Annotated in this window: 60 protein-coding genes and 1 riboswitch (2 of these 61 running past the window's edge); of the genes, 36 read left to right on the top strand and 24 right to left on the bottom strand. The window is 68.1% G+C overall.

The genetic code is table 11. The annotated features are described in order from the left end of the window. The 9 genes from TY25_RS26165 to TY25_RS26125 all read left to right on the top strand — a co-directional run. Positions 1–38: the final stretch of a hypothetical protein gene (locus TY25_RS26165; protein WP_042260229.1), read on the top strand. 1,255 nt of this gene lie to the left of the window's left edge; the window shows 38 of its 1,293 coding nt (coding positions 1,256–1,293); its start codon lies beyond the left edge, outside the window; the stop codon is at positions 36–38. A 111-nt stretch (positions 39–149) separates the two neighbouring features. Next, positions 150–3,059: a Na+/H+ antiporter subunit A gene (locus TY25_RS26160; protein WP_042260226.1), complete on the top strand. Its 2,910-nt coding sequence runs from the start codon at positions 150–152 to the stop codon at positions 3,057–3,059. Continuing rightward, positions 3,056–3,439 (top strand): Na(+)/H(+) antiporter subunit C, encoded by a 384-nt coding sequence (locus TY25_RS26155; protein ID WP_014988725.1) that lies wholly within the window; start codon positions 3,056–3,058, stop codon positions 3,437–3,439. The genes TY25_RS26160 and TY25_RS26155 overlap by 4 nt, the downstream gene beginning before the upstream one ends. Continuing rightward, positions 3,436–5,052, top strand: a complete 1,617-nt coding sequence (locus tag TY25_RS26150) for a Na+/H+ antiporter subunit D (RefSeq protein WP_042260225.1) — start codon at positions 3,436–3,438, stop codon at positions 5,050–5,052. Before TY25_RS26155 ends, TY25_RS26150 begins: the two co-directional genes overlap by 4 nt. After that, entirely contained in the window at positions 5,049–5,618 is a 570-nt protein-coding gene (locus TY25_RS26145; protein WP_014988727.1) for a Na+/H+ antiporter subunit E, read from the top strand. Before TY25_RS26150 ends, TY25_RS26145 begins: the two co-directional genes overlap by 4 nt. Beyond that, positions 5,615–5,875, top strand: a complete 261-nt coding sequence (locus TY25_RS26140) for a monovalent cation/H+ antiporter complex subunit F (protein ID WP_042260255.1) — start codon at positions 5,615–5,617, stop codon at positions 5,873–5,875. The genes TY25_RS26145 and TY25_RS26140 overlap by 4 nt, the downstream gene beginning before the upstream one ends. Before the next feature lie 31 nt (positions 5,876–5,906). Then, positions 5,907–6,242, top strand: a complete 336-nt coding sequence (mnhG, locus tag TY25_RS26135; RefSeq protein WP_042260222.1) for a monovalent cation/H(+) antiporter subunit G — start codon at positions 5,907–5,909, stop codon at positions 6,240–6,242. 58 nt (positions 6,243–6,300) lie between these two features. Further along, on the top strand, positions 6,301–6,573 hold the full coding sequence (locus TY25_RS26130) for a type II toxin-antitoxin system Phd/YefM family antitoxin (protein ID WP_042260254.1): 273 nt from the start codon (positions 6,301–6,303) through the stop codon (positions 6,571–6,573). Next, on the top strand, positions 6,570–6,827 hold the full coding sequence (locus TY25_RS26125; protein WP_042260220.1) for a Txe/YoeB family addiction module toxin: 258 nt from the start codon (positions 6,570–6,572) through the stop codon (positions 6,825–6,827). Before TY25_RS26130 ends, TY25_RS26125 begins: the two co-directional genes overlap by 4 nt. A 19-nt stretch (positions 6,828–6,846) precedes the next feature. On the opposite strand, the gene TY25_RS26120 is transcribed toward TY25_RS26125, so the two are convergent. The 5 genes from TY25_RS26120 to napA form a co-directional block, all read right to left on the bottom strand. Further along, positions 6,847–8,208 carry a phosphatase PAP2 family protein gene (locus tag TY25_RS26120; RefSeq protein WP_081869110.1) on the bottom strand — a complete coding sequence of 454 codons (1,362 nt, stop codon included), beginning with the start codon at positions 8,206–8,208 and terminating at the stop codon, positions 6,847–6,849. 67 nt (positions 8,209–8,275) lie between these two features. Further along, complete coding sequence (locus tag TY25_RS26115; RefSeq protein ID WP_042260217.1) at positions 8,276–9,421, bottom strand: glutamate--cysteine ligase; 1,146 nt, start codon at positions 9,419–9,421, stop codon at positions 8,276–8,278. A 13-nt stretch (positions 9,422–9,434) separates the two neighbouring features. Beyond that, positions 9,435–10,121 (bottom strand): superoxide dismutase[Cu-Zn], encoded by a 687-nt coding sequence (sodC, locus tag TY25_RS26110; protein WP_029893174.1) that lies wholly within the window; start codon positions 10,119–10,121, stop codon positions 9,435–9,437. A gap of 130 nt (positions 10,122–10,251) precedes the next feature. Beyond that, positions 10,252–10,839 carry a LytR C-terminal domain-containing protein gene (locus tag TY25_RS26105; RefSeq protein WP_081869109.1) on the bottom strand — a complete coding sequence of 196 codons (588 nt, stop codon included), beginning with the start codon at positions 10,837–10,839 and terminating at the stop codon, positions 10,252–10,254. 19 nt (positions 10,840–10,858) lie between these two features. Then, entirely contained in the window at positions 10,859–11,203 is a 345-nt protein-coding gene (napA, locus tag TY25_RS26100) for a nucleoid-associated protein NapA (protein WP_014988735.1), read from the bottom strand. Between the two features lie 188 nt (positions 11,204–11,391). On the opposite strand from napA, the gene TY25_RS26095 reads away from it, so the two are divergent. The 3 genes from TY25_RS26095 (at position 11,392) to TY25_RS26085 (ending at position 13,854) form a co-directional block, all read left to right on the top strand. Beyond that, the gene (locus TY25_RS26095; protein WP_029893181.1) at positions 11,392–11,982 is read left to right on the top strand and encodes a peptide deformylase; all 591 of its coding nucleotides are present in this window, start codon (positions 11,392–11,394) and stop codon (positions 11,980–11,982) included. Next, complete coding sequence (locus TY25_RS26090; protein ID WP_042260212.1) at positions 11,972–12,976, top strand: N-acetylglutamate synthase, CG3035 family; 1,005 nt, start codon at positions 11,972–11,974, stop codon at positions 12,974–12,976. Before TY25_RS26095 ends, TY25_RS26090 begins: the two co-directional genes overlap by 11 nt. Positions 12,977–13,038: 62 nt before the next feature. Then, positions 13,039–13,854 (top strand): exodeoxyribonuclease III, encoded by an 816-nt coding sequence (locus TY25_RS26085; protein WP_042260210.1) that lies wholly within the window; start codon positions 13,039–13,041, stop codon positions 13,852–13,854. Between the two features lie 214 nt (positions 13,855–14,068). Here the strand turns inward: TY25_RS26085 and TY25_RS26080 are convergent, their stop codons facing one another. The 3 genes from TY25_RS26080 to TY25_RS26070 form a co-directional block, all read right to left on the bottom strand. Further along, a complete protein-coding gene (locus TY25_RS26080; RefSeq protein ID WP_052383192.1) occupies positions 14,069–14,677 on the bottom strand; it encodes a Uma2 family endonuclease in 609 nt (202 codons plus the stop codon). 97 nt (positions 14,678–14,774) lie between these two features. After that, positions 14,775–15,731, bottom strand: a complete 957-nt coding sequence (locus TY25_RS26075) for an oxygenase MpaB family protein (RefSeq protein ID WP_042260208.1) — start codon at positions 15,729–15,731, stop codon at positions 14,775–14,777. A 58-nt stretch (positions 15,732–15,789) separates the two neighbouring features. Beyond that, positions 15,790–17,712, bottom strand: coding sequence for an acyl-CoA dehydrogenase family protein (locus TY25_RS26070; protein WP_042260206.1), 1,923 nt, complete (start codon positions 17,710–17,712; stop codon positions 15,790–15,792). A 151-nt stretch (positions 17,713–17,863) separates the two neighbouring features. Here TY25_RS26070 and TY25_RS26065 point away from each other — a divergent pair, with 151 nt between their 5' ends. From TY25_RS26065 to fahA, 3 genes are all read left to right on the top strand, one after another. Beyond that, positions 17,864–18,493, top strand: coding sequence for a TetR/AcrR family transcriptional regulator (locus tag TY25_RS26065; RefSeq protein ID WP_042260204.1), 630 nt, complete (start codon positions 17,864–17,866; stop codon positions 18,491–18,493). A gap of 181 nt (positions 18,494–18,674) precedes the next feature. Then, entirely contained in the window at positions 18,675–19,871 is a 1,197-nt protein-coding gene (locus tag TY25_RS26060; protein ID WP_014988743.1) for a homogentisate 1,2-dioxygenase, read from the top strand. Then, positions 19,868–21,046: a fumarylacetoacetase gene (fahA, locus tag TY25_RS26055; RefSeq protein ID WP_226887142.1), complete on the top strand. Its 1,179-nt coding sequence runs from the start codon at positions 19,868–19,870 to the stop codon at positions 21,044–21,046. Before TY25_RS26060 ends, fahA begins: the two co-directional genes overlap by 4 nt. Positions 21,047–21,227: 181 nt before the next feature. On the opposite strand, the gene TY25_RS26050 is transcribed toward fahA, so the two are convergent. Further along, on the bottom strand, positions 21,228–21,917 hold the full coding sequence (locus TY25_RS26050) for a TetR/AcrR family transcriptional regulator (RefSeq protein ID WP_042260198.1): 690 nt from the start codon (positions 21,915–21,917) through the stop codon (positions 21,228–21,230). Between the two features lie 97 nt (positions 21,918–22,014). Here TY25_RS26050 and TY25_RS26045 point away from each other — a divergent pair, with 97 nt between their 5' ends. Then, entirely contained in the window at positions 22,015–23,418 is a 1,404-nt protein-coding gene (locus TY25_RS26045) for a lipase family protein (RefSeq protein WP_162184228.1), read from the top strand. Between the two features lie 182 nt (positions 23,419–23,600). Then, a riboswitch (TPP riboswitch) is annotated at positions 23,601–23,710 on the top strand. After that, positions 23,703–25,352 (top strand): phosphomethylpyrimidine synthase ThiC, encoded by a 1,650-nt coding sequence (gene thiC, locus TY25_RS26040; RefSeq protein ID WP_042260196.1) that lies wholly within the window; start codon positions 23,703–23,705, stop codon positions 25,350–25,352. (Overlaps the previous riboswitch by 8 nt.) A gap of 48 nt (positions 25,353–25,400) precedes the next feature. Here thiC and TY25_RS26035 read toward each other — a convergent pair whose 3' ends face one another. Further along, positions 25,401–26,267, bottom strand: coding sequence for a hypothetical protein (locus tag TY25_RS26035; RefSeq protein WP_042260194.1), 867 nt, complete (start codon positions 26,265–26,267; stop codon positions 25,401–25,403). 337 nt (positions 26,268–26,604) lie between these two features. Beyond that, positions 26,605–27,306: an MOSC domain-containing protein gene (locus TY25_RS26030; protein ID WP_162184227.1), complete on the bottom strand. Its 702-nt coding sequence runs from the start codon at positions 27,304–27,306 to the stop codon at positions 26,605–26,607. Positions 27,307–27,589: 283 nt separating this feature from the next. Here TY25_RS26030 and TY25_RS26025 point away from each other — a divergent pair, with 283 nt between their 5' ends. Next, complete coding sequence (locus TY25_RS26025; RefSeq protein WP_042260190.1) at positions 27,590–28,243, top strand: alpha/beta hydrolase; 654 nt, start codon at positions 27,590–27,592, stop codon at positions 28,241–28,243. A 29-nt stretch (positions 28,244–28,272) separates the two neighbouring features. On the opposite strand, the gene TY25_RS26020 is transcribed toward TY25_RS26025, so the two are convergent. Then, positions 28,273–28,956, bottom strand: a complete 684-nt coding sequence (locus TY25_RS26020) for a GntR family transcriptional regulator (protein ID WP_042260186.1) — start codon at positions 28,954–28,956, stop codon at positions 28,273–28,275. Between the two features lie 128 nt (positions 28,957–29,084). Here TY25_RS26020 and TY25_RS26015 point away from each other — a divergent pair, with 128 nt between their 5' ends. The 8 genes from TY25_RS26015 (at position 29,085) to TY25_RS25985 (ending at position 36,960) form a co-directional block, all read left to right on the top strand. Next, positions 29,085–30,536, top strand: coding sequence for an amidohydrolase family protein (locus TY25_RS26015; protein WP_042260183.1), 1,452 nt, complete (start codon positions 29,085–29,087; stop codon positions 30,534–30,536). A 41-nt stretch (positions 30,537–30,577) separates the two neighbouring features. Further along, positions 30,578–31,429: a fumarylacetoacetate hydrolase family protein gene (locus TY25_RS26010; RefSeq protein ID WP_042260180.1), complete on the top strand. Its 852-nt coding sequence runs from the start codon at positions 30,578–30,580 to the stop codon at positions 31,427–31,429. A gap of 25 nt (positions 31,430–31,454) precedes the next feature. Further along, positions 31,455–32,378: a VOC family protein gene (locus TY25_RS26005; RefSeq protein WP_042260178.1), complete on the top strand. Its 924-nt coding sequence runs from the start codon at positions 31,455–31,457 to the stop codon at positions 32,376–32,378. A gap of 24 nt (positions 32,379–32,402) precedes the next feature. Continuing rightward, positions 32,403–32,915: an SRPBCC family protein gene (locus TY25_RS26000; protein WP_014988759.1), complete on the top strand. Its 513-nt coding sequence runs from the start codon at positions 32,403–32,405 to the stop codon at positions 32,913–32,915. Between the two features lie 86 nt (positions 32,916–33,001). Next, positions 33,002–34,354 (top strand): carotenoid oxygenase family protein, encoded by a 1,353-nt coding sequence (locus TY25_RS25995; protein WP_042260175.1) that lies wholly within the window; start codon positions 33,002–33,004, stop codon positions 34,352–34,354. A gap of 2 nt (positions 34,355–34,356) precedes the next feature. Further along, positions 34,357–35,775, top strand: coding sequence for an MFS transporter (locus tag TY25_RS25990; RefSeq protein ID WP_042260173.1), 1,419 nt, complete (start codon positions 34,357–34,359; stop codon positions 35,773–35,775). A 101-nt stretch (positions 35,776–35,876) separates the two neighbouring features. Then, positions 35,877–36,284 (top strand): hypothetical protein, encoded by a 408-nt coding sequence (locus TY25_RS40755; protein WP_052383190.1) that lies wholly within the window; start codon positions 35,877–35,879, stop codon positions 36,282–36,284. Between the two features lie 85 nt (positions 36,285–36,369). Next, the gene (locus TY25_RS25985) at positions 36,370–36,960 is read left to right on the top strand and encodes a hypothetical protein (RefSeq protein WP_042260170.1); all 591 of its coding nucleotides are present in this window, start codon (positions 36,370–36,372) and stop codon (positions 36,958–36,960) included. A gap of 70 nt (positions 36,961–37,030) precedes the next feature. Here TY25_RS25985 and TY25_RS41900 read toward each other — a convergent pair whose 3' ends face one another. Then, the gene (locus tag TY25_RS41900) at positions 37,031–37,387 is read right to left on the bottom strand and encodes a DoxX family protein (protein ID WP_052383189.1); all 357 of its coding nucleotides are present in this window, start codon (positions 37,385–37,387) and stop codon (positions 37,031–37,033) included. A gap of 49 nt (positions 37,388–37,436) precedes the next feature. Between TY25_RS41900 and TY25_RS25975 the strand changes: the two genes are divergently transcribed. Together TY25_RS25975 and TY25_RS25970 are read left to right on the top strand one after the other, a co-directional pair. Continuing rightward, positions 37,437–37,799 carry a winged helix-turn-helix transcriptional regulator gene (locus TY25_RS25975; RefSeq protein ID WP_226887141.1) on the top strand — a complete coding sequence of 121 codons (363 nt, stop codon included), beginning with the start codon at positions 37,437–37,439 and terminating at the stop codon, positions 37,797–37,799. 113 nt (positions 37,800–37,912) lie between these two features. Further along, the gene (locus tag TY25_RS25970; protein WP_042260167.1) at positions 37,913–38,347 is read left to right on the top strand and encodes a DoxX family protein; all 435 of its coding nucleotides are present in this window, start codon (positions 37,913–37,915) and stop codon (positions 38,345–38,347) included. 105 nt (positions 38,348–38,452) lie between these two features. Here TY25_RS25970 and TY25_RS25965 read toward each other — a convergent pair whose 3' ends face one another. Continuing rightward, positions 38,453–39,181 (bottom strand): dienelactone hydrolase family protein, encoded by a 729-nt coding sequence (locus TY25_RS25965; protein ID WP_042260165.1) that lies wholly within the window; start codon positions 39,179–39,181, stop codon positions 38,453–38,455. A gap of 253 nt (positions 39,182–39,434) precedes the next feature. On the opposite strand from TY25_RS25965, the gene TY25_RS25960 reads away from it, so the two are divergent. After that, positions 39,435–40,946: an FAD-dependent monooxygenase gene (locus tag TY25_RS25960; protein WP_042260164.1), complete on the top strand. Its 1,512-nt coding sequence runs from the start codon at positions 39,435–39,437 to the stop codon at positions 40,944–40,946. Positions 40,947–41,000: 54 nt separating this feature from the next. Here TY25_RS25960 and TY25_RS25955 read toward each other — a convergent pair whose 3' ends face one another. From TY25_RS25955 to TY25_RS25945, 3 genes are all read right to left on the bottom strand, one after another. Further along, positions 41,001–41,348 carry a hypothetical protein gene (locus TY25_RS25955; protein ID WP_042260162.1) on the bottom strand — a complete coding sequence of 116 codons (348 nt, stop codon included), beginning with the start codon at positions 41,346–41,348 and terminating at the stop codon, positions 41,001–41,003. A 287-nt stretch (positions 41,349–41,635) separates the two neighbouring features. Then, a complete protein-coding gene (locus TY25_RS25950) occupies positions 41,636–43,084 on the bottom strand; it encodes an ankyrin repeat domain-containing protein (RefSeq protein WP_042260160.1) in 1,449 nt (482 codons plus the stop codon). 156 nt (positions 43,085–43,240) lie between these two features. Then, positions 43,241–43,642: a VOC family protein gene (locus TY25_RS25945; protein ID WP_042260158.1), complete on the bottom strand. Its 402-nt coding sequence runs from the start codon at positions 43,640–43,642 to the stop codon at positions 43,241–43,243. 55 nt (positions 43,643–43,697) lie between these two features. Here TY25_RS25945 and TY25_RS25940 point away from each other — a divergent pair, with 55 nt between their 5' ends. Continuing rightward, a complete protein-coding gene (locus TY25_RS25940; RefSeq protein WP_042260157.1) occupies positions 43,698–44,144 on the top strand; it encodes a MarR family winged helix-turn-helix transcriptional regulator in 447 nt (148 codons plus the stop codon). A gap of 98 nt (positions 44,145–44,242) precedes the next feature. Here TY25_RS25940 and TY25_RS25935 read toward each other — a convergent pair whose 3' ends face one another. Next, entirely contained in the window at positions 44,243–44,806 is a 564-nt protein-coding gene (locus tag TY25_RS25935) for a TetR family transcriptional regulator (RefSeq protein WP_042260154.1), read from the bottom strand. Between the two features lie 39 nt (positions 44,807–44,845). Between TY25_RS25935 and TY25_RS25930 the strand changes: the two genes are divergently transcribed. Next, the gene (locus TY25_RS25930; RefSeq protein ID WP_042260151.1) at positions 44,846–46,090 is read left to right on the top strand and encodes a KasA/KasB family beta-ketoacyl-ACP synthase; all 1,245 of its coding nucleotides are present in this window, start codon (positions 44,846–44,848) and stop codon (positions 46,088–46,090) included. Between the two features lie 105 nt (positions 46,091–46,195). Further along, entirely contained in the window at positions 46,196–46,990 is a 795-nt protein-coding gene (locus TY25_RS25925) for a thioesterase family protein (protein ID WP_042260149.1), read from the top strand. A gap of 3 nt (positions 46,991–46,993) precedes the next feature. On the opposite strand, the gene TY25_RS25920 is transcribed toward TY25_RS25925, so the two are convergent. Next, on the bottom strand, positions 46,994–47,401 hold the full coding sequence (locus TY25_RS25920; RefSeq protein WP_042260147.1) for a VOC family protein: 408 nt from the start codon (positions 47,399–47,401) through the stop codon (positions 46,994–46,996). Positions 47,402–47,486: 85 nt separating this feature from the next. Then, entirely contained in the window at positions 47,487–48,131 is a 645-nt protein-coding gene (locus TY25_RS25915; protein ID WP_042260145.1) for a TetR/AcrR family transcriptional regulator, read from the bottom strand. Between the two features lie 85 nt (positions 48,132–48,216). Here TY25_RS25915 and TY25_RS25910 point away from each other — a divergent pair, with 85 nt between their 5' ends. Both TY25_RS25910 and TY25_RS25905 read left to right on the top strand, forming a co-directional pair. Further along, positions 48,217–49,302 carry an epoxide hydrolase family protein gene (locus tag TY25_RS25910; protein WP_042260142.1) on the top strand — a complete coding sequence of 362 codons (1,086 nt, stop codon included), beginning with the start codon at positions 48,217–48,219 and terminating at the stop codon, positions 49,300–49,302. 125 nt (positions 49,303–49,427) lie between these two features. Next, positions 49,428–50,051, top strand: a complete 624-nt coding sequence (locus TY25_RS25905) for an NAD(P)-dependent oxidoreductase (RefSeq protein ID WP_042260140.1) — start codon at positions 49,428–49,430, stop codon at positions 50,049–50,051. Between the two features lie 81 nt (positions 50,052–50,132). Here TY25_RS25905 and TY25_RS25900 read toward each other — a convergent pair whose 3' ends face one another. Next, the gene (locus tag TY25_RS25900) at positions 50,133–51,332 is read right to left on the bottom strand and encodes a GTP-binding protein (protein ID WP_042260138.1); all 1,200 of its coding nucleotides are present in this window, start codon (positions 51,330–51,332) and stop codon (positions 50,133–50,135) included. Positions 51,333–51,423: 91 nt separating this feature from the next. On the opposite strand from TY25_RS25900, the gene thiD reads away from it, so the two are divergent. After that, complete coding sequence (gene thiD / locus TY25_RS25895) at positions 51,424–52,269, top strand: bifunctional hydroxymethylpyrimidine kinase/phosphomethylpyrimidine kinase (RefSeq protein WP_042260135.1); 846 nt, start codon at positions 51,424–51,426, stop codon at positions 52,267–52,269. Positions 52,270–52,378: 109 nt separating this feature from the next. On the opposite strand, the gene TY25_RS25890 is transcribed toward thiD, so the two are convergent. Then, positions 52,379–53,101: a TetR/AcrR family transcriptional regulator gene (locus TY25_RS25890; RefSeq protein WP_042260134.1), complete on the bottom strand. Its 723-nt coding sequence runs from the start codon at positions 53,099–53,101 to the stop codon at positions 52,379–52,381. 220 nt (positions 53,102–53,321) lie between these two features. Then, complete coding sequence (locus TY25_RS25885; RefSeq protein ID WP_052383195.1) at positions 53,322–54,323, bottom strand: Lrp/AsnC family transcriptional regulator; 1,002 nt, start codon at positions 54,321–54,323, stop codon at positions 53,322–53,324. A 140-nt stretch (positions 54,324–54,463) separates the two neighbouring features. On the opposite strand from TY25_RS25885, the gene TY25_RS25880 reads away from it, so the two are divergent. After that, positions 54,464–55,978, top strand: coding sequence for an MFS transporter (locus tag TY25_RS25880; RefSeq protein ID WP_042260129.1), 1,515 nt, complete (start codon positions 54,464–54,466; stop codon positions 55,976–55,978). Between the two features lie 86 nt (positions 55,979–56,064). Here TY25_RS25880 and TY25_RS44495 read toward each other — a convergent pair whose 3' ends face one another. Then, a protein-coding gene (locus TY25_RS44495; RefSeq protein WP_256656702.1) for a hypothetical protein crosses the window boundary here: on the bottom strand, positions 56,065–56,132 show its 3' portion. It continues 58 nt past the right edge of the window; 68 of the gene's 126 nt are visible here — the last part of the coding sequence; its start codon lies beyond the right edge, outside the window — the gene reads right to left on this strand; its stop codon occupies positions 56,065–56,067.

Below are 56,132 nucleotides of genomic sequence, written 5' to 3'. Positions count from 1 at the left end.
GCGGATCGACGACCGACGCGGCGTTAGCGGATATATAGCCTGACCAGCGCCGGATGGCCGACGCCATACTCGGCGGGGAGCAGAAAGTCCCAGGCTCCAAGTAGGATTGTCCCGCACGACCCCGCCGCCCCTACCGGACGGAGTGCAGTTTGCTCGCAATCCTGCTCGCCCTCGCCGCCGCCGCGCTCGTCGCACCGCTGTGGGTGAAGGCACTGGGGCGCAACGCTTTCTACGTGCTGGCACTGGTGCCACTCGGCTGTCTGGGCTGGGTGATCGCGAATTGGGGTAGCACACAGCAGGTTCGGCTCGCCTGGGCGCCGAGCATCGCGATGAACATCGACCTGCGCTTCGATTCGCTCGCCGCGATCATGACCGTGCTGGTGCTGGGCATCGGCGCCCTGATCCTGGTCTACTGCGCCCGATATTTCGAGGACGACGAGCCGCGGCTCGGGGTGTTCGCCGCCGAACTGGTCGGCTTCGCCGGCGCCATGTTCGGGCTCGTGACGAGCGACAACATGCTGCTGCTGTTCGTCTTCTGGGAAGTGACGACCGTGCTGTCGTTCCTGCTCGTCGGCCACAACGCCGAACAGGCGAACAGCAGGCGGGCCGCGATCCAGGCCCTGCTGGTGACCGCCGCGGGCGGGCTGGCCATGCTCGTCGGCCTGATCGTGCTCGGCGAGGTGAGCGGCAGCTATCTGCTCTCCGAGCTGCTGGCCCGGACCGACCCGCCCAGCGGTCTCGCGGTGAACGTGGCGCTGGTGCTGATCCTGGTCGGCGCGCTCAGCAAGTCCGCCGTGGTGCCGCTGCACTTCTGGTTGCCCGGCGCGATGGCGGCGCCGACGCCGGTCAGTGCGTACCTGCACGCCGCGGCCATGGTGAAAGCCGGTGTGTACCTGGTGGCGCGGCTGGCCCCGGTGTTCGCGGACAACCCGGTCTGGCATCCGCTCGTGCTCACCCTCGGCGTGGCCTCGATGCTGCTCGCCGGGTTGCGCGCGATGGAGGTGGCCGACCTGAAACTGGTGCTCGCGTTCGGCACGGTGAGCCAGCTCGGCTTCCTGATCGTGCTGGTCGGCGTCGGCACCCCGGCGGCGGCGCTGGCCGGGGTCGCGCTGATCGTGGCGCACGCGCTGTTCAAAGCCTGCCTGTTCATGGTGGTCGGCATCATCGATCACGGCGCGGGTACCAGGGACCTGCGCCGGCTTTCCGGGCTCGGCCGCAAGGCCCCGGTGCTGTGCGGCATCGCCGTGCTCGCCGCGTTGAGCATGGCGGGCCTGCCGCCGCTGGTCGGCTTCGTCGGGAAGGAGAGCGCGCTCGGCGCGATCCTGGACGCGGACAACCTCGCCGAACCGGCCAGGGTGGCGCTCGCCGTCGGCGTGGTGCTCGGCTCGATGCTGACCGTCGGCTACAGCATCCGCTTCGTCTGGGGCGCGTTCGCGGACAAGCCGGGACAGTCGACCCCGCACGGCGCGCACCGGGCCCGCCGCGTCACCGAATACCTCGACGCGTCCGGCGCCGCGGCCGACGACAAGCCGGATCAGCAAGGCCATTGGCACGCGCCCGGCGCGCTGTTCCTGGCCGCGCCCGCGATCCTCGCGGTGGCGAGCCTGATCGCGGGCCTGGCCGCGCCCGGGTTGGACCGGCTGTTGCGCCCCTACGCGGAAACGCTGCCGGAGGAACTGCTTTCGCATCTGGCGCTCTGGCACGGCGTGAATCTCGCACTGCTGCTGACCGTGCTGGTGATCGCGGGCGGTATCGCGCTGTTCCAGCTGCGCGACCGGCTCCGCGACCCGGCGCACCCACGCCTGGGTAACGCCGACCGCGCCTACGACGCCACGCTGCGCGCGATGGATCGGCTGTCGCTGCGGATGACCGGCGCGGTGCAGCGCGGCTCGTTGCCGTTGAGCCAGGCGACGATCCTGAGCACCCTGATCATCCTGCCCGCGGTCCTGCTCGCGGTCGGCACCCGCACCGGAGTCGAACTGCGCCTGTGGGATTCGCCGCTGCAGGCGGTGATCGGCGGCATCATGATCGCGATGGCGCTGGGCGCGACCGTGCTGCGCAACAGGTTGGCGGGTGTGCTGGTGGTCGGCGTCACCGGCTACGGCTGCGGCGTGATTTTCGCACTGCACGGCGCGCCCGACCTGGCGCTCACCCAATTCCTGGTCGAGACACTGACCCTGGTGATCTTCGTGCTGGTGCTGCGCGCCTTCCCCGCCGAAATCGAGGAGGGTAAGGCGACCGCGTTCAAGGCCCGCCGCGCGATCCTGGCGGCGCTGGTCGGCACGGCGGTGACGGTCTTCGGCGCGTTCGCCACCGCGGCCCGCACCGCCGAACCGATCTGGCACCGGATCCCCGACGCCGCATACCAATTCGGCGGCGGCAAGAACGCCGTCAACGTGCTGCTCGTCGATATCCGCGCGTGGGACACCCTCGGCGAGATCTCGGTGCTCGTGGTGGCGGCCACCGGCGTGGCCTCGCTGGTGTTTCGCAGCCGTCGCTTCGGCAGCGCGCCGCGCGCCGCCGATTCGCCGCACTACGACCCGGATCTGGTGAGCTGGCTGCCCGCCGGACGGCTGGTCGATCGCGCGGACCGGTCGATGGTCATGCAGATCACCACCCGCCTGGTGTTCCCGACCATCATGGTGCTGTCGGTGTATTTCTTCTTCTCCGGGCACAACGCGCCCGGCGGCGGATTCGCGGGCGGTCTCACCGCCGGGCTCGCGCTGACGCTGCGCTATCTGGCGGGTGGCCGCTACGAGCTCGGCGAGGCGCTACCGGTCGACGCGGGCCACCTGCTCGGCGCCGGGCTCACCCTGGCGGCCGGAACCGCGGGCGCCGCACTGTTTTTCGGCGCGCCGCCGCTGTCGTCGGCGATCTTCGAGGTGACGCTGCCGGTGCTCGGCCACCTCAAACTGGTGACCGCGCTGTTCTTCGATCTCGGCGTCTACCTGATCGTCGTCGGCCTGGTGCTCGACGTGCTGCGCAGCCTCGGCGCCCGCCTCGACAGCGAGCTGGCCACGAGCGAAACCGCCACGGCGAAGGGAGGTCCCACGGCATGACGGCGAATCTCACCCTGCTGATCGTGATCGGCGTGCTGGTCGCGTGCGGGGTCTATCTCATCCTCGAGCGCGCGGTGTCGAAGATGCTGCTCGGCATGATCCTGTTCGGCAATGCGGTGAACCTGCTGATCATCACGCTGGCCGGGCGGGACGGGCGCGCGCCGATCCAGGGCCAGACCGACACCACCCACCGCGACACCGCCGACCCGCTGGCCCAGGCGATGGTGCTCACCGCCATCGTCATCACCATGGGGATCGCGGCGTTCGTGCTCGCGCTCGCCTACCGCTCCTTCACGCTGACCACCACCGACGATGTCGAGAACGACCCGGACGACGTGGACGTGGCCCGCCGGCGCGAGCGAGAGGACCCGGAGGATTGAGCCTCTCCCCCGACCTGCTGCGCACCCTGATGCCGCTGCCCGTGCTGGTGCCGCTGCTCGCGGCCGCGGGCACGCTGGTCTTCGGCCGCAGGCCGCGCACGCAACGCGTGATCATGTTGAGCGCGCTCACCGCCGTGGTTGTCATCTGCGCTTTCCTGCTGTATCTGACCGACCGCCACGGCACCACCGCGGTACAGGTCGGCAATTGGGAGACGCCGATCGGCATCACCCTGGTGGCGGATCGGCTGTCCGCGGCGATGCTGCTCGTCTCGTCCATCGTGCTGCTCGCCGTCGCGGTTTACGGTGCGGGCCAGAACATCCGCGACGGCGACCAGCGCCAGCCGACCTCCATCTACCGCCCCACCTATCTGGTGCTCACCGGCGGCGTCTCGGCCGCCTTCCTGGCCGGTGACCTGTTCAACCTGTTCGTCGGCTTCGAGATCCTGCTCGCCGCCTCGTTCGTGCTGCTGACCGTCGGCGGCACCGCGGCCCGCATCCGCGCCGGCGTGTCGTACGTGATGGTCTCGATGCTCGCCTCGCTGATCTTCCTGACCGGCATCGGCATGACCTACGCGGCCACCGGAACGTTGAACCTGGCCCAGCTGGCGGAGCGGATCGGGGCGGTGCCGGAGGGCATCCGCACGGCCATCTACGCGGTGTTGCTGGTGTCGTTCGGGATCAAGGCGGCGGTGTTCCCGCTGTCGAGCTGGCTGCCCGACTCCTACCCCACCGCACCCGCACCGGTGACCGCGGTGTTCGCCGGGTTGCTCACCAAAGTCGGTGTGTACGCGATCATCCGGACGCATTCGCTGCTGTTCCCCGGCGGCGAATTCGAGTCCATCCTGCTGGTGTGCGGACTGCTCACCATGCTGGTCGGCATCCTCGGCGCGATCGCGCAGAGCGATATCCGCAGGCTGCTGTCGTTCACGCTGGTCAGCCACATCGGCTACATGGTGTTCGGCGTGGGGCTGGCCAGTGTGTCCGGCCTGGCCGGCGCGGTTTTCTATGTGGCACACCACATTCTGGTGCAGACGGCGCTGTTCCTGGTGGTCGGCCTGATCGAGCGGCAGGCGGGCTCGACATCGTTGCGCCGGCTCGGCGGGCTGGCCGCGGCCAGCCCGGTACTCGCCGTGCTGTTTTTGATACCGGCACTGAATCTCGGTGGTATTCCACCGTTCTCGGGATTCATCGGCAAGGTGGCGCTGCTCCAGGCGGGCGCGCAGGACGGCAGCGCGCTGGCCTGGGTGCTGGTGGGCGGTTCGGTGCTGACCAGCCTGCTCACGCTGTACGCCGTCGCGCGGGTGTGGAGCAAGGCGTTCTGGCGCCCGCGCGCGGAGGCGCCGGAAGGACACCTGTCCGCGGCGCATACGCCGACGCTGATCGAGGAATCGACCGACGTGCTCTACGACGAACGCACCGACCCCGGCCGGATGCCGCTGTCGATGGTCGCCTCCACCGCGGCCCTGGTCGCGGTGAGCCTCAGCCTCACGGTGCTCGCGGGCCCGATGCTGCGCATCGCCGACCGCGCCGCCGCGGATCTCGCCGATCCCGGCGTGTATATCACTGCGGTGCTGGGTGATTCGCCGCCCGCCGAGCCGGGAGGACGCCGATGACCACGCAGCGATGGCAGCGCGGTGTCAGCCGCGAGGGCGCGGTGCGCGTCGGCGTACTGAGCTGGCTCACGGTGGTGTGGATCGCGCTGTGGGGCGATCTCAGTGTGGCCAATCTGCTGGCGGGGATCGCGGTGGGCGCGCTGATCATGGTGGCGCTGCCGCTGCCCCGGGTGCCGGTGGGCGGACGGTTGCATCCGCTGTCATTGCTCCAATTGGTTTTCGTCGCTTCGTATTACGCGATCGAGTCGAGTGTGCAGGTGGCCTGGTTCGCGATCCGGCCGGCCGCGCCGCCGGTCTCCGGCGTGCTGCGCGTCTATCTGAGCACCAAATCCGATCTGGTGCTGGTGCTGTGCGTGGACCTGCTGAACCTGATCCCGGGCACCATGGTGCTCGAGATCGACCGGCGGCGCTGCGTGGTCTACGTCCACGTGCTCGACGTCAGCAGCGACGAAGCGGTGGACAAGTTCTACCGGACCACCCGGCGCCTGGAGAAACTGCTCATCTCGTCGTTCGAGCGCCATGCCGAATGGCGTTCCAGCGCAACGCCCCCGGAGGTGCTTCCGTGACCGTCGTCGCCATCGTGGCAGGGGTGATGTTGACCGTTGCCGCCGCGCTCACCAGCTATCGCATCCTCGCCGGACCGAACACGCTGGACCGGGTGGTCGGCATCGACTCGCTGATGGCGATCGCCGCGTCCGGTCTCGCCGTCTGGGCGGCCTACAGCCAGGACACCACCCTGCTGCCCGCGATCATCGCGCTGGCCCTGGTCGGTTTCCTCGGCTCCGCCGCCGTATCCCGCTTCCGCGTCCGGGACGACCAGTGACCCGCACGCACCCGACCCCCGGAGCCGGCCGATGACCCTGTGGCAGTGGCTGTCCGCCGCGCTGATCCTGTTCGGCGCGACGCTCGCGCTCACCGCGGCGATCGCGATCGTGCGCTTCCCCGACACCCTCACCCGCATGCACGCCGCCACCAAACCCCAGGTGGTCGGCCTCATCCTGGTCCTCGCGGGCGCGGCCATCGAACTCTACGGCCACGGCAACGTCTGGGCCCTCGTCCTCGTCGGCCTCTTCACCCTGCTCACCGCCCCCGTAGTAGCCCACCTCATCGGCCGCACCGCCTACCGCGAACAACGCCACCGCGACGGCCTCCTCACCGTCAACGAACTGGGCAACGAAATCGACAACTGACCGGTCTTTGTACAGGATCATGTACAGTAATAGGACGACCGCCGCGAGAGGAATTCCGATGCGTCCGATATCCATCACCGAAGCACGCGCCAACCTAGCGGCAGTCCTGGATTCCGCCACTGAGGATCTAGAGGAAGTCGTCATCACCCGGGCTGGGCACGAGCCCGCGGTCGTTATTTCGCTTCGCGAGTACGAGTCGTTGAAGGAGACCGCCTATCTCTTGGGCAACCCGGCGAACGCTCGCCACCTGGAGAGGTCGATCGCTCAACTCCGAGCTGGAGAGGCAGCGCCGCACGATCTCATCGAGGTCGACGATGAGGACAGCGCGTGAAGATTCTCTTCACGCCCGACGCGTGGGCCGACTATCTGTGGTGGCAGGCCCACGACCGCGCGACCCTCAAACGCGTCAACAAACTGATCGACGACATCACACGCAACGGCTACGAAGGAATCGGTAAGCCAGAAGCATTGCGCCAGAACCTCGCCGGATTCTGGTCTCGACGCATCACCAGCGAACATCGCATCGTGTACGTCATCGAGGACGACACGGCGAAGATCGTCGCCTGCCGTCACCACTACGAGTAACCGAGCGGCGCAGCCGGTTTCAGCGGGTGGCGGTTTCGAGTTCTTTGGGGGTGGTTCGGCGGCGGTTGGCGAACCAGGTGGCGTGGAAGGCGGCGGCTAGGCCGGCGAGCAGGGCGAGGACGACGGTGCCTGCTAGGACGGGGTATTCGGCCATCGAGACCGGCAGGAAACGGTAGGACAGCAGGAGGGTGGCCAGGACGGCGAGGCCGCCGGCGACGAGGCGGATGCGGAACCAGCCCCAGCCGCGTTCGGGATCGCGCAGCGCCGATTCCACGGTCAGGCAGAGCACCGCGCCGGCCACCAGGTCGACGCCGTAGTGGTAGCCGAAGCCGAGGGTCGCGGTGAGCGTGGCCAGCAGCCAGAAGGTGCCACCCCAGCGCAGCCAGGCCGGCGCGGGACCGCCGTCGGTGTCGCGGCGGGTGTGCAGGAAGACCGACAGCGCCCAGGCCGTGTGCATGGACGGCATGCAGTTGCGCGGGGTCGCCGCGTCGAAGGGCATCGGCATCGGACTGCGGTCCAGCGGCGGCACCACGCCCGGCCAGAAGTTGCCGAGTTGCAGCCCGTGCCCGTCCGGCCCGAACGCGAACATCGGTCCCACCACGGGGAAGATCACGTAGATGACCGGCCCGACCAGCCCGAGCACCAGAAACGTGCGCACCAGATAATGACTCGGCCACCGCCCGCTGGTGGCAACCCGGCGCAGCTGCCACACCGCGACCACGATCGCCGCGACCGGCAACTCGATGTACACCCAGTGCAGCACCGCGTACACGGCGGGCCCCAGCACGTCCAGCACCCGGCCCATCACCCAGGACGGGTCGCCGAGCGCGTGATCGGCCAGCAGCACGTACTCGTCGAGCACCATCGGCCTGCTCAGCACGGTGACGTGCAGCCACACGTCGCCGACCTTGGTGGCCAGGATCAGCAGCGCGCCGAGCGCCGCCGCGTGCAGCGCGTTGCGCCGGTCGGCGCCGTCCCAGCGCAGCCACGCGAACACCGCCAGCGCGGTGAGCGCGAGCACCGGACCGTTACCGATCGCGAACGGTTCGCCCGCCAACAGCCGGATGCTCGCCCACACCACATCGATACCGACGGCGGCGCCGAGCACGATCAGCCGCCGCCGGCCGGAGAGCCCGACCAACGCGAGGATCAATCCGGCCCACGGCACGGACATGGATTTCGGCGTGCCGACGTAGTCGTGCCACAGGCTGCCCAGCGGACCTTCGAAGCCCTGCCACATCGCCACGCCCTGCAGCGCGATGAGCAGCACCGGCACCGCGGCGACGGCCGCGGCGACCCAGACCCGAGGCGACGGCACACGCGATCGCGTAGCCGTACTTCCTGTTCTGGGTCCCGGGTCTTCGACAAGCACGTCGACCATAGTAAACGCGGGATGAACGCCATCCCACTTGCCGTTTGAACACTGGGCAACCGGTACCGACCGGGAATTACTGGTCCAGCTCCTTGACCAGCGCGTCCACCACCGCGATCAGGTCCCCCTGCGCGGCCGCGGCGACCTTGCGCTGGCGCTGATAGGACGCACCGCGCTCGGGGATCTCGGCGACCAGCGCGAGTTCGTCGGCGCAGCCGAGCCGTTTGGCCGTCGGCTCCAACCGGTTCAGTAGCGCGGTCACATCGTCGGTGACCAATCGCTCATTGCTCTTGTCGTCCACGATGACGATCGCGTCCAGCCCGTAGCGGGCGGCACGCCATTTGTTCTCCTGCACGTGCCACGGCGGCAGCGTGGGCAGGGTCTCGCCCTCTTCGAGCCGGCGATCCAGATCGACGATCAGGCAGTGGATCAGCGCCGCCATCGCGGCCAGTTCGGCGCGGGTCGAGACGCCGTCGCACACCCGGACCTCGATGGTGCCCCATTTCGGCGCGGGCCTGATGTCCCAGTGCATGCCGCCGAGCTGTTCGAACACACCGGTTTTGAACTGGTCGTGCACGAAATGCTCGAACTGGCGCCAATTCTCGAACTGGAACGGCAGACCCGCGGTGGGTAGCTGCTGGAACATCAACGTCCGGTTGCTGGCGTAGCCGGTGTCCGAGCCCGCCCACATCGGCGAGGAGGCGGACAGCGCCAGCAGGTGCGGGTAGTGCAGCAGCAGCGAGTTCAGGATCGGAAAGACCTTGTCCCGATGCGAGACTCCGACGTGCACGTGCACGCCCCAGATCATCATCTGGCGGCCCCACCACTGGGTGCGCTCGATCAGCTCGTCGTAATGCTCCGAGCGGGTCAGCTGCTGGGCCGACCACTGCGCGAACGGATGCGTTCCGGCACAGAACAAGTCGACGCCCTGCGCATCGGCCGCGCGCCGCACCGTGTCCATCGTGCCGCGCAGATCGTCGACCGCCGCACCGACGGTGTCGTGCACCCCGGTGACGAGTTCGACGGTATTGCGCAACAACTCCTTGGTGATCTGTGGCGTGCCGTCGTGCGCACGTAGGTCACCCACCGAATCGAACACCGCCGCAGCGGTATTCGACAGATCCCGACTCACCTTGTCGACGAGCGCGATCTCCCATTCGATGCCTATCGTGGGCCGGGGCGAACCATGGAAGGGAACGTGTTCTCTGCCTGCCCCGGCCATATCGGCTCCTGCGCTACTGGATTACACCGCAGGCGACGCGGCCGCCCGCGTCACCTGTCGCTAGCGTCGTGTCATCCGGCCCGGCAACGCCGTCGGGTCGGACATAACGGTTCGGGATGTTGCCGAAGTTGTCGGCATCGGCGTGGATCATCAACGCCTTGTTCTTCAGATCGTCGAGGGTCACCGCATCGGTGGTGGTGACCAGCTTGGCCGTGCCGTCGGAACGGACCTCGAGCGAGGTCAGGTCGCCGCTGGCCGGGTGCGTGTTCGCGCTGCCGACCTGCAGATGCCCACCGGCGGAGAGGAAGTCGCCGGCCGGACCACCGGTCGGAGCCACCGAGTTGGGCTCACACTTGCCGATCTGGTGCACGTGCAGGCCGTGGAAGCCGGGACGCAGGCCGTGCGCCTCGACGGTGACCTGCAGGTGGTTGCCGTCCTTGACGAAGTTCGCCGTGCCGACCGAGGCGCCCGCGGCGTCCTTCAGGTCGACCTTCACGCCCGTGTTCGCCTCGGCGGTACCGGTTTCCTTGCCGAACTCGCTCGCGGGCGGGGCCGCCGCGCCACTCCAGACCGGCGGGGTGGTTCCCTTGACGTCACTCGACTCCTGGCTGTTCGTGCAGCCTGCGAGGCCCAGGACCGCGACCGCGAGCACCGGGGTCACAGTCCGCCAAGACGGGCGACGAGTTGTGGACGGGGCCATCGGGGAACTCCTTTACGAGTACCGAAAGTTTACGAGTAAAGCTGGGTGGACACGTTCGTTACCGGACAAGATGATGCCACGCCCGTCGTGTCGTCCAGCGACAGGCCCGGATAGCGGCAGGTCGCAGGTATCAGTTACCCGTCACGATGACGGTGACACCCGGGGACGACTCGCCCAAACCGCTCGACTTCGGCTCCGCGGTGACGCCGAGTTCGTCGGCGATGGCCAATGCGGCGTCCTTGTCGGCCGGTGAATTGCCGTAGTACACGGTCGTTTTCGGAACATTCGCGCCGGGATAGTTGCCCGTCTCGACCACCGACCAGCCCTCGGCGGTGAGCTGACCCGCGGTCTTGGCGGCCAGACCGGCGATCATGCTGTTGTTCAGCACCCGCACCGGTACCGCCTTGGCCGCCGCGGAACCGGTCGTAGTCGGCACCGTGGTCGTCGGCGGGGTGGTGGTGGCGGTGGTCGTCGCCGGGGTGCTGCTCGCGGCCGCGGACGACGGGGCGGGCGTGGTCTTGTCGACCGTGGTGCTCGCCGGCATCTGCGGGGCCGCGGTCGCGGTAGTGGATTCCGACGGAACGCTGCTCGAGCTGTCGGCATCCGATTTCGACAGCGACATCGCGCCGAGTCCACCGAACACGATGGCCAGTGCGATCAACACCATCGCCAACGCTCGCAATGGCGGCCCACCGGAGGTGGGATTCGGGTAGCTCACCTACTCGAGCCTAGTCCGGTCATACCTGGAAACCGAGCCGTCGCGCGGCCCTGGCTTTCTGCCTGCTCGCCCGCAGCCTGCGCAGCCGCTTGACCAGCATCGGATCCACGGCGAGCGCCTCGGGCCGGTCGACCACCGCGTTGAGCACCTGGTAGTACCTGGTCGGCGACATGCCGAACAGCTCTTTGATCGCTTCTTCCTTCGCCCCCGCGTACTTCCACCACTGGCGCTCGAAAGCCAGGATGTCGTGTTCGCGGCGGCTCAAACCGTCGCTGTCGCCGGTCGATTCCGCTGCCGTGACATCGTCGCTCGCGGAAGGGTCGCCCTGGATCGCGGAAAGATTCCGTGCCGCTGCGCCGTCCATCTTGCTCCCTCGCCGAGTTACCACCAGACGAAAAATGGTGCTTGTACGTCGCGGATCATTCAACCACGAGACACCAGGATCACCGGGTCTACGGCGCGGCGTGTTCGCTACCTGCGAGTAGGCGCGCCGCGGCGCCGATCACCGCCCCCGACCATCGCCGACCAGCGGGCGCGGCAATAATTGGTCCCATGGCTATCCTCCCGATCGTGATCGTCGGCGACCCGGTTCTGCACAACCCGACCGAGAAGGTCACCCAGTCACCGGAGGAACTGGCCGAGCTGATCGCGGACATGTACGAGACCCTCGACGCCGCGCACGGCGTCGGGCTCGCGGCCAACCAGGTGGGCGTGCCGCTGCGGCTGTTCGTCTACGACTGCCCCGACGTGCGCGCCGACGGCACCGCCACCCGTCGCCGCGGCGCGGTGATCAACCCGGTGCTGGAGACCTCGGCCATCCCCGAGACGATGCCCGACCCGGACGACGACGAGGAAGGCTGCCTGTCCGTACCCGGCGAGCAGTATCCGACCGGCCGCGCCACCTGGGCCAAGGTCACCGGCACCGACGAGCACGGCAACCCGGTCGAGATCGAGGGCGAGAACTTCTTCGCGCGCATGCTGCAGCACGAGGTGGGCCACCTCGACGGCTTCCTGTACGTCGACGTGCTGATCGGGCGCAACGCGCGCGCGGCGAAGAAGGCGATCAAGCGCAACGGTTGGGGCACACCGGGACTCAGCTGGATCCCCGGCACGGTGCCGGACCCGTTCGGCCATGACGACTGACGGCGGCGGACTCCCCGACATCCCGCTCGGCCGTCGCGTCGTCCTGCGCTACCGGCTGCCCGCCGGTTATCCCCAGCCGCTCACCGATGTGATCGGCGAGCTGGTCTCGCTGGATCCGCCGACCGTGCGCGGCGTCGACGGACAGCTCGTCGCGGTGACGCCGGACCGGGTGATCGCGCTGAAGGCGTTGGGTCCGAGACCGATTCGCACCAAGGAGATCCGGGCGCTGGAGGCCGCGGCCGCCGACGGCTGGCCCGGGATCGAACACGCGTGGATCGACGGGTGGCTGGCACGGGCGGGCAACGGGTTCACCAGTCGTGCCAATTCCGCTGTGCCGCTCGGCAGTTCCGGCGAACCCGCGGGGCTGACCGCGGACACGCTGCACCGGATCGCCGCGTGGTACGCCGAACGCGGCCTGCCGCTGCTGCTGGCGCTGCCGGACCGGCTCGCACCCATTCCGCCGGGCTGGAACAGCTGGCGCGAAACCGTCATGATGGCCATCGATATCGAGAATTTCGTGCTGCCCCAGGGGCCTTCGATGGTGCGGGTCGCGGCGACCCCGGATGCGGCCTGGCAGGAGCTGAACCGGCGCGACGGGGAAGCGCCCACGCCGCAACGGCTTTCGGCACCACTGCCGGACCTCGGCGTATTGACCGCGGTGCGCGACGGCGAACTCGGGTTCGCTTCGCTCGGCGTGCCGACCCCCATCGCGATCGGGCGCGGGGCACTCACCACCGCACCGGACGGGCGCGGCTGGATCGGGCTCACCTGTGTGGCGGTAGCCGCCGAGCATCGCCGGAAGGGCCTCGGTTCCCTGGTGTGCGCCGAGCTGATCCGCTGGGGCCACAGCCGCGGCGCGACGCACGCGTACCTTCAGGTCGAGGCGGGCAACAGCGCCGCGATCGCGCTGTACCGCGAACTCGGCTTCCTCGAACACCACACGTACCGCTACGCCGCGCCGACCGCTCTCGCCGGTTCGGCGGCGCTGCGGTAGAACGGAATCAGACCCCCAGCACACCGAGCCCCGCACCCGGGCTCGCCAGCGGAAAGGCACTCGTGCGCCTCGCCACGTGGAACGTCAACTCGATCCGCTCCCGGCTCGACCGGGTAGCGGAGTTTCTGGACCGCCAGGACATCGACGTCCTGGCCATTCAGGAGACGAAGTGCCGCGACGATCAGTTCCCGTTCGAGCGGTTCGACGAACTCGGCTACGAGGTCGCTCATTTGGGCATCAACCAGTGGAACGGTGTGGCCATCGTGTCGCGGGTCGGGCTCACCGATGTCGAGCCCTCGTTCCCGGATCAGCCGGGCTTCGACAAGGAGGCCGGTGAGTCGCTGCTCAGCGCCCCGGTCATCGAGTCGAGGGCGCTCGGCGCGACCTGCGGCGGCGTGCGGGTGTGGAGCCTGTACGTGCCGAACGGACGCGCCCTGCAGGACCCGCACTACGCCTACAAGCTGGAATGGCTTGCGGCGCTACGGGCCAACGGCGAACGCTGGCTCGCGGAAAACCCGCAGGCCAAGATCGCGCTGGTCGGTGACTGGAACATCGCCCCCACCGACGACGACGTCTGGTCCCCCGAGTTCTTCGCGCACAAGACGCACACCTCCCAGCCCGAGCGCGACGCCTTCCAATCCTTCCTCGACACCGGCTTCGCCGACGTCATGCGCCCCTTCGCCCCCGGCCCCGGCGTCTACACCTACTGGGACTACACCCAACTCCGCTTCCCCCGCAAAGAGGGCATGCGCATCGACTTCATCCTCGCCTCCCCGGCCCTCGCCGCCACCGCAACCGACGCGATGGTCGACCGCGAAGAACGAAAAGGCAAGGGCGCCAGCGACCACGCCCCCGTAATAGCCGACTTCACCGACTGAACAACGGATATCGCTACCCGGCGATGAGGTTGCGGGCCAACTGCGGCCAGGCTCAGTCCTCGAATGGATCTTGGTCGATGACGACATCCAGATCGGCACAAACGTGACCGTAGTCGACCGGCGGCAGAAGATCGCCTGACCGGAGCAGGTCGGCGACAGGGACGAAGGAGCGACGACCCCCGGTCCGGAGTTCGGCGGCAGGCTTGCCGCACCCTCAGTAATCCGTGATCGAAGACCGAGCGTCAGCGTGGTCACTTGACCATCGCTGCAGCGGCTCGGTGTCGAGGGTGATGCCGACTGGCGCGGGCAGCGGCAGTTCGGCCCCGAAGACGACCTTCCGGACTCGGGTGTATTTGCCTGCGGCGGGCTCGCTGTGCGCGGCTACTTCACAGGCATGTCGATCGATCAGCAAGTAGACGGGTATGCCGGCCTCCGCGTAGGCGCGAGACTTGCCTCGACGGTCGGCTTCGGCGTCATGTGAGGTCACATCGGCAACCATGAGAACGGGCGCTGGGTCAGCCCACTCCCCTTGCGCCACAAAGGCATCGGCGTCGGCCAGCACGCCGTCAGGCCGCACTCGTCCCTCTCCGTCGCTGCCGACCGCGAGCCCTGCCGTTGCCGAAAGCCATAACTCGGGCCGACCTTCCACGCAACTCCGGATCAACCACGCAACGATGCAGCCGCGAGTCCCATCCGGCACAGGTTTGGCGCTCAACTTCCCGCCGACGAATTCCAGTCGCAAACCGTCGGCAACGCGGTACGCAACTCGAGCCAGCTCTTCGAAAGCCTCCGTGCTCATCATCGGCTCGCTGACGATCACCATGGAGCAAAGGTACAGGCGAGCCCAGCCGGAACCGAGTCGATTTCCGACCTCGAATACGGCAATGATCAGTCGACGACAACTCGAGCGGAAGCGCCCTTCACCCGGCGGAGGCGCGGTTGGTGTGGGCGTAGCGGGTGCGGGCCGCTGCGGGGGTGACGGTGGTGGGGGTGGTGGGAATGCCTGCGGCGAGGTGTTCGGCGTAGAGGCGGGCGGTCATGGGGCCCAGGAAGTTTCCGAGGACGGCCTGTTTGGCCTTCTCGTTGCCGAGGGCTTTGATGGCGGCGCGCATGGGGAGGCGGTAGCCGCGGTCGACGACGGCGGGGTGGTCGAAACCGCCTGTGGTGCGCATCCATTTCGGGAGGGTGGCGATGGCGGCCGGGGCGACGAGGCGGCTGCCCGCCCAGAGTTTGACGCCGCGATCACGCGGGGTGTGCAGCAGATAGTGCATGCCCTCGTGGGCGCGTTCGGAGGTGCAGAGTTTGGGCCGCATCGCCGCGAAGTATTCGCGCACCTGCGCCCGCGAGCGCGGCACATCGGACAGCTTGCAGGTCTGCAATTCGGCCGCGATCACGCATTCGGCCCAATAGCGCTGCTCCTCAGCAGGACTCAGCGGACCGGGACCGTACACCTCGTAGCATTTGAGCACCGAATGCCAGCCCGTGACGTGGATCCACAGCTGGGAGTCGGGATTGTTCGCGCTGTAGCGCTTTCCGGTGATCGGCTCGATGCCGGTGGCCTGCGCATGCACCTTCATCAAATGTTCGGAGGCTTCGATCGCCATGCGACTGTCGGCGACGGCAGCGATGAGGAAGTACGCGAAAGTATGGTCGAGCCGGCCGCGCGGGTCGGTGTAGATGCCCTTGACGTCGGCGACCGCGGCGGTGAGCGCGGGATCGAAATGTTCGAGCACGACCGAGCGCTGGAAGCCGATCACGGCGGTGGCGTTGGTCCACACTTTCCAGGTCGGCGAGTCCGGCCCGAAGAAGCCGTAGTCGACCTCACGGATGGTCCGCGCCGGTGCGTCGAATTGCGGGCGGGTGGCGTGCGTGGTCATCGTCTTGCTCCTTTGCAGGACGGCTCGGTCGTAACCGAAGCATTCGGGTACGGCATAGTTATGGGTTCATCTCATAGGTCCCGGACAGCGCCCTGGCCTGCGCGAACACCCGCTCGAAGCGGGCCCGATCGGCGACCGGCCGCCGGATCAGATCCAGCGCGCGCGTCTGTTGCGCCTTGGTAGCCGCGGGCTTGGTGTGCAGCGTCAGCGCGTGCTTGGCGAACTCGCGCACAAAGTTGTCGAAGATCTGGTCGAGCACGTCGGCATCGGTGCCTTCGATCTCGGCCTGCTCGAGAATCAGCTGCGCATAGGGCAGCGCGGTGAACAGCTCGCCGATCGCGAACAGAAAGTCCACGTCGCGCTGCTGCGCCGCCGTCGGCTCCGCGGCCGCGAGCAGGGTCTGGAAGGCACGCGCCTGCTCCAGGAACACCGCGACATTCGGGATGTGGCTGAACTTCTCGAAGACCCGCCGCCAGTCCGCGAACCGGATCCGGCCCAGGCCACTGCTGGGCCCCTGCCGGAACAGGAACTCGTCGTCGGCCGCGTCCCGCCGGGTCGGCACGGGAGCGTAAGCGGCACCGGCGAATTCGGCGCGCAGCTGCGGCACCGCGGCACCCGCGCGCGGGGCCAGCTTGCGACTCGACCAGCTCAGCGCGCCGGAGACCGCGCGCACCGCGCCCTGCGGCGCGGCACCCGCGCCGGGCAGCAGGCGCAGCGCGGCCAATCCGGCGTCGGCCGGATGGAACATGTAGTTGGCCATGAACTTCAGCGACAGCGCCATGTTCACGTGCACGGTGCCTTCCAGGCGCGGCAGGCCGAACAGGCCGAGCATCGCCATCGGGAAGTACATGTCCTTCTCGAAGCCGCGCGCCGCGATCACGTCCGCGAGGTCTTCGATGATCCGCTGCCCCTGCCGCGTCACGGTCATCTTCTCGATCGCGTTGAACAGCAGGTAGCGCCGGTCCTGCGGCGAAGCCGAGCGCATGTAGTCGATGGCCCGCTCGCTGTAGAGCTTCATCGCGATCAGGCGCGCGTACGAATCGGTCATCAACGCCTGCACCTGCGGGAACTCGGTCACCCTGTGCCCGAACAGGATTCGGTTCTCGGCGTGCGTAATGGCCTCGTAGTAGGCGTGTTCGCACGCGCCGACGGCGCCGAAACCGAGGTTGAATTTGCCGACGTTCACGGTGTTCATCGCCGCGTGGAAGGCCGCCTCGCCGCGGTGCAGAATGTCTTCCTCGGCCACCGGGTAGTTCTCGAGATCGAAAGCGGCCACGTACATCTGGCCGTCCACCACGTTGCCGCGCAGGTGATAGTTCTCGTGCGCGCTGTCGGCGAGGAAGAACAGATACCCCTCGTAATCGGCGTCGGTCGGCTTGCTCTCCAGCGCTTTCGAACTGTCGATGATCGGCTTGTCCGAGCGCCGCCCGAACACCGAGACGAGCGCGGCCTGATTGCCGTTGCCGATGTAGTGCTTGCCGCCGGTGGCCAGGAAGCCGCCGCCGTCCTGCGGCGTCACGACCATGTCGGTGGAGTAGACGTCGGCGCCGTGCTCCTTCTCGGAGAGACCGAACGCGAAGATCTCGCCGGAGTCCAGCAGGGTCGCGGCCCGCCGCTTGGCCGCCGCGTTGCCGCTCTGCCAGATCGGGCCGAGGCCGAGGATGCTGACCTGCCAGACGTACCAGTACTGCATGGAATAGAAGCCGAGGATCTTGCTCATCATCGCGATGCGCCCGGTGTCCCAGCGCTTGTCCGGGTCACCGTCGGCCTCGGCCGCCGGTGTGAGGAAGGTCGCGAAGACGCCCTCGCGCTTCACGAAATCGAGGAACTCGGCGTACCAGACCCGGTCCCGGTCCTCCTGCTTGAGCACCGCTTTGCCCCGGCCTTCGAACCAGTCGACGGTCGCGCGCAGCAGTCGCCGGGTGGTCGCGTCGAATTCGGCGAACTCGCAGGTCTTCGGGTTGAACAGGGTCGCGGTCATCAAAGACTCCTCGGGCGTGGCGGTAGCGGCTGGGTGCGATCCCACCGATTTCATTCGCGACTGTAGCATTTTTGTTCGCCGATGTAGGAAATTGATCTTCGGGCGCGGTACCAGCGGGAATTCGGGTTCGGCCGCTGCTATCTTGGTCCGCATGGGTAGCGATTCGGCGGTGCGGCAGCCACGCCAGCGGGCGCCGCACCTCGGTCCGGAACGCCGCAGGCCCCAGGTCTTGGACACCGCGTTGGCGATCGCGGTAGAGGACGGAATCGCGGCCGTCACGATGGCCGCCGTCGCCGACCGGATGGGGGTGACCCGTCCGGTGGTCTACGCCTGTTTCGCCGATCGCGTCGAGTTGATCGAGGCGCTCATCCAGCGCGAAGAGAGCTGCCTGATCGACGGCGTCCTCGAAGTCCTGCCGCCGCGCGCCGTGGACGCGGGCGAGACGGTGTTCATCGAGGGCTTCCGCGCGCTACTGGAGAAAGCCGCCGTCCGGCCCGACGCCTGGCGGCTGCTCTACGGCAATCCCGATCCCGCCGTTGCGGATTCGTTCGGGCGCGGTCGAGCGCTCGCGGTCGAGCGCTGCACCACATTGCTGCGCCCGACGCTGCGGGCCTGGGGCACCGAGGACGCCGAGCGCAAGCTGCCGGTCCTGGTCGAGCAGTGGGTCTCGGCGGGCGAGGGCGCGGTCCGCACGCTACTCGCCGACCAGGACGGATGGACGCCACGGGATCTCGGCGCCTTCGTCGGCGCGGCGGTGTACCGCGCCCTGCGGCACGCCTAGGGCGCTGCCTGACAAATAGCCAGCTACACACGCAACAGCTAGACGAAATGCCCGCCGATCCTCGAATGTTCCGACAGAATTCGCGCTGTCGGGGCTGAATTCCGCCACGGCGGCCGAGCCGCCGTCACTACGATGGTGACCAAACTAAAACCAGGCCACAAGCCAGGCAGGAGGTGCGGTCATGGCGTTCTATCGACAGGTAGGAGCAGTGCCGCCGAAGCGGCATACCCAACATCGAGACGAGCAGGGACAGCTCTACTACGAGGAGCTGATGGGCGAGGAGGGCTTCTCCGGCGACTCGTCCCTGCTGTACCACCGCGGGCTGCCGCCCGCGATCGTCGACTCGACGGTGTGGGAACTGCCCGATCAGTCGACGACGCCGAATCATCCACTGCGCCATCGGCATCTGAAGCTGCACGACTTGTTCCCGGACGACAGCCACGCGCGCACCGATGTGGTCACCGGCCGCAGGCTGATCCTCGGCAACGCCGACGTGCGCATTTCCTATGTCGTCGCCAAGGGCGGTTCTCCGCTGTACCGCAACGCGATCGGTGACGAACTGGTCTACGTGGAATCCGGCTCCGCGGTGGTGGAGACGGTGTTCGGGGCCGTGTTCGCCCGTCAGGGCGATCAGGTACTCATTCCGCGCGCGACCACCCATCGCTGGCTGCCCTCCGGCCCGGAGCCGTTGCGCGCCTACGTGATCGAGGCAGCCAGCCACATCACCCCGCCGAAGCGCTATCTGTCGAAGTTCGGCCAGCTGCTCGAGCACGCGCCCTACTGCGAGCGCGACCTGCACGGCCCGGCCGAAACCCTCACCGCCACCGGCAAGGACGTGGAGGTGCTGGTCAAGCACCGGGCCGGCGGGCAGGTCGTCGGCACCCGCATGGTGTATGCCGATCACCCGTTCGACGTGGTCGGCTGGGACGGCTGCCTGTATCCGATCACCTTCAACATCAGCGATTTCGAGCCGATCACCGGCCGCGTGCACCAGCCGCCGCCCGCGCATCAGGCCTTCGAGGGGATCAATTTCGTGGTGTGCAACTTCGTGCCGCGCAAGGTCGACTATCACCCGCTGTCGATCCCGGTGCCGTACTACCACTCCAACGTGGACTCCGACGAGATCATGTTCTACTGCGGCGGAAACTACGAGGCGCGCAAGGGATCCGGGATCGGGCAGGGCTCGGTGTCGGTGCACCCCGGCGGGTACGCGCACGGCCCGCAGCCCGGCGCCTACGAGCGCAGCATCGGACTCGAATATTTCGACGAACTCGCCGTCATGGTCGACACCTTCCGCCCGCTCGAACTGGGTGAGGGCGCCCTCGCCTGCGAAGACCCGGCGTACGCGTGGACCTGGTCGGGACGGGGGCCGCAGTGAGGACTCGACTCGAAGTACCCGCCGATTCGCTGTTCGGCGTGGACAACCTGCCCTACGGCGTGTTCGCCCCGGCGGGCCAGAACTATCGGGTGGGCACCCGCATCGGCGATGTCGTCGTCGATCTCGCTGCGACACTGGGTGATCCGGAGTTCGCCGGGCCGAGCCTGGCCGCGCTCATGGCGCAGGGACAGCAGCGCTGGCGCGAGGTGCGCGAGCGGGTGCGCGAACTCGTCGACACCGAGATCGACAGTGCCGCGGTGCATGCGCTGGCCGATGTGCGCCTCGGCCTGCCGGTCCCGATCGGTGACTATGTCGACTTCTACGCCAGCATCGACCACGCGACCAACCTCGGCAGGCTGTTCCGCCCCGACAGTGAACCTCTGCTGCCGAACTGGCGGCACCTGCCGGTCGGCTACCACGGCCGGGCGGGCACCGTCGTGGTGTCCGGCACCGAGGTGATCCGGCCCAGCGGACAGCGCCGGACCGATTCCGGCACACCGGATTTCGGTCCCTCCCGGCGGCTGGACATCGAGGCCGAGCTCGGCTTCCTGATCGGCGTCGGCTCCGAACTCGGCGCGCCGGTGGAGACCGGCGAGTTCGCCGAGCGGGTGTTCGGTGTGGCGCTGGTCAACGACTGGTCCGCGCGCGATATCCAGGCCTGGGAGTACCAGCCCCTCGGCCCCTTCCTCGGCAAGTCGTTCGCGACCTCGATCTCGCCGTGGGTCACGCCGCTCGCGGCGCTGGAGGCCGCCCGGGTGCCGACGCCGGAGCAGTCTCCGGAACCGCTGCCCTATCTCCAGGACAAGGAGCCGTGGGGTCTCGATATCGACCTGACGGTGTCGTGGAACGGGCAGGCCGTCACGCATCCGCCGTTCTCGCGGATGTATTGGTCGCCCGCGCAGATGCTGGCGCACCTCACCGCGAACGGCGCGGCCACCCGAACCGGCGACCTGTACGCCTCCGGCACCATCTCGGGGCCGGAGCCGGATCAGCGCGGATCGTTCATCGAACTGTCCTGGGGCGGTAAGGAACCAGTGTTGGTGAACGGTCAGCAACGCACCTTCCTGGAGGACGGCGACGAGGTGCGCATCACCGCGACCGCCCCGGGACCGGCCGACCGCCGCATCGGCCTCGGCGAGGTCACCGGCCGCATCTCGCCCGCCCGCCCACGGTGATGGTGCCCCGCGAATCACGGGCTGCTCGGCTCCCGCGCTGACCGGTAGCGTCCGGCAACGGAGAATTCTGCCGCTGCTCGACCTGCTGGCCACCGGCTCGTCCGGCGGTAAGTAGGTCCGCAGCCGGAAACGACACGAGCCGGGTCGATACCCATCGGCCCGGCTCGCGGTCTGTCCGAACCTATTCGGCCGCAACGGCTCCGCGGCCGGCGTGCAGCACGGTGAGGAACGCGGTGAGATCCGCGGTGAGGGTCTCGGCGCCGTCCGGGGCCTCGCCGTCGTCGTGATGGTGCAGCCAGTCCGCGACGAGTTCGAACATGCCGCCGATCGCAGCCAGCGCCAACGCGAGCCGGGCGCGCTGGACCGCCGGGTCGGCCGCGGGCTCGCCCGCCCACTCCCGATCCAGGAAGGCGGCCGCCCAGCGCCGGTTGCTGCGCCGCATCTTCTCCACCGTCGGTGAGATACCGCCCGCCTCACCGAAAGTCACCTTCGCCAGCCGCGGGTCGTCCGCGATCGCGTGCACGAACGCGTCGACCACCGCGGCCGCGCGCTCCGGCCAGCCCAGTCCCGCGGCCGCGGCCGCGCCCGCGGCCGCGCGTTGCTGGATCTGCGCGGTGAGCTGTTCGAGCAACGCGAGGTAGCACGCTTCCTTGCTCTCGAAGTGGTCGTAGAACCCCTTGGTTCCGACATAGGCGCGCTGGCAGATCTGCTCGATCGATGTTCCCGAATAGCTGTGCTCGGCAAACAGTTCGGTGGCCGCGTCGAGCAGTTGACTGCGCCGCTGGGCGCTGCGCTGTTCGGCGTCGAGTCCACGGATCCGGCGGCGCGCCGGACTCGGGGCAGGCCGCGCGGCGGATTTGCTGCGGGTCATCCCTCGACCATAGCTCGGCGCTGTTTAGAAAGAGCTCTTGTTGATAACACGCTCTCATGCTGTAATCGCTGTCACGCTGATGAGGAAGGACACGCACGTGTCAGTGATCAAAGGGGATCCGACCGGCCGAGTACGCACCGGAAGACGGGCGGTGGCGGTGCTGGTGACCATGGCGATCGCCGTGACCACCGTGCTGCTGGCCGGCGGCGTCAGACCCGCGCCGGCCGCGGCGATGCCACTCCCGCACGAAGATTCGTTCTACCAACCACCCGAAGGTTTCCAAGCCGAGGAGCCGGGCACCATCCTGCGGTCCCGCGAGGTGCGCTTGGCCGCCCTGACCGTACTGCCGCTGAACGTGCGTTCCTGGCAGTTGCTCTATCGCACCACGGATCTGGACGAACAACCCACCGTCGCGGTCACCACCGTGATCCTGCCCGCGGGCGCGGACCCGAATCGGCACCGGCCGCTGGTCTCGCTCCAGTTCTACTACGACAGCGCGAGCCTCGACTGCTCGCCTTCCTTTGTGCTGCAACAGGGTTCGGGCTTGGCCGGTATCGAAGGCGTGCACTCGCAGAGCGAGTTGATCGCCATCGCCGCACTGATCAGCCAGGGCTGGGCGATCTCGATCCCCGATTACGAGGGCCTCGACGGGCATCTCGCCGTCGCCAAGGAACCCGGCTACATGACCCTGGACGGTGTCCGGGCCGCTCAGCGTTTCGAGCCGCTCGGCCTGGACGGCGCGAATACGCCTGTCGCACTGTGGGGTTACTCCGGCGGCGGCATGGGCTCGGGGTGGGCGGCGGAAATGCAGCCGACCTATGCGCCCGAACTGAACGTCAAGGGCATCGCACTGGGCGCACCCACCTCGGACGTCGTGTCGCTGTTGCACGTCAACGGGTCGATGTTCTCCAGCCTGATCGGCATCGGTATCTCGTCGCTGCGCAAGGCTTACCCCAAGTTCAAGGAGGCCGCGGACCGGTACTTGACGCCGGAGGGCCGGGCGCTGATGGATCGCACTGAGCGGCAATGCCTTCCGCGCAACGCGCTCACCCAGATGTTCGTCGACTACGGCCGCATGCTGACCGTCTCGATCCCGGAGTTCCTCGCGGTCCCCGAGATCAAGGAGGTGTTCGAGGCGACCGTGCTCGGCCGCAACATCCCGACCGCGCCGATCTTCCTTTACCAGGGCGTGTTCGACGAGGCGGTGCCGGTGTGGACCAACGACCGGTTGAGCGGGCAGTGGTGCGCCGGCGGCGCTTCGGTGATCTACAAGCGAGACCATCTCAGCGAGCATCTGACCCTGCCGTCGCTCGGCATGGCCGACACGCTCAACTGGCTGAAGGGCCGGCTCGCGCCGAACGCACCCGATCAGTTCGGCTGCCGCACCGAGAACGTCGTGTCCATGCTCGCCGACTTCAACGCCCTGCTGACCCAGATCGAGATCAACCTGAACGCCACCTTCGGCGCGCTGGGATTCCCGATCGGCCCGCGCGAACGCTGACCCGGCGCTCGCGCACCACCTGCCCTCGACCGGAGCCACGGTCGAGGGCAGGTCTGTGCCACGGGCCGGCCGCTCGGCGGAACACACCGGCGCGGGATCGTCGCCACCGCCGCCGACTCGGACAATCCTCCGATCACCGGGCGCGGGTCCCAGGACGCCGGGTACTGTCGTGCTGGAAAATTTCACACGCCAACGGGGGCTCGCACCAGCGGGCTGAGAGGACGGCTAGGGGCCGTCGACCGTATGAACCTGACCGGGTAATGCCGGCGTAGGGAGGAAAAATCATGGCAACTGTTGCGTCCAAAGATGGGTCCGAGACCGTGGAATCGGTCACCACCGGACCGATCGAAGGCAGTGTCAAGCACTACACCGAGGCCGACGGGCTGCGGATTCCGGTGCGCCGGGTGAACCTGACCAACGGCGAGCACTTCGACCTCTACGACACCTCGGGGCCGTACACCGACGACGCCGCGGTGATCGATCTGGAAGCGGGTCTGCCCAAGCTGCGCGACACCTGGGACAAGCCCGAGGTCGACGGGCCGCCGACCCAGCTGGCCTGGGCCAGGCAGGGAATCGTCACGCCGGAGATGCGCTTCATCGCGGCCCGCGAGGGGGTGTCCCCCGAGCTGGTGCGCGACGAGGTCGCCGCCGGGCGCGCCGTCATTCCGGCCAACCACCGGCATCCGGAACTCGAACCGACGATCATCGGCAAGAAGTTCCTGGTGAAGATCAACGCGAACATCGGCAACTCGGCCGTCTCGTCGTCCATCGCCGAGGAGGTCGAGAAGATGGTGTGGGCCACCCGCTGGGGCGCCGACACCATCATGGACCTGTCCACCGGCAAGAACATCCACGAGACCCGCGAGTGGATCCTGCGCAATTCCCCGGTGCCGGTCGGCACCGTGCCGATCTACCAGGCGCTGGAGAAGGTGAACGGCGATCCGACCAAGCTCACCTGGGAGATCTACCGCGACACCGTGATCGAGCAGTGCGAGCAGGGCGTGGACTACATGACCGTGCACGCGGGTGTGCTGCTGCGCTACGTGCCGCTGACCGCCAAGCGGGTCACCGGCATCGTCTCCCGCGGCGGATCCATCATGGCCGCCTGGTGTCTGGCGCATCATCAGGAATCGTTCCTGTACACCAACTTCGCGGAACTGTGCGAGATCCTCGCGAAATACGACGTGACCTTCTCCCTCGGCGACGGCCTGCGGCCCGGGTCCATCGCCGACGCCAACGACGAGGCGCAGTTCGCCGAGCTGCGCACCCTCGGTGAGCTGACGAAGATCGCGAAATCCCATGGCGTGCAGGTGATGATCGAGGGCCCGGGCCACGTGCCGATGCACAAGATCGTGGAGAACGTGCGGCTCGAGGAGGAACTCTGCGAGGAGGCGCCGTTCTACACCCTCGGCCCGCTCGCCACCGATATCGCGCCCGCCTACGACCACATCACCTCGGCCATCGGCGCAGCGATCATCGCGCAGGCGGGCACCGCGATGCTCTGCTACGTCACCCCGAAGGAGCATCTCGGGCTGCCGAACCGCGACGACGTCAAGGTCGGCGTGATCACCTACAAGATCGCCGCGCACGCCGCCGACCTGGCCAAGGGGCATCCGCACGCACAGCAGCGCGATGACGAATTGTCCAAGGCGCGTTTCGAATTCCGCTGGCGCGACCAGTTCGCGCTGTCGCTGGATCCGGACACCGCCCGGGAGTACCACGACGAGACCCTGCCCGCCGAGCCGGCCAAGACCGCGCACTTCTGCTCGATGTGCGGGCCGAAGTTCTGCTCGATGCGCATCTCCGCCGATGTGCGCGAGTACGCCGCGCGCAACCAGCTGACCGACGTGGAGGCGATCGAGGCGGGCATGGCGGAGAAGTCCGCCGAGTTCATCGATCACGGCAACGCGGTGTACCTGCCGGTCGTCTCGTAATCCGCTGCGTCCGTACACCTCTCGCGCCGTCGAGGGGTGTACGGACGGTCAGTCCCGGCGCATGACCTCGAGCAGGGATTCGAGGTGGTCGGCGGGGACCACCTCCATCCACTCGCCGCTGCCGCGGATGGTGGCGGCGATATCGACGGTGATCCGATTGCGCCACCAGTAGATCGCGCGGCTGATCGGCCGCGCGTCGGCCTCGCCCGCGACGAGCAACTGGGCGAGCAGGCTGGTGCCCGCGAACACCGTCGGGCCGGTGATCGGATGGACCAGCACATGGGTGTGGCCGGGTAGCACCAGCAGCGCGCCCCACGGCCCGACCACCGGATAGTCGTCCAGCCATCGCACGTGCGCGGTGACGAAATCCGAAGCGCCGTAGATCATCTGGAGATCCACGTCGTCCATGCCGTCGATCTCGGCGGCCATCAGATCCAGTCCGCCTTCCGCGCGGGTATTGCGCTCGGCGATCGCGAACAGGTCGGATTCCTTTGCGCCCCAACGCTGCGCGGCCGCATAGGTCACCGGCACCATCAGTTCGCCGTAGTCGATGAGTACCCGCTGCAACAGGCCGGGTGCGACCAGCCTGCGCACGTCGTTGATCAATCCGCTCGTGCGCGCCGAACACAGCCGGGTGCGCAATTGCGGGCGCACCGCCGCCAACCGCGACAGATCCAGATGCCCCGCCGCCAGATCCGCCAGTTGCACGTCCAGCCGATCCCCGATCAGCGTCGCCCACAGTTGCCGCGGCACCCGGGCGACCAGCCGGTCCAGCCGCGTGTGCGGCAGCACCACCCGATACCCCGCACCCCCCGACAGCACGAACTCCCCCGCGGACGCCTCGAGCACCAACCCATGCCGCACCCCCACCTCGTTGACCAGCAGCTTCATCAACCCGGACGACACATCGCGCATAGCCCCTCGCTCTCGACCGCAACCACCCAAGTATATCGAACATATGTTCGAGGCAGTATCGGTCTCGGGTTCCCCTTCAGGTTGCCCCTGTCAACCAGTTGATTTCGTGCGCTGTGGCGCGCCCCTTCAACGGACTGGTCCATCATCATGGGCATCTCCGACGAAGAGACGCTCACGATTCTCCGGGGATTACAACGAAAGATCCCCTGGTGGGGCGTGCCATTGCCGCAGCACTCGAGTCCCCGCCCACGGTGACAACGGCCCGGGTCGGCAACGTCAGTGGTGACAACCAAGACTTGCGATCACAGGTTTCCGGGTTCGAACCGATTTCAGCGATTCAGCCCAGACGGACGGTATCTCCCACTGAGATCGTGCCGCGGCAAACCACTTCGGCCTTCAAGCCGAGAGTGTTGCTGTGTTCTCTGCCAAGGGATTTCAGTACCGAAGCGCTGAGTGAAACGCCGGTTCGGGGTTGGTCGATCATGACGCAGCGGGGCATCGCTACACCGAGGCGCAGAACAACAGTTGGGCCGATCGAGAGAATGGCGCCGCTCCAGCCGTCCTCGATGAACCCGATACCGTCGGTCTCGACGAGGAGGTTCGCGCGGGTTCGGTGCGGGTCGAAGGTCGTGTCGACAAGCTGTTCGACCCGCCGCACCGAGGAAGTGGTCACAATGTGCACGCCGCTTTCGTCATGGTGCTTGATCGTGGATTCCGCGCGAAGGACAAGTGGCTGCTCGAACGCCTCGGTCAGCGCCTTGTCCGCCAGCGGGTCACCCACTCGGTATCGCCTGTCGTCGCCATCCCACAGGTAGGCAAGGCCTGAGGGCACGTCCACTGCCGACCGCCACCGCATGAGGCCGGTGACCTTTCTGAACCGGCGCGTGGTCTTGCCACTGGCAATCCCCCCATCGGCCGTGTACACCGCCCACCGACGGTCGAAATGAAGTCCTCGTTCGTCGACAGCGGCTCCGGGCAGCGATTCACCCGCGGTGGATTTCACCGGAAAACGCCTGATCTCGGCAATCTGCCCGACCACCCGCGGGGCACACTCTCGCTGCGACAACTATTTCATCCCCCGCTCGAACCTCCGGCACCCTGGAAGGCACGCGCCCTTCCTGCAAACGATCAGGATGCCATATACGACCCACCCCGGCCGGGGCCAAGGCTGCCGCGCTGAGACACCGCAGCAGCACGCACTTCTTCCCCCGCGGCCGCCCACGCGTCGGCATTTATTGCGCGTTCCCAGGCCCACCGAACGCTCTTTCTGCAGCACACTTGTCGACACGGCCGACGGCACCGCAACCCGAAAGGAGTCGGCGATGGCAAGGGCGGGGGAACTGGTCACCGAGGTCTTCGATTACGACGGTGGGCGCCGGGTGTCGGTCTATGTTCCGGCGGATCGGCCGGAGGCGGTGGTGTTCGCCGGTGACGGCGAGTTGATTACGCAGTGGGGCGTTGATCTGGCGGCCGCGGACGTGCCGGCCACGGTGATCGTCGGGGTACACCGCGCGGCCGATGAGACGCAGCGGCTCCACGAGTACTCGCCGGGCTTCGATCCTGCGCGATTCTCGGCACATGAGCGGTTCTTCGGCGTAGACGTGAGCCGGTGGTTGCGATCACGGTTCGGGGTGGCCCTGCCCGCTGAGCGCACCGCGGTGTGCGGCGTGTCGGCCGGTGGAGAGCTGGCGCTGGCCATGGGACTGCGGCATCCAGACGTCTACGGCACCATCTGGTGCGCCTCCCCCGGCGGAGGATATCGACCACCTGCCGTCATGCCGAGTCCGCTGCCGCGCACGTACCTCGTCGCCGGCACCCTGGAGCCGTTCTTCCGCCAGAACGCGGCCCGGTGGGCGGACGCGCTGCGCGATGCGGGGGCAGATGTCGTGCTCAACGAGCGGGCCGGATCGCACGGCGGCGCATTCTGGCGTGCAGAGTTTCCGCTGATGGCGGCGTGGGCGTTCGGTCGTCGATGAACCGTTGGGACACAAGCCATTTCGGTTGATTACCGATTCGGTTGATCGACTGCGCAGCTGATCAGTAGTCGAGTGGTGTGCGTGATGTGGTCGCGCAGCAGGTGCTGTGCGTGGTCGGCGTCGCGGGCGAGGGCGGCGTCGAGCAGTGCCCGATGTTCGACGGCGACGTCGCGGTCGGGTTCGTCACCCAGGGATACAGACCACTGCCGGTACAGCTCGGCTTCCTGCCGTAGCGACCGCGCCGTGTCGAGCAGCCGCCGGTTGGGGCAGCCCGTCAGCAGCGCGTGATGGAAGGCTGCGTGGGCCTGCGACCATTCGTCGGTCAGACGGTCCGGATCGGCCGGGTCCCGGTATGGCGCGCGTTCCAGCAGGTGGTGTGCCGCAACGGCATCGGCCTCCCAGCGCATATCGCCCTCGGCCACGGACAGGCGCAGGACCAGGGATTCGATCTCCGCCCGCGCCTGCGTCAGCTCGGCCAGATCCTGATGGGACAGCGGCCGGACCTGGTAGCCCTGATGCGGTTTCGCCACCACCAGCCCCTCGGCGACCAGCCGGGTCAGCACCTCCCGGGTGGCACCGACGCTCACCTGGTAGCGGTCGGCCAGGTCCGGGAACTTGAGGCGTGCGCCTGGTACCAGCCGACCGCCGAGGATGTCGGCCCGCAACGCCTGATGGATGCCGTCGGTGCGGGTCGTCCCGCCACTCTTCGCCATGACCCCACTCTAGCAGTTTACGAATAACTCTTGAACTTTCGAAAGTTTGCGGCTAGTTTCGAAACCATCGGCAGCCCGGCCGTACCCGCCGGAAACCGTTGCCGAGCAGCGCTATTCGAGGAGTTGCCATGCACTCGCACACCGATGGCCGTCCGTCCGTGCTCCGCGGCGGGACCGTCCTCACCATGGATTCCGCCCGCACCGTGGTCGAGGGCCACGACGTGCTCGTGGTCGACGGCCGGATCGCCGCCATCGGCGTCGACCTCGTCGTTCCCGACGGCACCGACGAGATCGATGCCCGCGGCGGCATCGTGATGCCCGGGATGGTCGACACGCACCGGCACATGTGGCAGACCACGACCCGTGGCTACGGTGCGGACTGGACACTCACGCAGTACTTCGTCTGGTACTACCTGAACTGGGGCACGAAGTTCCGGCCCGAGGACATCTACGCCGGGAACCTCCTCGGCGCGCTGGAGGCGCTCGATGCCGGGGTCACCACCTGTGTGGACTGGTCGCACGGCCTGCAGACGATCGACCACGCCGACGCGGCGGTCGACGCGCTCGCCGCGGTACCGGGCAGGTTCGTGCTGGCCTACGGCAACATCCAGGACGCGCCCGCGAACTGGACGGGCACACCGGAGTTCCGCAGGTTCTTCGACCGCCGGGCCGGCGAGCTCGAGGGCTTCCAGATCGCCTTCGACGTCACCGGCGATCCGAGCTTTCCCGAGCAGCCGGCGTTCGAGGTCGCCCGCGAGCTGGACCTGGCCGTGACCACGCACGCCGGCGTGTGGGGCGCGACCGGCGACGACGCCGTGCGACTGATCCACGAGCACGGCTATGCCGAGTCCAGGACGGTGTACGTGCACGCCTCGACGCTGTCGGCGGACTCCTACGATCGCATCGCGGCGAGCGGCGGATCGGTGTCGGTGTCCACGGAGAGCGAGCAGAGTGCCGGGCAGGGTTATCCAGCCACGGCCGCCCTGCGCGCACACGGAATTCCCGTGTCGCTGTCGCTGGACAGCTGTGTGCTCTGCAGCGGAGACCTGTTCTCCGCGATGCGCACGACGTTGGGCGCCGACCGCGCCGCCGAGCATCAGGCGGCGCACGCGCGGGGTGAGACCGTCACCCACGCCTCGCTGCATGCCGAGCAGGTCGTCGAGTGGGCGACCCGGGGCGGCGCGCGAGCGATCGGGCGCGACAACGAGATCGGCAGTGTGCAGGTCGGCAAGAAGGCGGACCTCGTGCTCGTCCGCAACGACGCTTCGCCGGCGATGTCGCCGCTGCTCAACCCGCACGGACACGTCGTCCTGCATGCGCAGCGGGCAGATGTCGACACGGTCCTGGTCGACGGCCGGATCGTGAAACGCGACCACCGGCTGGTCGGTGTCGACCTGGCTGGGGCACGTCGGGCGGCGCAGGCGACGGTCGACTACCTGCGCGCCGAACTCGGGGAGCAGGCTTGGCGCGCGGGCATGAATCCGGAGATCCCCGAGACCAAGGTCCTCGACAACCCCTACACCTACACCGACTACCGGTCCGCGACCACGCACGGCGACCCCGTGCCGACACCTCGTTGACCCATCCGAACCGTTCACCTCTTTGGTCAGGAGTCCACACCATGCGTTTCGCCACCATCTCGGATCGGCTGTCGCTGATCACCGCGTCCGATACCGTCATCGACATAGCCCGAGCCAGCGGTGGGTGGTTCAGTCCGAATATCCAGGACGCCTACGAGCACTGGGACGAACTGCTCGAGTTCTGCCCGACCGTCACCGCCGAGGGCACGCCGCTGTCCGATTTCCCCGTGACGGAATTCGGCAATCCCGCCCCGAATCCGCGGCAGCTGTTCGCCATCGGCCTGAATTACGCCGACCACGCCGCGGAGTCCTCGCTCGGGGTGCCCGCAGAACCGCCGGTGTTCACGAAGTTCGTGACCTCGCTGGCTGATCCGTACGGAACGGTCACGCTGGTGCCGGGCAAGGTGGACTGGGAGGTCGAACTGGTTGTCGTACTCGGCCGCCGAGCGCATCGCGTCGCCGCCACGGACGCGTGGAGTTACGTCGCGGGAGTCACTGTGGGCCAGGATATTTCCGAACGTGTCCGGCAGCGGGTAGGCCCGGCGGCGCAGTTCAGCATGGGTAAGTCCTTCCCGGGCTTCGGCCCGATCGGACCGGTGCTGGTCACGCCGGACGAGTTCGATGACCCCGACGATCTGGAGCTGGGCTGCCTGATCAACGGCGAGCAGATGCAGCAGGGCCGGACCTCCGACATGGTTTTCCCGGTCACCGAGCTGATCGCACGGCTCTCCGCGATCACGCCGCTGCTGCCCGGCGATGTCATCTTCACCGGCACCCCGGCCGGCGTCGGGTTCGGTCGCACTCCGCAGCGGTACCTCGCCCCCGGCGACGAACTGGTCAGCTACGTGCGCGGCGTCGGCGAGATGCGTCATCTGATCGTCGCCGGGCAGTAGGCCCCCCGAATTCCCTGGAGACACAATGGCATTGCACCGCCTGTCGTCAGTCACCATCGGCGTACCAGATCCAGCCGCGACCCGCGATTACTACACCGAATTCGGGCTCGCACCCCGCCCCGACGGCTGGCTGTCCACCCGCGACGGCGGCGACCAACTCCGGCTCATCCGTGCCGCATCCCGGCGACTGGCCGAAATCGTCATCGGCGCAGACGATTCCGATGATCTGGACGCGGTGGCCGCCCGCCTGCACCAGCTCGGCCTGCCGGTGGAACGTACCGTCGACTCGGTCGCCACCATCGAGCCGGTCGCCAATTTCCGTGCCGTAGTGCGGATCTCGGGCCGTATCACCCAACCTCCCGCACCGGTGACCCCGTACAACGGCCCCGGCCGCATCGAACGCCAGGGCACCCGCGCCCCCGGGGTGCTGCGTGCGGATCCGATCCGGCCGCGCAAGCTCGGCCACGCGGTCCTGGGCTCGGTGGACTACGCGGCCACCCGCCGCTTCTTCGTCGACGGTCTGGGTTTCAAGCTCTCCGACGAGATCAAGGGCGAGGGCGCGTTCCTGCGCTGTTCCACCGACCACCACAACGTGCTGGTACTCAACGCGCCGGTCAACTTCCTGCACCACACCTCGTGGCAGCTCGACGACATCGATGACGTCGGCCGCGGCGCCACCGCCATGCTCGAAGGTCATCCGGAACGGCACATCTGGGGACTCGGACGCCACCACGCGGGCTCGAACTTCTTCTGGTACCTCAAGGATCCCGCGGGCAACTTCTCCGAGTACTACTCCGACATGGACTCGATCGTCGACGACCAACTCTGGACCCCGGAAGTCTTCGAAGGCGCCCAGGGCCTGTTCAGCTGGGGCCCGCCGCCACCGCCGTCGTTCCTGCACCCCGAAGACCTCGCCGCGCTGATGACCGGCGCACATCACGCCGGATAGCGGCCTACCCACATAGGAGAGATCATGTCTGACCTGTACGTACCGCAGATCCCGGACAACCTGAACATCCGATTCGTCGAGAACCGCATCGTCGTCGAACGCCCCGCGCAGGTCGTCTACGACTGGGCGACGACCTGGTCGAATCTGCCGAAATGGCTGCCCTTCGCGTCGGGGACCGAGGTGCGACGCGGCACCGAAGGGGTCCCCGCCGAACTCGGGGATGTGCTGCTCGAGTACATCTTTCCGGAATTGAACGAGAAGCCGAAGGAATACACCGTGGTGGCGCGGGTGCCCGGCAAGCTGTGGACCGTGGTCGGCCGCGACATCCTCGACGACGGCACCCCGGCACCCGCGATGCACGCCATCGCCACCTTCACCACCTTCGACCTCGGCGACGGAACGACCTTGTTCTGCAGGGTCTTTCAGCGGCTGATCCCCGACACCGAGCCGCCCGGCCCGCACCCGGTCGAAGACCCGGCGCAGGTCCAGCCCGGACTGGAACTGCTGAAGGCGCACATCGAGGGCACAGCCGGATAGCTCGGCGACCGGACGACGAAAACCCCTGGCATGGACGCGTTCTCGGAACGCGCCGCTGCCGCTCGAGCACATCACGAGGTAATCCGATGAACAGCGACACCACGCTTGCCAAGCCGTATCTGACCGGCCACTACCAGCCGGTACCGGACGAGGTGACCGCGCACAACCTGACGGTGCGCGGAACCATCCCCACCGAACTGAACGGCCGCTACTTCCGCAACGGCCATAATCCGAAACCCGGTGACATACCGACACATTGGTTCAAAGGCGCGGGCATGCTCCATGGCCTGCGGCTGCGTGACGGTCAAGCCGAGTGGTATCGCAACCGGTGGGTGAAGACGCCCGCCCTCGACGGCGCACCCTATATCCGCGAGGACGGCAGCATCGATTTGACCGCCAGTGTGGCGGGCACCCACATCATCGAGCACGCCGGCCGCATCCTGGCGCTGCAGGAGTCGAACCTGCCGTTCGAGGTGACCCCGGAGCTGGATACGGTGGGCGCCTACGACTTCGGCGGCAAGCTGAAAACCGCGATGACCGCGCACCCGAAGGTGGACCCGGTCACCGGTGAACTGCATTTCTTCGCCTACTCCCCCGTCGCGCCGCATCTGATCTACTACATCGCCTCGGCCGAGGGCGACATCCGCCACCAGCAGGTCGTCGAGGGCGCGGGCCCGTCGCTGATGCACGACTTCGCGATCACCGAGCACTACGCGGTGTGGCTGGACCTGTCGGTGACGTTCAACCCCGCCGAAACCTCCGGCATCCCTTACCGGTGGGACGACGCCTACCAGGCGCGCATGGGTATCCTGCCTCGCACCGGCACCGGTCCGGTGCGCTGGTTCGACGTGGAACCCGGTGCGATGCTGCATGTTTCGAATGCCTACGAAGACGAGGCCGGGCGGGTCGTCGTGGAAGGCCCCCGGCTGGACCGGTCGGCCTGGGAGACATCGTGGAAGTGGTGGATCGGCGCACCCGGATACCAGACCGACCCGGTCGCCGGGGCGCTGCAGTACCGCTGGGTCCTCGAACCCGGGCAGGGCACCGCACGCGAGGAAATGATGGACTCGCTGGTCACCGAATTCCCGACTATCAACCTCGACTACCTCGGGCGCCGCAACCGCTACAGCTACGCTGTCGCCTACCCCGGCTCCGGATATGACGGCGTCGGAATCGTCAAGTACGACAACGACACCGGCGCACGCCTGCTGGCCCCGACCGGCACGGGCCGCATCCCGGGTGAGGCCGTTTTCGTCCCCGCCGCCGATGCCACCGGCGAAGACGACGGCTACCTGCTCACGCTCGTCGGCGACCGCGCCGGCAAGGCGTCGGAGCTGCTGATACTCGACGCTCACGACTTCACCGCGCCGCCGGTCGCGGCCGTCGAGCTGCCCCGGCACGTGCCCGGCGGTATCCACGGCTCCTGGATCGCGGACTGATCATGTACTCCCGACGACAGCCCGTCCCCGCCACCCGAACCCCCACGCCGTCGGCCCGGGCATGGATCGGGCTCACCGTCCTGGCCACCGCGCAGTTCCTGGTGGTGCTGACCACCTCGATCGTCAATATCGCCCTGCCCGACATCGCGCGCGGGCTCGACCTGTCATCCGTCGGGCTCTCCTGGGTCGTCAACGGCTACGTACTCGTCTTCGGGGCCCTGTTGATTCTGGGCGGTCGAATCGGCGATGTATTCGGGCGGCGGCGGGTATTCCTCACCGGCACAGCGATTTTCGCGGCCACCTCGATCGCGGCGGGACTCGCCCCCACCGCCGCGGTTCTGCTCGCCGCCCGGGTCGGGCAGGGGGTGGGCGCGGCACTGCTCGCCCCGACCGCACTCGCCTTGGTGCTGACCTTGTTTCCCGCAGGCGCGGGCCGCGCGCGGGCGATCGGGGTGTGGGGTGCGGTATCGGGCATCGGCGGCGTCGCCGGGGTGCTCTCGGGCGGCCTCTTGTCCGGCGTATTCGGCTGGCGCGCGGTGTTTCTCATCGGCGCACCGGTAGCGATCGCGGTGCTGGCCGCCACGATATGGCTGGTGCCCGCCGACCTTCCGGCGGGTGGCCGGATCGACCTGTGGGGCGCGGCATTCGTGACCGGGGGGCTCGCCGCCCTCACCTACGCGCTCTCGGTCGGCGGGCAATATGGCTGGACCGCGCCCCGCGTCCTCGCCCCGCTGACCGCGGCGGTATTACTGCTCGTCCTCTTCGCCGGATCACAGCGGCGGCAGTCGCAGCCGCTCATCGCGCCAGCGCTCCTGCGTATCGGCGGAGTACTCGCCGCGAACATCGTCATGACACTGCTCGGCGCGGTATGGCTGGGACTGTTCTTCTTCCTCCCGCTCTACCAGCAGAAGGTGCTCGGCTTCACACCGATTCGAGCCGGTCTCACCCAACTGCCGCTGGCGATCATGATCACAGCGGCCTCCACGATCACCCCGCGCCTGACTCGATATCTCAATACCCGAGCCCTGCTGACCACCGCACTGGCACTGCTCGCAGCCGGCCTGGCCTGGCTGGCGCGCACCCCGGTCGACGGACGCTTCCTGACCGACATCGCCGCCCCGTCACTACTCATCGGCACCGGCCAAGGCGTCGCGTTCGTTCTGCTCACCGCACGCGCCACCACCGACGTCCCCGCCGAACACACCGGGTTGGCCGGCGGGCTGATCAACACCACCCGCCAGATCGGCGGCGCGCTAGGACTGGCCGGGCTACTCGCCATCACCACCGCGACCGGCGACTCCGGCCATTCCACCGCATCGCAGCTCGCGCACGCGTACGGCACCGCGTTCGCCGTTACCGCGGCCATCGCCGCAGCCGCGGCCCTGCTGACCGCCGTCCTCCGCGACAGACCCACAGGGTGAAATCGGCTGAACATCGCTTGGCCGTGCCCCGGTATGCCGATTTGTGATACGACTGGGGCACGCCATTTCGCTTGGTGTATAGGACAACTGGAGATCTCGACGTGCGTATTCGGATCGTTGTCGCCGCATTCGGCGCCGCACTCGTCCTCGTGGTCAGTGCGGTAGGGCTGTACTACTACGACGGCGGGTCCCGGGACCATACGCATCTCCAGGTCGGCGACTGCTGGGATTACAGCGCTCGATTCGATGAAGCGGTACACCTGAAGTCGTGTGCTGAGCCGCACTACGGCGAAGTGATCCTCGAGGCAGGGTACGGCGCTCTCGCCAAGCACCCGTCCGGAGGCCTCGACGCCTGGGGCTTCTGCAAACAGCGGCTGAGCGAAATCCTCGCCGAGAACACCCATCTCGACTACTGGATGGTCCCGAACGACGGAATCCTCTGTGCGGTGACCGCCGCAGACCATGCCGATACCCGGATCGGCGGTCTCACCGGCAGAGTCGACCGCTGAACCAACTCACGAATTGCACAGGGTGGGCGGACCATTGGCAGAGCAGACGAGCGAGCGGACGACACCCTCACCTGGGGGGCGGGCGATGGACAGGCGACTACGCCTACGGCGGATCGCCTGGCTGCTGGCGGTCGCCGCGCTGGCTGTGGCGGCCCTCGCGGCAGTACCCGCGATCTGGTGGTCGGACCGCTTCTACCGGTTTCAGCATGTCCCCTTGTGGGCTTTGCCGGTGTGTCTGCTCGGGTTGGCGTCACTGGTTCGTCTCGCGCCGAAGTCGGGCTGGCAACGCGGTTGGGCTCGGGTCGTACCCGCGGCACTGCTGACGCTGGCGATCTTGCCGCTCGTACCGGTGACAATGTTGTGGGCGGCCTTCGGTTCGGAGGACGAAAATCCCGTGGTCGTCGCGGTCAGCCCCGACGGTCGTCACGAGGCCCGCACGCATGACGTGGACGCCATGATCGACACCCTCTGTGGCGTCGAATTGCGGGAGCGCGGCGGCCTCTTCAGCAGGCGGATCCCGGTGTGGACAGCGCCCGAAGGTCAGCGCTGCCCACAGCGGGTGTCCTTCACGGGAAGCGACACGATCACCATCATTGATGCGCGCGGCAAGGAGATCACAGCACACTTCGACGCCCGCAGGCTGCAGGTGACCGAACTCGTGTCCCCGCCATCATGATCGACGCGAGATCCCCACGGACAGTGGGGATCTCGTCGCGTAACGGGGTCGATGACCGCGAACCGCACGCTCAGGCGACGAACACGTCCAGACCAAGCACGAACGACGTCGCGAGCGACAGCACGAGGAAGACCACGGCTCCCGACATGTTCCGGTCGCCGGTGCGGAGGTGGACGACGATCGCGCCGCCGAAGTAGAGCACCAGTCCGATCACGGCGGCGATCGCGAAGGGCGGGAACCAGATACCCCAGACCAGACCGATCGTCGCGGCGATCTGCAGGCTGCCGAGCACGGTGAGCTGGGAATCGGTGAGGTGGACCGCGTCGGCGAAGCGGCGGATCCACGCGGGGCGGACGAATTTCATCACGCCGGACTGGAGCATCGCCACGGCGAGTAGGACGGACAGGATCAAGGCTGCGATATGCATGGGGGAAACGCTAGAAATCCGATAGGTACCTTTTGGTAACCTTCGGGCCGTGCGTCCTCCTGCCGGAATCATGTTCATGTCCGACTGCCCTGCCCGCACAGCGCTCGAGGTCATCGCGAACAAGTGGTCGGTGGTCACCCTGTACGCGCTCGCGGACGGCCCCAAGCGGCACAGTGAACTCGTCGCCCTGTCCGGCGGCATCTCCCGGAAGGTGCTGACCCAGACTCTGCGCCGACTGCAGAGCAACGGCCTCATCGATCGGCACCGCTACGCCGAAGCACCCCCGCGGGTGGAATACAGCCTGACCCCGCTCGGCCGGACATTGCAGGAGCCGATAGCGATGCTGACGGAGTGGGCACAGGTGCACGGCGAAGCGCTCGTCGACTTCCAAGAATCGGCAGGCACAACCTGACCGGACCGCGGTGGAAAAATCTTGGGACGCGACCGATTAATTCGTTTCGGGGTCTCCGTCTTCTCAGGTGAACGCGCTACCCGGACAGCGCGACCAACCCAGAAGGAAAGACCATGACCGCCATCTCCGCCACCGCCGCCGCCACCACCGCCCGTCCCGGCAAGGTCCGCAATCGCGTCCTGTGGGGCCTGCAGATCGTGCTGGGCCTGTTCTTCATCCTGGCCTCGGGCCTGCCGAAGCTGCTGAACATGGTTCCCGAGGAGAACACGGTGGCCATGCGGGAAGCCGGTCTCGGTTCGCCGTGGCTCATGTACTTCATCGGCGTCTGCGAGATCGCGGGCGGTATCGGCCTGCTCGTGCGGTACCTGAGCGGGCTGGCCGCGGCCGGTCTGTCCGTGCTCACCCTGCTGGCCGCCGCCACCAACGTCTTCCTGACGGATATGCCCACGTACGCGCCCTTCCCGCTGGTGCTGTCGGCGATCTTCGCCTGGATCGCCTACGAGCGCCGCGACACCATCACCGGGCTGCGCTCGCTGCTCACCCGATGACCTCGCACTGAGACCGAGAACGATCGGCAGGCTCGAGCCTGCCGATCGTTTCCGGCGTTGCCGGCAAGGGTGTTCCAGGGGTTGGTCCCCCTTGCCGGCTCGGCCCTACTTCAGGTGCCGCGCGAAAAACCTGCTCCCCGAGTCGCCTTCGAAGTGCGGGACACCGGTGTGTCCGCCCATGTTGGCGTGCAGCGTCTTCTCCTTGGTGCCGAAGGCGTCGAACAGATCCAGCGCCAACTGCCGATCGTTGCCTTCGTCGTCCCATTGCAGCAGCACCAGCAGCGGGATGGTGACCTGCCCGGCTTCCTCGAACATGCTGCGCGGCACGAAACTTCCGGCGAACAGCAGGGCGGCCGCGATCCGCGGGTCGACCCGCGCCAACCGGATGCCGATGCCGATCGGCCCGCCCGAGTACCCGACCGGCCCACCGATCTCGGGCAGCGCGAGAACGGCGTCCATGGTGGTCTGCCATTCCGGGACGGCTTGTTCCACCAGCGGGAGGATCAGCCGGGCGACGATCTCGTCGTCGACCGGACCGCCGGCCGCGATGGCTCGGCGCAGGTCGAGGCGGGCCTGCTCGGCGGCGGCCGAACGGGGCCGGTCACCACCGCCCGGCAGTTCGATGGTGACCGAGGCATAGCCGTCCGCTGCTGCATGCCGGGCTCGGCCCACCAGCCGGGGGTACATGCCGGGCAGCCCGCCTGGGTGCCCGACCAGGATCAGCGGCGCGGGCGCGGCGGTGGCGGGCGTCCACAGGATGCCGGGGATCTCGCCGAGGGTGAAGGCGCGTTCGAGGACGCCGTCGTCGAAGCGCTGTTCGGAAGTGAAATGCATGGTCGTGCCTTTCGGGAGTGCGTTCAGCGGCGCTCCCGGACGACCTATCGCCCGACCGTGACCCCTGAGGGGAGCACCCATGTAGATACTGCGTTCACGGGTACCACCTCCTCGGACTTGCACGGTCACCGGAAACGTAGCAGTGGTCGCGTGGACGGCCAACCGGTTTTTCCGGTGGTGGGAGAACCTACCCGTAGGCGCGCCGCAAGTTCTGCGTCAGCCCGGTGCAAGAGCGCTCGAAAACCATTGAGGCATGGATGAATTCGATGTCGTGATCGTGGGAGCGGGCCCGGTCGGCCTGCTGCTCGCGTGCGAGCTGGGTCTGGCGCACTGTTCGGTGCTGGTGCTCGAGCGGGAACCGGACCCGGGCTCGCCGTGGCGGGACGAACCGCTGGGCCGCCGGGGGCTTTCCGCCGCCTCGGTCGAGGCGTTCTATCGCCGCGGGCTGCTGCCCGCGCTGCGGAAAGCTTCCGGCGCGGCCGACAACCTGCGCGCCGGCTTCGACGAGGAACTGCCGCCGCGCCATATCGGCCATTTCGCGGGCCTGGTCCTCGATCCGGCCCGGGTCGAGTTCGCGGACCTGCCGTACTACCTGCCCAGCCCGGCGCTGCAGTCGATGATGGTGACCCTCACCGCACTCGAGTCGGTGCTGACCGAGCGGGCCGTCGCGCTCGGAGTGCAGATCCAGCGCGGCACAGCGGGTTCCGCCATCGCCCAGGACGACGAGCGGGTACTCGTGCACGCCGGGGAGAGTGCCTACGCGGCGCACTGGGCGGTCGGCTGCGACGGTGGGCGCAGCGTGGTGCGCAAGCTGGCGGGCTTCGAATTCGTCGGCACCGAGCCACAATTCACCGGCTACGTCGCGCTCGCCGACCTCGCCGATCCGGCGCGGCTGGACGAGGGGATCATCAACCGCACCGAGACGGGCGTGTATCTCCGGCTGGCCGCGAACGGGCATATCGGCGTGATGGATTTCGACGGCGGCGCATTCGACCGCACGCAGCCGCTGACCCGCGACCATCTGCAAGAAGTGCTGCGCCGGGTCTCCGGCACCGGCGTCACGCTGGACGCGGTCCACTTCGCCTCCAGTTTCACCGATCGGGCGATGCAGACGACCACCTACCGGCAGGGGCGGGTGCTGCTCGCGGGCGATGCCGCGCACATCCACTCCCCGCTCGGCGGACAGGGCCTCAACCTCGGCATCGGTGACGCGATGAATCTGGGCTGGAAGCTCGCGGCGACCGTGCACGGCACCGCGCCGACCGGACTGCTCGATACCTATACCGCCGAACGGCATCCGATCGGGGCCGCGGTGCTCGACTGGTCCCGCGCTCAGGTGGCGATCCTGCGACCCGATCCGATCGCCGGCGCGCTGCGCGGGGTGATCCAGGATCTGCTCGCGACCGCCGACGGCACGACCTACGGTTTCGAACGCAGTTCGGGTGCCTCGATTCGCTACGACCTAGGCGGCACCCACCCGATGATCGGCCGCAGCGCACCGGATTTCAGGTTCGACGACGACACTCGTTTGGGCGACCTGACCCATGACGGGCGCGGTGTCCTGCTCGACTTCGGTGCCGATCCGAGCCTGCGCACGGCAGTTACCGCCTGGGCGAACCGGATTCGCTACGTCGCCGCCACGCCCCGCGAAGACCTCGGCGTCGGCGCAGTACTGATCCGCCCCGACGGTTTCGTGGCATGGGCGGGCGAACGCGACGCCGCGGCCTTCGAGTCCGCCGCCGCGCACTGGTTCCGCGCCGCCTGACTCACCGCCGTCGCCGCTCGCAGCGACGCTCTCGTTATCGCCTCACGTCAGCGGCTACTTCTTGATCTTTTCCAGGGGATACGCGGCCGTAGAGCAGACGACAATGGCGTAGACCGCCAAGAGAACCAGGACCGGCAGGGGGATTCGGCGCTCGGGATCCATCGCTACGTAGGCGGTGTAAGCAATGGGCGGAAGGCAGAGTGCCGCGGATAGAGTCGCCCAGAAGGCCACCAGGTTGTTCGCCTTCTTGCGACGCTGAGGGTCTGTGAGTGTGGTGTCCGGGATGCCCTCGCCGTAGCCCTCGCTAGGACTGGTTGCGACGCCTCGGTATCCCTTCGAGGCGGAATAGGTGCAGCTGACGAAGATCAGCCCGAATATCAAGCCGACGATGAATGCTTGCATAACCCCTCACTCACATCCGTTATCAGCTGGATGGGTCATCCTTCCACGCCGAACCCCCGCCGGTACCGAAGATGCAGCCAATGACCGCGTCATCGTCGCCGGACTTCGCAAGCGAGGCATCGGATTTCCGGTCCTTCAATGAAGCGCTCGACCCACTGCAGGGGGCGGGCGGTCTTTCCGTCTTGGCCGCGCTCGCCGAATTCATCCGCGAACTCATGGTCTACGGCACCTACGAGGGCCTGGCCGCCGCCCGGACCCACGGGCGGCGCGGAGCATCCGGCCCCGGATCAGACCGTGTCGCGCGGCGGGTTTGCGAGCGTGCGCAGATAGGTTGCGGCAGAATCTTTTTGGCCATATTCGGCGAATTCGAGCGGGGTGGCCTCGTGGTCGAGGTCTTCGATCGTGGGGTCCGCGCCGAGGGCGACGAGGGTTTCGGCCATGGGCACGTCGTCGTTCCATGCCGCCTCGTGCAGCGGGGTGCTGCGCCGCCGATGGTTGACGTCGAAGCCGAGGTCGACGAGCAGCCGGACCGCCGCGCGATGGCCGTGCTCGGCAGCCCGATTGATCAGATCGGGGGTGTCGGCGAGGGCCCGCGCCAGCAGTTCCGGCGCCGCCGTCGCGGCGGCACGGTCGCCCCGCAGGCAGGCGGCGACGAATTGGTCCTGCGGCTCGAGCACGCCGGAAGCGCCTGCAACCCTGAGGATTTCAGCCACTTCGCGGTGGCCGTTCAGCATGGCCAGTTCGTAGGGCGTCCGGCCGCCGAACGCCGGATGCGCACCGCGGCCGTCGATTTCGGCGCCGTGGTCGAGCAGCAATCGGGTGCGCCGGGGCCCGCCGCGCAACGCGGCGGTCGCCAGTTCCTCGCGCAGCAGTTGTGCGGGCGTGGCGAGGGTCGGCCCGAGTCGCGCCTTCCAGGGACCACCGTCGCCCGCGCCGAGGCCGAATTCCAGGAGCAGCTCCAGGTGCGTGGTGTCGTCGGACCAGGACCCACCGAGTCCCAGGTTGTACAGCGCCTGACTGTCGTTGGCGTTCGCACCCGCCTCGAGCAGCAGCCGGGCCAGCGCCAGCCCCTGCGGATGCCTCGGCTGATCCTCCTCCCCGCCGCCCAAGGCTCCGGTCACAGTGGTGAAAGGAGAGGGCAGCCCGTCCCAGAGAAAGCCCGCGTTCGGATCGGCACCGTGTTCGAGCAGCAGCCGCGCCGCATCGACGGCGCGCCCTGGCACGGCGAGGCGGGCATAGCAGAGGTAGAGCAACGGCGGCCAGTCGAACGGACCGCCGTCCGCGCGGGCGAGCGCGGGTTGTGCGGCGAGCAGCGCGCGCAGCGCATCGAAAGAACCGGTGGCGGCCATGGTGTAGACGTTCGCCTCGGCCGTTTGTTCGCGCAGTGCGTCCGCTGCCGGGATCCGGCCGGGATAGTCGTCACCGTAGGTGAGGCAGGCCAGCCGGAGAAATTCTGCGGGCAGGTCGGCACCGGTCTCGACCTGGTGCGGCGAACGGCTGTAGCGCGCGACGACGTCGATGTGCTGCTTCAGTCTCGGCCAGCTCGCGAAGCCGTAGCGCCGCGCCGTGACCAGCTGGGCCCCGGCCAGTTGCACCGGCGCGGCCGGGTCCGGGTGGAACTCGGCGAACAGCGCGAGCGCCGCGGGATCGCCCGCCGCGGCGGCCTTGCGCAGCGCTTTCGCCTGCTTGCGCAGATGTTCGAGGTCGGGGTTGTCGCACAAACGTTGGACGGGCACGATGGCCTCCTTTCCGTCAGCGCCTGGTGTCCGCGGCTCAGGCCGGAAAAGAGGAGATGCGTCGAGCGTCGCAACATCAGGTGGGCTACGCCCTTCCCGCGGACCGGTCGCACCCTGACGGTGCCCGACCAGCTTAACCGGAGCACGCGAGCCTGATCAGTACGACTGCAACTCGATCAAGGTGCCCTCCGGATCACGCACGTGCGCGGTGCGCAGGTTCGGTCCCCAGTGCGGCCGCTCGGTGACCCCGGTGACGACCGTCGCCCCGTGCCGGACGCACAGGTCGAAGCCCGCGGCCACCTCCGGGACGCGGCACACGAACATGACCGTGTCCTGCGCCGGCTGGACGGGTCGCGCGGCGGTCCCCACGACCTCGGCCATGGCCGCGCGGTCGAACAGCACCAGCACACCTTGGCCGTCCACGTCCCAGTTGGCATAGGGGCCCGCCGCGGTGCCCTTGATCAGCTCGGCGCCGAGCAGTTCGGGCAGCACGGCGGAATAGAAGTCGAAACATTCCGCGAAGCGGCCGACCAGCAGCCTCGGATGCAGCGCGTCCACGACGTCTCCTTTTGTAGGCGTGAACCTATTATTGGTAAGCACCTACAATAGATCGATGGACACCGGACGCGCAGCGCCGCCCAGCCTGCTCGAGCTCGACATCTACCTGCTGTCGCGAGTCGGCAAGACCGCCCGTGGCCGGTTCGCCGACCGGCTGGCCGAACGCGGACTTCGCCTGTGGCACATGGCGATCCTGGCCGCGCTCGCCGATTTCGGCCCGCACGCGCAACGCGATCTGGCCGAGCGACTGGCGATCCATCCGAGCGATATCGCGAAGATCGTCGACGAACTCGCGGCCGCGGGTCACGTCGAACGCACCCGCGACGACAACGATCGACGCCGGGTGACCGTCCGCATCACCCGCGCGGGCCGAGCCGCCCGCACCGCGCTGATCAAACAGGCCACCGCCGTAGGTGACGACCTGCTGGCACCGCTCACCCCTCGGGAACGCGCCCAACTGACCACGCTGCTCCGCAAGGTCGTCGACCACACCCAGGTCTGATCCACCGGGCAGGAGCACGGCCGCAGCGGCAGTGCCGGCCGCGCCGCAGCCGAGCCCAAAAGACGCCGAGTAACCACGCAGCGATGCGCGAACGCGGTTCAGGACAGCGGGAGCGACTGTTCGATCAGCAGGCGCGCGGCGCGGTCCGCGCGCTCGCTGTCGCCGGTGACGAGACGGTCTTGCAGAATGCCGCGCAGTCCCGAAATGAGCAGCGTGGCAACCAATTCCGGATCGTCGACCGTCCCGAGACCGCGCAGCCCGTCGGCCAGTGCGGCGATGAAGGTCGCGATCGCCGCCTTCGCGTATTCCGCGTAGGGACTCTCGGCCGCGCAGGCCGCGCCGAGCACCTGCAACATCACCCGGACACTGATCCGCCCGTCCCCCGCGGCGTTCGCCTGCCAGAAATCCCAGAGCCGGGCGCGGAGCGCGGCCGCGTCGGCGACCTCGGCGAACAGCGTGACGAGGTCGGGCCGCTGTGTCGCCAGTGCCTGCACCAGCAGCTCTTCCTTGGTGGCGAAGTAATAGATCAGCATCCGCGAGCTGGTGCCGAGTTCGGCGGCGAGCGGCCGCAGGGACAGGTCGACGAGACCGTGATCGGCGATGTAGCGCACCACGGCGGCGAGCAGTTCGGCGCGTTTGACGTGATCCAGGGGCCGGGCCATGGGTTGACTGTAGCGATTGCTACAGGTATTCATGACATCGTGACTGTAACGATCGCTTCAGAAACTCGGGACTCCGTCGTCGTCACCGGCTACGCGGCCACCACCTCGCTGGCCGGCGACATGGACACGACCTGGTCCGAGTTGCTGCTCGGGCACAGCGGGATCGGCGAGCTGACCGACGATTTCGTGCGCGACTACGACCTGCCGGTGCGCATCGGCGGCAAGTTGACGACGCCGCCCGGCGCCCACCTGACCAGGGTCGAACAGCGGCGACTGTCCTACGTCGAACAGCTGGCCCTGGTGCTGGGCCGCGAAGTGTGGCGCAGTGCGGGCGCGCCCGAGGTGGACGGCGAGCGGCTGGCGGTCGCGATCGGCACCGGACTCGGCGGCGCGGACGCGCTCATCGGCGCGGTCGACGCGATGCGCGGCGGCGGCTACCGGAAGGTGCCGCCGCTCTCGGTGCCGATGGTGATGCCGAACGGCCCGGCCGCCACGGTCGGCCTCGAAATCGGCGCCAAGGCAGGCGTTTTCGCGCCTGTCTCGGCCTGCTCGTCCGGTTCGGAAGCGATCGCGAACGCGTGGCGCCTGATCCGGACCGGCGAGGCCGACGTGGTGGTGGCGGGCGGGGTGGAAGGGCATATCCACGAGGTGCCGATCGCCAGCTTCGCCATCATGCGCGCGATGAGCACCCGCAACGACGAACCGCAACGGGCGTCCAGGCCGTTCGACCGGGACCGGGACGGGTTCGTCTTCGGCGAGGCGGGCGCGCTGCTGGTACTCGAATCGGAGCGGCACGCGCGGGCGCGCGGCGCCGAGATCCACGGGCGCGTGCTGGGTGCGGGCATCACCTCGGACTCCTTCCACATCGTCGCTTCCGAACCCGAGGGAGTCGGCGCGGCCCGCGCGATGCGCAAGGCGATCCAGACGGCGGGACTGCAGGCTTCGGATATCCAGCACGTCAACGCCCACGCGACCTCGACCTCGATCGGCGACGCCTCCGAGGCCAACGCGATCGCCGCGGTCGCCCCCGAGGCCTCGGTCTATGCGCCCAAATCCGCGCTCGGCCACTCGATCGGCGCGGTCGGCGCGCTGGAATCGCTGGTCACCATGTTGACGCTGCGGGATCAGATCGTCCCGCCCACCTTGAATCTCGACCACCAGGACCCGGCGATCGAGTTGGATATCGTGGCGGGCGCGCCGCGCGCCCAGCGGATCGAGTACGCGCTGAACAATTCGTTCGGGTTCGGCGGGCACAACGTCGCGCTGGCCTTCGGCCGGGTTTAGCCGGCCGCGCGGCGGAGCCCGGAATCCCGGGTGCGCAGCGGCCGTTGTACAACGGTTGACGACGTACCACCAGCAATGCCGCCGAACCGAAGGACGGACAACGACGTGAGCGACGCCTTCTACGTGCCCGATCCGGCTGATCCGCAGCGGTTCGTCTCGACCGAACTGACCCGCGGGCCCTGGTCACCGGACGCGCAGCACGCCGGCCCGCCGTCCGCGCTGCTCGGCCACGCGATCGAGCGGTGCGAGCCGCGCGAAGGCTTCCAGGTCGGCCGGGTGTCGGTGGAGATTCTCGGCCCGGTACCGCTCGCGCCGCTGACCGTCCGGACTCGCGTGGCGCGACCGGGCCGTAGCGTCGAGTTGATCGAAGCGACGTTGTCGACCGACCGCGGCCCGGTGATGCAGGCCAACGCCTGGCGATTCAAACGCGCCGACCCGGAGCTCGAACTGCCCGAACGGATCCTGCCGCAGGGTCTGCGTCCCGGACCGGCGCACGCCACACCGGAGCCGTTCCCATCCGATCAGCCGGTCGGGTTCCACACCGGTATCGAATACCGTTTCATCACAGGGTCTTTCGTAGACCCTGGCCCGGCTATCTGCTGGATCCGGCTGAAGTACCCGATCGTCGCGGGCACCGACCCGAGCCCGTTGGAACGCGCGCTGGCCGCCGCCGATTCGGGCAACGGCGTCAGCTCCGTACTGGACTGGTCGGCGTATCTGTTCATCAACACCGACCTGACCGTCACGCTGCATCGCCAGCCCGCGGGGGAATGGGTGTGCCTCGATGCGGCCACCTACCCGCAGCCGCACGGCATCGGGCTCGCCGAATCCGCACTGTACGACGAAAAAGGCCCGCTCGGACGCAGCACCCAAACGCTGTTGCTGGCCCCGCGCGGTTAGGGTTCAGGCGCGGCTGGAGATCTGCTGCACGGCCCAGCCGTTGCCGTCGGGATCGGTGAAGAACACGAAGCCGACATTGTCGAGCGGGTCGGGCATCGGCCGCGGGTTCTCGCCGAGCACCTGGACCTCGCCGACCGGCACGCCGCGAGCGGTCAACTCGGCGTGGGCTTTCCGGATATCGGGAACCACCAGCTGCAAGCCCTGCAGTGAGCCGGGAGTCATCGTCGTGAAGGAGCCCGAGCCGATCACGATGGAGCAGCCCGAGCCCGGCGGCGTGAGCTGCACCATGCGCATCTCGTCGCCGAACACCGTGTCGTGGTCCACGACGAATCCGAGTTTCTGCTCGTAGAATTCCTTGGCTCGGTCGACGTCCGATACGGGGACGATCACGACCTCGAGCGTCCAGTTCATGGCGGGTCCTTTCGCGGCCTGGTGCGGTATTCCTACCAGTGCAGACCGAGTCGGGCGGCGGAACTCACCGGTCTCGCGCAGCGGTTCACCGCCGTTCCCAGCGCCAGGCGAATTCACCCGGGGCCGGTGGCGGGCCCGGCAGGTCGCCCTCGACGGTCAGACCCGCGATCAGCATGGCGAGCACCCGGCGGCGCAACTGCGCGGTACGGGCCGGATCGGGCATCGCGATGGCGGCGCACGATTCGAGGACGAGGCCCAGATCCTCGGCGGTGACATTCGGACGCAGCTTTCCGGTGCCGTGTGCGCGGCGTACGAGCTCGGCGTTCACCTCACCCGCGTGCACCACGTCGGGCAGCATCGATTCGTCCGGGGTGAAGGTGCCCGCGAGATGCACGGTCAGCGAGTGCACGTCGGCGTCGACGACCCGCTCCAGGAAGCCGACCAGCGCCTGCCAGCCGTCCGGATCTTCCAGCGCCGCATCGGCTTCCACGTTGTACCGGCGCAGGCCTTCGTGGCACAGCGTGCGCAACAGCACCTCCTTGCTCGGATAGCGGCGATACAGCGCGCTGATCCCCACACCCGCCCGTTCGGCGACCGCCGCGATCGGGGCGTTGGCATCGGCCAGGAACACTGCCCGCGCGGCCGCCAGGATGATCCCGTCGTTGCGGGCGGCCTGCGCCTTGCGCCCGGGCAGACCCTTCTGAGCTGGGGCATCGGATGTTTTCGGCATGATTTCAGGATAACACTTGAAACGGAATGATCCGTTCTGTTACGGTTCAAACAGAACAGAGCATTCCGTTTCACTAGGAGATCAGATGACCGCCATCACCCCTTTCCGCATCAACATCGACCAGGCCGAGCTGGACGACCTGCAGGCTCGGCTGGCGCGCACCCGGTGGGCCGACCAGATCCCCGGCTCGGGCGAGACCTACGGGGTGAGCGTCGAGCGGGTCCGCCACCTGGTGAACTACTGGCGCGACGGGTTCGACTGGCGCGCGGTCGAGGCGAAGCTGAACGCCTACCCGCAGTTCACCACCGAGATCGATGGACAGAACATCCACTTCCTGCACGTGCAGTCGCCGCGGGACAACGCTTTTCCGCTGATCCTCAGCCATGGCTGGCCGGGCACGTTCGTCGAATTCCTCGGCGTCATCGAGCCGCTCACCGCCGCGGGCTTCGATCTGGTGATTCCCTCGGTGCCGGGCTACGGGTTCTCCGGACCGACCACCGAGGCCGGTTGGCACGACACCCGGATCGCCAAGGCTTGGGCCGAGCTGATGCGGCGTCTCGGGTATGAGAAGTACGGCGCGGTCGGCAACGACGGCGGCGCCCAGATCTCCCCCGAACTCGCCCGCGTCGACCCGGAACATGTTGTCGCCGTGCAGGTTTCCCAGGTCTACTCGTTCCCGTCCGGCGACCCGGCCGAGTTGGCCGATCTCACCGAGGACGAGGCGCAGTCGCTGGCCACGCTGGACTGGTTCGCCAAGAACAAGATGGGGTTCAACATCCTGCAGTCCCAGCAGCCGCAGACGCTGGCGCACGCGCTGATGGATTCGCCGACCGGGCTGGTCGGCTGGAACAGCCAGCTGCTCGGCCCGGATCTGGACGACGAGTTCGTGCTCACCAATATCGCGATCCATTGGCTCACCGGCACAGCGGGTTCCGCGATCCGGCACTACTTCGAGAAGGCGCGGGCCGAGCACGCCACCGAGCCGATCACGGTGCCGCTGTCGCTGTCGGGTTCGAAGGGCGATTTCCACGGCATCCGGCGCTTCGCCGAGCGCGATCACAGCAATATCGTGTCCTGGAAGACCCACGACGTGTACACGCACTACCTGCACCACGTCGCCCCCGAGCTGATGTCGGGCGAGATCGCCGAGTTCTTCGCGCAGTATCGCTGAGCGCGCCGACGCCGCTGAGACTGTCTCTTATGTCATCGAGATTCCCAGCCATGGTTCGTCTCGCTGTGCGCTGTTGTACTTGATCCAGCAACAGCACAACAGCTTTCGACAGGAAGAGAAAAACCATGAAAATCGCAGTCTTCGGCGCCACCAGCACCGTCGGTCGGCTGGTCGTCGAGCAGGCACTCGCCGAGGGACATCAGGTCACCGCGTTCACCCGGAGCGCGGCCGGCCTCACGCAGCGGCACGAGCGGCTCGATATCGTGGAAGGTGATGTGCTGGAATCGAATTCGGTGCAGCGCGCGGTGGCCGGCCAGGACGCGGTGCTGGTCTCGCTCGGCGCGGGTCGCAAAGGTGTGATCCGTGCCGAGGGCACCCGCGCGGTGATCGAGGCGATGAATCGGACCGGGGTGAAGCGGCTGATCGTGCAGACCACGCTCGGCGTCGGTGACAGCAAAGCCAACCTGAACTTCCTCTGGAAGTACGTCATGTTCGGGTTGTTGCTGCGCCAGGCCTTCGCCGATCACGTGCAGCAGGAGGCCTACGTGCGAGCCAGCGACCTGGACTGGACCATCGTGCGGCCGAGCGCCTTCACCGACGGCCCGCGCACCGGGGGTTTCCGGCGCGGCTTCCCGGCCGGCGAACGCGGTCTCACGCTGAAGATCGCCCGGGCCGATATCGCCGGTTTCATGCTCGAGCAGCTCACCGACACCACCTATCTGCGCCAGGCCCCCGGGATCTCCAACTGAGGCCCGGCCACCATGCCGCGGCCCCGCTGCCGCAGCCGGCCCCGCGACCCACGCCCCGCACCGGGCGTGGGTCGCCGTCGTTCACAGGTGCTCGTGCACTGCGCCCCAGGCCGGGAACGGATCGGGATAGCTCGCCCAAACCGCCGGTCCCGCAGCGAATTCCGCATCATCGAGCAGCGCATCGTCCAATAGCGCACGCACCCGTTCGCGATCCAGGTCCAGGCCGATGAAGACGATCTCCTGTCCCGCGGGCACTTCCAGCGACGACCACCACGCCGCGGGCTCGAAAACCAGATTGGGCCCGGCCTGGGACCAGATGGCGGCCAGCGTCGGGCGACTGGCGATCCAGCAGAAACCCTTGCTGCGCAACAATCCCCGTAATGTGCCGAGCACCTCGGACAGCCGCTGCGGATGAAACGGGCGGTCGGCGGTATAGGTCAGGCTGCGGATGCCGTACTCCTCGGTTTCGGGTGTGTGCCCGCCCGCGAGTTCCTCCGCCCAGCCGTCGGACTCGGCCGCGACCACCGGGTTGTAGCGGCCGGTCCCGAGCACCTCGTCCAGTGCGACCACGCCGTTGCGCGTCCGCAGCACGTGCGCACGCGGATTGAGTTTGCGCACAGTCGCTTCCACCCGCCCGACCGTGGCGTCGCCGACCAGGTCGGTCTTGTTCACCAGCAGCACGTCGGCGAATTCCACCTGATCGACCAGCAGGTCGGCGATGGTGCGCGCATCGCCCTCGCCCGCTTGCAGATTCCGGTCGGCCAGCGCCTGCCCGCGCGCCACCTCGGGCAGGAAGGTGGACGCGTCGACCACGGTCACCATGGTGTCCAGCCGCGCGATATCGCCGAGCTTGAAGCCGTCCTCGAATTCCCAGTCGAAGGTCGCGGCCACCGGCATCGGTTCGGAGATGCCCGTGGATTCGATGACGAGCTGATCGAACCGGCCCTCACGGGCGAGCCGGCCGACCGCCTCGATGAGGTCCGCACGCAGGGTGCAGCAGATGCACCCGTTCGTCAGCTCGACCAGTTTCTCCTCGGTGCGGGCCCACCCGTCGCCCGAACCCCAACCCTCATCGATCGGCTCCGCCGCGCGGCGCATATGCCCCTGCCCGGCGACGAGCGCCGCATCGATGTTGACCTCGCTCATGTCGTTGACGATGACCGCCACCCGGCGGCCTTCCCGGTTGGCGAGGATGTGGTTGAGCAGCGTGGTCTTGCCCGCACCGAGGAAGCCGGACAACACGGTGACGGGAAGCAGGTCGGGCTGCGGGGAGGTGGTCATCGCTTAATGATAATGGTTTTCATTTGCTATACCCGTGCGGGGTGGACGGTTGGTCACCACGACCCGCCCCGGCGGCCGTAGGGTTTGTGTCGTGAAGCTGTTGCCACTGACCCCCGGGGGCGAGACTCCCGTCCGGGTGCTCACCATCGCGGGCACCGACTCCGGCGGCGGCGCCGGTATCCAGGCCGATACCCGCACCATGGCACTGTGCGGCGTGCACGCCTGCGTGGCGGTCGCGGCGGTGACCGTGCAGAACTCGGTGGGAGTCAGCGACTTCCACGAGATCCCGCCGCATATCGTGGCCGGGCAGGTGCGCGCCGTGGCGACCGATATCGGGATCGGCGCGGTCAAGACCGGCATGCTGGCCTCGACCGCGATCATCGACGCCGTCGCGGCGGTCTGCGGCGAGGTGGGCATCGGCCGCAACGGCAGCATTCCGCTGATCGTCGATCCGGTCGCGGCCTCCATGCACGGCGATCCGCTGCTGCACGAGGAAGCGCTGGACGCCGTGCGCAACACGCTGATTCCGCTGGCCACCGTGGTCACCCCGAACCTCGACGAGGTGCGGCTGATCACCGGTATCGACGTGACCGACGACGCCACGGCCCGGCAGGCCGCGGTGGCGCTGCACAAGCTGGGCCCGCAGTGGGCGATCGTTAAGGGCGGGCACCTGCGCTCCTCCGAATACAGCACCGACCTGCTGTTCGACGGCGCCGACTTCCTGGAGTTCACCGCGCCGCGGATCAGCACCGGCAACGATCACGGCGGTGGCGACACCCTGGCGGCCGCGATCGCCTGCGCTCTGGCCAACGGCTACTCGGTGCCCGAGGCCGTGGAGTTCGCCAAGGAGTGGACCTACCGCTGTCTCGCCGCGTCCTATGACCTCGGCGCGGGCCACGGACCGGTGTCGCCGCTCTGGCGGCTGCACACCGACTGAACCCCATTCCTGTCGGTGGGTGCTGCGACAATAAGGGTGTCGCAAACGCAGCTGACCTCGACGAAGCGGCTCAGCGAGAACACCGTGGTTCGCGTGGTTGCGGCGGACCTCATTCGCTCGCGAAAGCGAGATGCAGTGGCAGATCGGCATCGATGGTGATGCCGTTGAGCCGGGCATTCGCTTCGGCCAGCGCGGAAATGGTTTCCGCGAGATAGGCGACGAACTTTTCGATCGGCATGGCCTGGGTCGACAGCCGATTCGCGCCGAGCCACCAGTCGGTGGCCGAGGCGACCGCGCCGAAGATCGAATAGATGACCAATTCCACCCCGTCGACCTCGACCGCCTTCTCCGCGAGCAGCTCCGCGAACAGATCGGCGGCGCGCTTGGCCGACTGGCGAGCCGATTGCAACGCGCGTTCGGAATCGTCGGACTGCTGCGCGAAATGGCTGTGCAGCATGAACCGGAAGACGTTCGGGTGCTCCGACACCACGAGCACATACTCCGCGGCGCCCCGGCGCACGAGTTCGCGCGCCGAATCGTTGGTCAGGTCGAAACTGGCGATGATCTGTTCCCACAGCATGTCGCGGACCCGGTCGACGATCGCGTTGTAGAGATCGGTCTTGTCCTCGAAATGCCGGTATAGCTTGGGTTTCGCGGCACCGGCCTCCTTGGCGATATCGCCCATGCTGACGTCCGGGCCGAACTTGTCCAGCGCACGGAAGGCCGCGTCCACGAACTCCGCGCGCACCTTCTGCCGGTGTTCGCGCCACCGCTCCGTGCGTGCGTCGACGCGCTTGCGCGGCACCTCGTCCAGTTTTCGCCCGCTGCGCATCACGATTCCGGATGCTACCTGCTACCAGCGGTACCGATGCCATCGTCCGGCCGTTGACCTCGCTCGAGCCGTGGGACCCGGCCCGGACACGGCGGCGAGCATCATCCTCGGTGGCGTACGGCGTCCGCGTGCCGATCGCCACGGACGCTAGCGCCTTTCGCCTCGTGCCGCGCCTGCCCTACGAGGATTCGGCGGCCCGCTGTACCGGCTGGGCACGGAATCACGTTGCCGCCCTTCGGTTCCGCGGCGGCACCGGCGCCGGTGGCGTGAGCAGGCCCGCCGTGATCCGGGCGCCCGCCTGTTTGCAGCGCTCCAGCACCGGGGTCAGTTCGAAACTGTGCACGCCGTCCAGGGCCGCCATCTTCGTCGTGACATAGCGGTACAGGTCATCGGCGGTCGCCGCGGTGAGCACCGCGTAGAGGTTGAACGGCCCGGTAACCGCTGCCGCGTAATCGGTTTCGGGATGCGCGATGAGGGCGCGGCCGACGGCGTCGAGCCGTGCGGGCGCGACGCGCAACCACAGGAAGGCCGACAGGCTCGGCCCCAGGGCGGCAGGGGCGATATCGAGGTCGAAGTAGAGAATATTCGCCGCCTGCAAGGCGGCGATCCGGCGCATCACCCGCCCGGTCGTCAGGCCGGTGGCCCGGGCCAGCGCCGAGTAGCCGGTGCGCCCGTCCCTGGACAACAACTCGACCAGGGCGAGATCCTCCGCACGCAGCCGGAGGTCCGCGTCGGCGTCTTCCGGAACGGCGGTGTCGGGCGCGCTCCGAGCGAATTGCCGACCGCGCCAATCGATCACGTTCGGCCCGACGAATCGGTGCAGCACCATCGCGGCCGTGATGTCGTGCACCGGCGCGGACCGCTGCAACCGCTGGACCAGCAGTTCGTCGCGTTCCTGCGCGCTGCGCGGGTGCAGGGAGAACGACACCTCGGCCCCCGCCGCGGCGATGCTCACCCAGGCCGCGTCGTCGCGGCGCGCCAGCGCCTCCGCCACCTGCCGGGCACCGTCCGGACGGCAGCGCACCCGGATGATCCAGTCGTTCTCGCCGAGCGCGCGTGGGTCGACGGCCCCGATCACCCGCACCACTCCGTCCCGGCGCAACCGGCGGTAGCGGCGGGCGACGGTCTGCTCGGCGACACCGAGCTCGGCGGCCAGTCGATTGAACGCCACCCGGGGATCGAACTGGAGCGCATGCACGATCTGCGCGTCCATCTCGTCCATCAGGGCACTTTTTTCTACCAGCGGGGTGGCCACAAGGAAGAAATCTACGCCCGATCGGCGGCGAGGCGACCGGTCATCGTGTCGCTGCGAATACTCGACGCCGTCTCACCTCCCCCCGAAACCCTGAGAGGACAACGGCTTTGCGAAAATGGCTGCCGCTGCTGACGGTGTGTCTGGGCACCTTCATGCTGCTGATCGACGTCACCATCGTGAACGTCGCACTACCGGACATACGAAACGATCTGGACGCATCGTTCAGCGCACTGCAGTGGGTCGTCGACGGCTACGCCCTCGCGATGGCGGCGCTGATGCTCGGGGCGGGCTCGATCGCCGACCTGGCCGGGCACCGGCACACCTACCTGATCGGCTCGATCGTGTTCGCCTTCGCCTCGCTGCTCTGCGGGATCGCGCCGAATCCGACCGTGCTGGTGGCGGCCCGCGTGGCGCAGGGCGTCGGCGCGACCGCCATGGCGTGCACTACCTTCGCGCTGCTGAACGCCGCGTACGACGGGCGGGACCGAGGCGTCGCCTACGGGGTCTGGGGTTCGGTCGCGGGCGCGTCCAGCGCCGTCGGGCCGATCATCGGCGGGCTGCTCACCGATCTTGCGTCCTGGCGGTGGATCTTCTTCGTCAACCTGCCGGTGAGCGCGGTGGCCATCGCGCTCACCTGCCGCGTGCTCGCCGAACCGGAACGGGCACAGCGCGGCCGCGTCGACCTGGCAGGCATGGCGACGTTCACCGTCAGCGCGGCGGCGGCCACCTACGCGCTGATCCGCGCCGGCGGGCACGGCTGGTCCGACCCGCTCACCTGGGGCTTGCTGCTGCTCGGCGCGGCGGCGCTGGCCGTGTTCCTGGTGATCGAACGGGTCTCGGCGCAACCCGTGCTCGACCTGGCGTTGCTGCGGGACCGCTCGTTCCTCGGCGTGCTGATCGCCGCGGGCACCTTGTTTTTCGGCGCTTTCGGCGCGCTGATGTACACCCAGATCTGGTTGCAATCGGTGCTCGGGCTCAGCGCGATCCAGGCCGGGGCGGCCGGACTTCCGTTGTCCGTCATGGCTTTTCTGGTTTCCGGCAGTATCGGCCGGTTCCTGCACGGCGAGCGTCGCGGTCCGATCATCGCGGGCGGGCTGGGCGCGACGGGTGCCGGCGGCGTCCTCGGCGCGCTGCTGGTGGACGGCGAATCCGGTTGGGTCGCATTGCTGCCCGGGTTCCTGGTGGTCGGCCTCGGCGTCGGCCTGGCCACCGCCACGCTGAGTTCGGCGGCCATGGCGGCGGTGCCGTGGCAGCGGGCGGGCATGGCGACCGGCTCGCTCAATACCGCGCAGCAGCTCAGCTTCACTTTCGGGATAGCCACGCTCGGCAGCGTCTTCACGGCCCGCGCAGGGGAGGTGCTCGCCGCGCACGGCGTACCGGAGCCGCAGGCCGCGGCGCGGGCGGTGGCCGGCGGGCAGTCCGCGATGCTGGTGCAACTGGCGCCCGTGCAGACGCGGGCGGCCCTCGACGAGGCGATCCGGAGCGCGGCCGCGGCGGGCGTGCAGGCGACCCTGGCGGTGAGCGGCGCGGTCGCGTTGCTCGGCGCGGTGGCGGCACTGGGGTTGCTACGTCGTCGAGGTGCGTCGCAGGTGCCCGCAGCCGAAGCCCGGGCACTCACCTGACCTGGGTCGACATCGTTCGGGTGCACCCACGGCGGAGTCGATGAGATCGCTGAGCGAGGATATCGGACGGCCTCGCTCAGCGGCGATCAACGCTTCTTCGGGTCGAGGATGCTCGGATCAGCGGCGGCTTTCGACTTCTTGTCGGCTCGCTTCT

Source organism: Nocardia brasiliensis NBRC 14402 (genome assembly GCF_000308475.2).
In the GTDB taxonomy this organism is placed as follows: Bacteria; Actinomycetota; Actinomycetes; order Mycobacteriales; family Mycobacteriaceae; genus Nocardia; species Nocardia brasiliensis.
Note: the sequence above shows the minus strand (reverse complement) of the source record. Positions and strands in the feature narration are given on the sequence as shown.

Coding starts and splice junctions, on each gene's coding strand:
- TY25_RS26020 (WP_042260186.1), bottom strand. CDS start 28,956: ATGGCGAAGAGTGGCGGGACGACCCGCACCGACGGCATCCATCAGGCG.
- TY25_RS26095 (WP_029893181.1), top strand. CDS start 11,392: ATGGCTATCCTCCCGATCGTGATCGTCGGCGACCCGGTTCTGCACAAC.
- TY25_RS25965 (WP_042260165.1), bottom strand. CDS start 39,181: ATGCATTTCACTTCCGAACAGCGCTTCGACGACGGCGTCCTCGAACGC.
- TY25_RS25995 (WP_042260175.1), top strand. CDS start 33,002: ATGAACAGCGACACCACGCTTGCCAAGCCGTATCTGACCGGCCACTAC.
- TY25_RS26090 (WP_042260212.1), top strand. CDS start 11,972: ATGACGACTGACGGCGGCGGACTCCCCGACATCCCGCTCGGCCGTCGC.
- TY25_RS41900 (WP_052383189.1), bottom strand. CDS start 37,387: ATGCATATCGCAGCCTTGATCCTGTCCGTCCTACTCGCCGTGGCGATG.
- TY25_RS25985 (WP_042260170.1), top strand. CDS start 36,370: ATGGACAGGCGACTACGCCTACGGCGGATCGCCTGGCTGCTGGCGGTC.
- TY25_RS26060 (WP_014988743.1), top strand. CDS start 18,675: ATGGCGTTCTATCGACAGGTAGGAGCAGTGCCGCCGAAGCGGCATACC.
- TY25_RS26050 (WP_042260198.1), bottom strand. CDS start 21,917: ATGACCCGCAGCAAATCCGCCGCGCGGCCTGCCCCGAGTCCGGCGCGC.
- TY25_RS26115 (WP_042260217.1), bottom strand. CDS start 9,421: ATGGCCGGGGCAGGCAGAGAACACGTTCCCTTCCATGGTTCGCCCCGG.
- TY25_RS26155 (WP_014988725.1), top strand. CDS start 3,056: ATGACGGCGAATCTCACCCTGCTGATCGTGATCGGCGTGCTGGTCGCG.
- TY25_RS26000 (WP_014988759.1), top strand. CDS start 32,403: ATGTCTGACCTGTACGTACCGCAGATCCCGGACAACCTGAACATCCGA.
- TY25_RS26025 (WP_042260190.1), top strand. CDS start 27,590: ATGGCAAGGGCGGGGGAACTGGTCACCGAGGTCTTCGATTACGACGGT.
- TY25_RS25960 (WP_042260164.1), top strand. CDS start 39,435: ATGGATGAATTCGATGTCGTGATCGTGGGAGCGGGCCCGGTCGGCCTG.
- thiC (WP_042260196.1), top strand. CDS start 23,703: ATGGCAACTGTTGCGTCCAAAGATGGGTCCGAGACCGTGGAATCGGTC.
- TY25_RS26130 (WP_042260254.1), top strand. CDS start 6,301: ATGCGTCCGATATCCATCACCGAAGCACGCGCCAACCTAGCGGCAGTC.
- TY25_RS25920 (WP_042260147.1), bottom strand. CDS start 47,401: ATGAACTGGACGCTCGAGGTCGTGATCGTCCCCGTATCGGACGTCGAC.
- TY25_RS25935 (WP_042260154.1), bottom strand. CDS start 44,806: ATGGCCCGGCCCCTGGATCACGTCAAACGCGCCGAACTGCTCGCCGCC.
- TY25_RS25900 (WP_042260138.1), bottom strand. CDS start 51,332: ATGACCACCTCCCCGCAGCCCGACCTGCTTCCCGTCACCGTGTTGTCC.
- TY25_RS26075 (WP_042260208.1), bottom strand. CDS start 15,731: ATGACCACGCACGCCACCCGCCCGCAATTCGACGCACCGGCGCGGACC.
- TY25_RS26005 (WP_042260178.1), top strand. CDS start 31,455: ATGGCATTGCACCGCCTGTCGTCAGTCACCATCGGCGTACCAGATCCA.
- TY25_RS26070 (WP_042260206.1), bottom strand. CDS start 17,712: ATGACCGCGACCCTGTTCAACCCGAAGACCTGCGAGTTCGCCGAATTC.
- TY25_RS26145 (WP_014988727.1), top strand. CDS start 5,049: ATGACCACGCAGCGATGGCAGCGCGGTGTCAGCCGCGAGGGCGCGGTG.
- TY25_RS26035 (WP_042260194.1), bottom strand. CDS start 26,267: ATGCGCGATGTGTCGTCCGGGTTGATGAAGCTGCTGGTCAACGAGGTG.
- TY25_RS25905 (WP_042260140.1), top strand. CDS start 49,428: ATGAAAATCGCAGTCTTCGGCGCCACCAGCACCGTCGGTCGGCTGGTC.
- napA (WP_014988735.1), bottom strand. CDS start 11,203: ATGGACGGCGCAGCGGCACGGAATCTTTCCGCGATCCAGGGCGACCCT.
- sodC (WP_029893174.1), bottom strand. CDS start 10,121: ATGGCCCCGTCCACAACTCGTCGCCCGTCTTGGCGGACTGTGACCCCG.
- TY25_RS26010 (WP_042260180.1), top strand. CDS start 30,578: ATGCGTTTCGCCACCATCTCGGATCGGCTGTCGCTGATCACCGCGTCC.
- TY25_RS25970 (WP_042260167.1), top strand. CDS start 37,913: ATGACCGCCATCTCCGCCACCGCCGCCGCCACCACCGCCCGTCCCGGC.
- TY25_RS26065 (WP_042260204.1), top strand. CDS start 17,864: ATGGGTAGCGATTCGGCGGTGCGGCAGCCACGCCAGCGGGCGCCGCAC.
- TY25_RS26015 (WP_042260183.1), top strand. CDS start 29,085: ATGCACTCGCACACCGATGGCCGTCCGTCCGTGCTCCGCGGCGGGACC.
- TY25_RS25890 (WP_042260134.1), bottom strand. CDS start 53,101: ATGCGCAGCGGGCGAAAACTGGACGAGGTGCCGCGCAAGCGCGTCGAC.
- TY25_RS25885 (WP_052383195.1), bottom strand. CDS start 54,323: ATGGACGAGATGGACGCGCAGATCGTGCATGCGCTCCAGTTCGATCCC.
- TY25_RS26120 (WP_081869110.1), bottom strand. CDS start 8,208: ATGGTCGACGTGCTTGTCGAAGACCCGGGACCCAGAACAGGAAGTACG.
- TY25_RS25915 (WP_042260145.1), bottom strand. CDS start 48,131: ATGCCGAAAACATCCGATGCCCCAGCTCAGAAGGGTCTGCCCGGGCGC.
- TY25_RS25910 (WP_042260142.1), top strand. CDS start 48,217: ATGACCGCCATCACCCCTTTCCGCATCAACATCGACCAGGCCGAGCTG.
- TY25_RS25955 (WP_042260162.1), bottom strand. CDS start 41,348: ATGCAAGCATTCATCGTCGGCTTGATATTCGGGCTGATCTTCGTCAGC.
- TY25_RS26080 (WP_052383192.1), bottom strand. CDS start 14,677: ATGGTGATCGTCAGCGAGCCGATGATGAGCACGGAGGCTTTCGAAGAG.
- TY25_RS25990 (WP_042260173.1), top strand. CDS start 34,357: ATGTACTCCCGACGACAGCCCGTCCCCGCCACCCGAACCCCCACGCCG.
- mnhG (WP_042260222.1), top strand. CDS start 5,907: ATGACCCTGTGGCAGTGGCTGTCCGCCGCGCTGATCCTGTTCGGCGCG.
- TY25_RS25940 (WP_042260157.1), top strand. CDS start 43,698: ATGGACACCGGACGCGCAGCGCCGCCCAGCCTGCTCGAGCTCGACATC.